53 protein-coding genes, 2 tRNA genes, 1 pseudogene and 1 riboswitch are annotated in these 55,633 nt (G+C 65.9%); of the genes and pseudogenes, 31 read left to right on the forward strand and 25 right to left on the reverse strand.

From position 1 onward, the window contains the following. Window positions 1-3,529 (reverse strand): annotated as a pseudogene (gene cdrA / locus JHD77_RS25385) (two-partner secretion system adhesin CdrA); the annotation flags it as partial. Window positions 3,530-3,849: 320 nt separating this feature from the next. Between cdrA and JHD77_RS25390 the strand changes: the two are divergent. The 5 genes from JHD77_RS25390 to JHD77_RS25410 all read left to right on the forward strand — a co-directional run bounded on the left by JHD77_RS25390 (window position 3,850) and on the right by JHD77_RS25410 (window position 8,978). Further along, complete coding sequence (locus tag JHD77_RS25390) at window positions 3,850-4,821, forward strand: 2-hydroxyacid dehydrogenase (RefSeq protein WP_003146034.1); 972 nt, start codon at window positions 3,850-3,852, stop codon at window positions 4,819-4,821. 109 nt (window positions 4,822-4,930) lie between these two features. Next, entirely contained in the window at window positions 4,931-5,929 is a 999-nt protein-coding gene (locus JHD77_RS25395; RefSeq protein ID WP_003117439.1) for a class I SAM-dependent methyltransferase, read from the forward strand. A gap of 94 nt (window positions 5,930-6,023) precedes the next feature. Continuing rightward, a complete protein-coding gene (locus JHD77_RS25400) occupies window positions 6,024-7,487 on the forward strand; it encodes an amino acid permease (protein ID WP_023087815.1) in 1,464 nt (487 codons plus the stop codon). 138 nt (window positions 7,488-7,625) lie between these two features. Then, a riboswitch (yybP-ykoY riboswitch) is annotated at window positions 7,626-7,750 on the forward strand. 89 nt (window positions 7,751-7,839) lie between these two features. Beyond that, window positions 7,840-8,418, forward strand: coding sequence for a TMEM165/GDT1 family protein (locus tag JHD77_RS25405; protein ID WP_031756247.1), 579 nt, complete (start codon window positions 7,840-7,842; stop codon window positions 8,416-8,418). Between the two features lie 116 nt (window positions 8,419-8,534). After that, window positions 8,535-8,978, forward strand: a complete 444-nt coding sequence (locus JHD77_RS25410; RefSeq protein ID WP_003099368.1) for a nuclear transport factor 2 family protein — start codon at window positions 8,535-8,537, stop codon at window positions 8,976-8,978. A gap of 9 nt (window positions 8,979-8,987) precedes the next feature. Here the strand turns inward: JHD77_RS25410 and JHD77_RS25415 are convergent, their stop codons facing one another. Together JHD77_RS25415 and JHD77_RS25420 are read right to left on the reverse strand one after the other, a co-directional pair. Further along, window positions 8,988-10,013: an NAD-dependent epimerase/dehydratase family protein gene (locus JHD77_RS25415; RefSeq protein WP_003121034.1), complete on the reverse strand. Its 1,026-nt coding sequence runs from the start codon at window positions 10,011-10,013 to the stop codon at window positions 8,988-8,990. 143 nt (window positions 10,014-10,156) lie between these two features. Continuing rightward, a complete protein-coding gene (locus JHD77_RS25420) occupies window positions 10,157-10,978 on the reverse strand; it encodes a M48 family metallopeptidase (RefSeq protein WP_003099360.1) in 822 nt (273 codons plus the stop codon). 162 nt (window positions 10,979-11,140) lie between these two features. On the opposite strand from JHD77_RS25420, the gene JHD77_RS25425 reads away from it, so the two are divergent. Further along, a complete protein-coding gene (locus JHD77_RS25425; RefSeq protein WP_003099358.1) occupies window positions 11,141-13,279 on the forward strand; it encodes a methyl-accepting chemotaxis protein in 2,139 nt (712 codons plus the stop codon). Between the two features lie 2 nt (window positions 13,280-13,281). Here the strand turns inward: JHD77_RS25425 and JHD77_RS25430 are convergent, their stop codons facing one another. Continuing rightward, on the reverse strand, window positions 13,282-13,896 hold the full coding sequence (locus JHD77_RS25430; RefSeq protein ID WP_031756245.1) for an SOS response-associated peptidase: 615 nt from the start codon (window positions 13,894-13,896) through the stop codon (window positions 13,282-13,284). A 425-nt stretch (window positions 13,897-14,321) separates the two neighbouring features. Between JHD77_RS25430 and JHD77_RS25435 the strand changes: the two genes are divergently transcribed. After that, window positions 14,322-15,026, forward strand: coding sequence for an MgtC/SapB family protein (locus JHD77_RS25435; RefSeq protein WP_003094941.1), 705 nt, complete (start codon window positions 14,322-14,324; stop codon window positions 15,024-15,026). 12 nt (window positions 15,027-15,038) lie between these two features. On the opposite strand, the gene JHD77_RS25440 is transcribed toward JHD77_RS25435, so the two are convergent. Next, window positions 15,039-15,302: a putative signal transducing protein gene (locus JHD77_RS25440; RefSeq protein WP_015648026.1), complete on the reverse strand. Its 264-nt coding sequence runs from the start codon at window positions 15,300-15,302 to the stop codon at window positions 15,039-15,041. Beyond that, the gene (locus tag JHD77_RS25445; RefSeq protein ID WP_003094945.1) at window positions 15,302-15,484 is read right to left on the reverse strand and encodes a CPXCG motif-containing cysteine-rich protein; all 183 of its coding nucleotides are present in this window, start codon (window positions 15,482-15,484) and stop codon (window positions 15,302-15,304) included. Before JHD77_RS25445 ends, JHD77_RS25440 begins: the two co-directional genes overlap by 1 nt. Window positions 15,485-15,582: 98 nt before the next feature. Here JHD77_RS25445 and JHD77_RS25450 point away from each other — a divergent pair, with 98 nt between their 5' ends. Further along, a complete protein-coding gene (locus tag JHD77_RS25450; RefSeq protein ID WP_003099351.1) occupies window positions 15,583-16,743 on the forward strand; it encodes a 1-acyl-sn-glycerol-3-phosphate acyltransferase in 1,161 nt (386 codons plus the stop codon). A gap of 120 nt (window positions 16,744-16,863) precedes the next feature. Here the strand turns inward: JHD77_RS25450 and JHD77_RS25455 are convergent, their stop codons facing one another. Then, complete coding sequence (locus tag JHD77_RS25455) at window positions 16,864-17,142, reverse strand: hypothetical protein (RefSeq protein ID WP_003114705.1); 279 nt, start codon at window positions 17,140-17,142, stop codon at window positions 16,864-16,866. Between the two features lie 283 nt (window positions 17,143-17,425). Between JHD77_RS25455 and JHD77_RS32910 the strand changes: the two genes are divergently transcribed. Continuing rightward, entirely contained in the window at window positions 17,426-17,632 is a 207-nt protein-coding gene (locus tag JHD77_RS32910) for a hypothetical protein (RefSeq protein ID WP_003094951.1), read from the forward strand. A 57-nt stretch (window positions 17,633-17,689) separates the two neighbouring features. On the opposite strand, the gene JHD77_RS25465 is transcribed toward JHD77_RS32910, so the two are convergent. Further along, window positions 17,690-18,277 carry a YajG family lipoprotein gene (locus JHD77_RS25465; protein ID WP_003094953.1) on the reverse strand — a complete coding sequence of 196 codons (588 nt, stop codon included), beginning with the start codon at window positions 18,275-18,277 and terminating at the stop codon, window positions 17,690-17,692. Window positions 18,278-19,118: 841 nt separating this feature from the next. Here JHD77_RS25465 and mqo point away from each other — a divergent pair. Then, complete coding sequence (gene mqo / locus JHD77_RS25470) at window positions 19,119-20,642, forward strand: malate dehydrogenase (quinone) (protein ID WP_003099345.1); 1,524 nt, start codon at window positions 19,119-19,121, stop codon at window positions 20,640-20,642. 49 nt (window positions 20,643-20,691) lie between these two features. On the opposite strand, the gene JHD77_RS25475 is transcribed toward mqo, so the two are convergent. The 5 genes from JHD77_RS25475 to JHD77_RS25495 all read right to left on the reverse strand — a co-directional run bounded on the left by JHD77_RS25475 (window position 20,692) and on the right by JHD77_RS25495 (window position 23,332). Then, window positions 20,692-21,105 (reverse strand): VOC family protein, encoded by a 414-nt coding sequence (locus JHD77_RS25475; protein ID WP_003094957.1) that lies wholly within the window; start codon window positions 21,103-21,105, stop codon window positions 20,692-20,694. 268 nt (window positions 21,106-21,373) lie between these two features. Beyond that, the gene (locus JHD77_RS25480; RefSeq protein WP_003099343.1) at window positions 21,374-21,664 is read right to left on the reverse strand and encodes a PA4642 family protein; all 291 of its coding nucleotides are present in this window, start codon (window positions 21,662-21,664) and stop codon (window positions 21,374-21,376) included. A gap of 82 nt (window positions 21,665-21,746) precedes the next feature. After that, window positions 21,747-22,232 (reverse strand): hypothetical protein, encoded by a 486-nt coding sequence (locus JHD77_RS25485; RefSeq protein WP_003094962.1) that lies wholly within the window; start codon window positions 22,230-22,232, stop codon window positions 21,747-21,749. Window positions 22,233-22,299: 67 nt separating this feature from the next. After that, window positions 22,300-22,773, reverse strand: coding sequence for a WbuC family cupin fold metalloprotein (locus JHD77_RS25490; protein WP_003099342.1), 474 nt, complete (start codon window positions 22,771-22,773; stop codon window positions 22,300-22,302). A 1-nt stretch (window position 22,774) separates the two neighbouring features. Continuing rightward, on the reverse strand, window positions 22,775-23,332 hold the full coding sequence (locus JHD77_RS25495; protein WP_003099341.1) for a hypoxanthine-guanine phosphoribosyltransferase: 558 nt from the start codon (window positions 23,330-23,332) through the stop codon (window positions 22,775-22,777). Between the two features lie 167 nt (window positions 23,333-23,499). Here JHD77_RS25495 and upp point away from each other — a divergent pair, with 167 nt between their 5' ends. From upp to JHD77_RS25535, 8 genes are all read left to right on the forward strand, one after another. Continuing rightward, window positions 23,500-24,138: a uracil phosphoribosyltransferase gene (gene upp, locus JHD77_RS25500; RefSeq protein ID WP_003094968.1), complete on the forward strand. Its 639-nt coding sequence runs from the start codon at window positions 23,500-23,502 to the stop codon at window positions 24,136-24,138. A 2-nt stretch (window positions 24,139-24,140) separates the two neighbouring features. Continuing rightward, window positions 24,141-25,424 carry a uracil-xanthine permease family protein gene (locus JHD77_RS25505; protein WP_031756243.1) on the forward strand — a complete coding sequence of 428 codons (1,284 nt, stop codon included), beginning with the start codon at window positions 24,141-24,143 and terminating at the stop codon, window positions 25,422-25,424. A gap of 333 nt (window positions 25,425-25,757) precedes the next feature. After that, the gene (locus JHD77_RS25510; protein ID WP_003099340.1) at window positions 25,758-26,306 is read left to right on the forward strand and encodes a Csu type fimbrial protein; all 549 of its coding nucleotides are present in this window, start codon (window positions 25,758-25,760) and stop codon (window positions 26,304-26,306) included. Window positions 26,307-26,336: 30 nt separating this feature from the next. Continuing rightward, window positions 26,337-26,870 (forward strand): Csu type fimbrial protein, encoded by a 534-nt coding sequence (locus tag JHD77_RS25515; RefSeq protein ID WP_003146046.1) that lies wholly within the window; start codon window positions 26,337-26,339, stop codon window positions 26,868-26,870. Beyond that, entirely contained in the window at window positions 26,870-27,412 is a 543-nt protein-coding gene (locus JHD77_RS25520) for a Csu type fimbrial protein (RefSeq protein ID WP_003099337.1), read from the forward strand. The genes JHD77_RS25515 and JHD77_RS25520 overlap by 1 nt, the downstream gene beginning before the upstream one ends. An 18-nt stretch (window positions 27,413-27,430) precedes the next feature. Continuing rightward, entirely contained in the window at window positions 27,431-28,219 is a 789-nt protein-coding gene (locus tag JHD77_RS25525) for a fimbrial biogenesis chaperone (RefSeq protein ID WP_023097003.1), read from the forward strand. A 16-nt stretch (window positions 28,220-28,235) separates the two neighbouring features. Next, window positions 28,236-30,608 carry a fimbria/pilus outer membrane usher protein gene (locus JHD77_RS25530; RefSeq protein WP_031756240.1) on the forward strand — a complete coding sequence of 791 codons (2,373 nt, stop codon included), beginning with the start codon at window positions 28,236-28,238 and terminating at the stop codon, window positions 30,606-30,608. After that, complete coding sequence (locus tag JHD77_RS25535; protein WP_003099330.1) at window positions 30,605-31,552, forward strand: Csu type fimbrial protein; 948 nt, start codon at window positions 30,605-30,607, stop codon at window positions 31,550-31,552. The genes JHD77_RS25530 and JHD77_RS25535 overlap by 4 nt, the downstream gene beginning before the upstream one ends. A gap of 1 nt (window position 31,553) precedes the next feature. Here JHD77_RS25535 and JHD77_RS25540 read toward each other — a convergent pair whose 3' ends face one another. The 3 genes from JHD77_RS25540 to JHD77_RS25550 all read right to left on the reverse strand — a co-directional run bounded on the left by JHD77_RS25540 (window position 31,554) and on the right by JHD77_RS25550 (window position 35,143). After that, window positions 31,554-32,927 (reverse strand): spinster family MFS transporter, encoded by a 1,374-nt coding sequence (locus JHD77_RS25540; RefSeq protein WP_003099328.1) that lies wholly within the window; start codon window positions 32,925-32,927, stop codon window positions 31,554-31,556. A gap of 279 nt (window positions 32,928-33,206) precedes the next feature. Beyond that, on the reverse strand, window positions 33,207-34,229 hold the full coding sequence (gene hemH / locus JHD77_RS25545) for a ferrochelatase (RefSeq protein ID WP_003099324.1): 1,023 nt from the start codon (window positions 34,227-34,229) through the stop codon (window positions 33,207-33,209). Then, window positions 34,226-35,143 carry a TIGR01777 family oxidoreductase gene (locus JHD77_RS25550; RefSeq protein ID WP_003114699.1) on the reverse strand — a complete coding sequence of 306 codons (918 nt, stop codon included), beginning with the start codon at window positions 35,141-35,143 and terminating at the stop codon, window positions 34,226-34,228. The genes hemH and JHD77_RS25550 overlap by 4 nt, the downstream gene beginning before the upstream one ends. Before the next feature lie 413 nt (window positions 35,144-35,556). Between JHD77_RS25550 and JHD77_RS25555 the strand changes: the two genes are divergently transcribed. The 4 genes from JHD77_RS25555 to phrB all read left to right on the forward strand — a co-directional run bounded on the left by JHD77_RS25555 (window position 35,557) and on the right by phrB (window position 40,000). Then, on the forward strand, window positions 35,557-36,540 hold the full coding sequence (locus JHD77_RS25555; RefSeq protein WP_003099318.1) for an NAD(P)/FAD-dependent oxidoreductase: 984 nt from the start codon (window positions 35,557-35,559) through the stop codon (window positions 36,538-36,540). 152 nt (window positions 36,541-36,692) lie between these two features. Further along, a complete protein-coding gene (locus tag JHD77_RS25560; protein ID WP_003099314.1) occupies window positions 36,693-37,649 on the forward strand; it encodes a DUF523 and DUF1722 domain-containing protein in 957 nt (318 codons plus the stop codon). 9 nt (window positions 37,650-37,658) lie between these two features. Beyond that, on the forward strand, window positions 37,659-38,558 hold the full coding sequence (locus JHD77_RS25565) for a MerR family transcriptional regulator (protein WP_003094990.1): 900 nt from the start codon (window positions 37,659-37,661) through the stop codon (window positions 38,556-38,558). Next, window positions 38,555-40,000 carry a deoxyribodipyrimidine photo-lyase gene (phrB, locus tag JHD77_RS25570; protein WP_025324675.1) on the forward strand — a complete coding sequence of 482 codons (1,446 nt, stop codon included), beginning with the start codon at window positions 38,555-38,557 and terminating at the stop codon, window positions 39,998-40,000. Before JHD77_RS25565 ends, phrB begins: the two co-directional genes overlap by 4 nt. Window positions 40,001-40,125: 125 nt before the next feature. Here phrB and pagL read toward each other — a convergent pair whose 3' ends face one another. The 6 genes from pagL to hemA all read right to left on the reverse strand — a co-directional run bounded on the left by pagL (window position 40,126) and on the right by hemA (window position 45,520). Next, window positions 40,126-40,647: a lipid A 3-O-deacylase gene (gene pagL / locus JHD77_RS25575; RefSeq protein ID WP_003099307.1), complete on the reverse strand. Its 522-nt coding sequence runs from the start codon at window positions 40,645-40,647 to the stop codon at window positions 40,126-40,128. A gap of 133 nt (window positions 40,648-40,780) precedes the next feature. After that, entirely contained in the window at window positions 40,781-41,578 is a 798-nt protein-coding gene (murI, locus tag JHD77_RS25580) for a glutamate racemase (RefSeq protein ID WP_003099300.1), read from the reverse strand. After that, a complete protein-coding gene (locus JHD77_RS25585) occupies window positions 41,568-42,326 on the reverse strand; it encodes a molybdopterin-synthase adenylyltransferase MoeB (RefSeq protein WP_003099296.1) in 759 nt (252 codons plus the stop codon). Before JHD77_RS25585 ends, murI begins: the two co-directional genes overlap by 11 nt. After that, entirely contained in the window at window positions 42,320-43,150 is an 831-nt protein-coding gene (prmC, locus tag JHD77_RS25590; RefSeq protein WP_017002043.1) for a peptide chain release factor N(5)-glutamine methyltransferase, read from the reverse strand. Before prmC ends, JHD77_RS25585 begins: the two co-directional genes overlap by 7 nt. Before the next feature lies 1 nt (window position 43,151). Next, window positions 43,152-44,234: a peptide chain release factor 1 gene (gene prfA, locus JHD77_RS25595; protein ID WP_003099290.1), complete on the reverse strand. Its 1,083-nt coding sequence runs from the start codon at window positions 44,232-44,234 to the stop codon at window positions 43,152-43,154. Between the two features lie 17 nt (window positions 44,235-44,251). Then, the gene (gene hemA, locus JHD77_RS25600; RefSeq protein ID WP_003095001.1) at window positions 44,252-45,520 is read right to left on the reverse strand and encodes a glutamyl-tRNA reductase; all 1,269 of its coding nucleotides are present in this window, start codon (window positions 45,518-45,520) and stop codon (window positions 44,252-44,254) included. Between the two features lie 143 nt (window positions 45,521-45,663). Here hemA and lbcA point away from each other — a divergent pair, with 143 nt between their 5' ends. The 9 genes from lbcA (at window position 45,664) to JHD77_RS25645 (ending at window position 52,769) form a co-directional block, all read left to right on the forward strand. Continuing rightward, window positions 45,664-47,436, forward strand: coding sequence for a proteolytic complex protein LbcA (lbcA, locus tag JHD77_RS25605; RefSeq protein WP_074231569.1), 1,773 nt, complete (start codon window positions 45,664-45,666; stop codon window positions 47,434-47,436). 4 nt (window positions 47,437-47,440) lie between these two features. Continuing rightward, window positions 47,441-48,058 (forward strand): lipoprotein insertase outer membrane protein LolB, encoded by a 618-nt coding sequence (lolB, locus tag JHD77_RS25610; RefSeq protein ID WP_003095005.1) that lies wholly within the window; start codon window positions 47,441-47,443, stop codon window positions 48,056-48,058. 1 nt (window position 48,059) lies between these two features. Then, the gene (gene ispE / locus JHD77_RS25615; RefSeq protein WP_003146058.1) at window positions 48,060-48,908 is read left to right on the forward strand and encodes a 4-(cytidine 5'-diphospho)-2-C-methyl-D-erythritol kinase; all 849 of its coding nucleotides are present in this window, start codon (window positions 48,060-48,062) and stop codon (window positions 48,906-48,908) included. 36 nt (window positions 48,909-48,944) lie between these two features. Beyond that, window positions 48,945-49,019, forward strand: a tRNA-Gln gene (locus tag JHD77_RS25620). 55 nt (window positions 49,020-49,074) lie between these two features. Then, window positions 49,075-50,016 carry a ribose-phosphate pyrophosphokinase gene (locus tag JHD77_RS25625; RefSeq protein WP_003099281.1) on the forward strand — a complete coding sequence of 314 codons (942 nt, stop codon included), beginning with the start codon at window positions 49,075-49,077 and terminating at the stop codon, window positions 50,014-50,016. A 116-nt stretch (window positions 50,017-50,132) separates the two neighbouring features. Continuing rightward, window positions 50,133-50,747, forward strand: coding sequence for a 50S ribosomal protein L25/general stress protein Ctc (locus tag JHD77_RS25630; RefSeq protein WP_003099279.1), 615 nt, complete (start codon window positions 50,133-50,135; stop codon window positions 50,745-50,747). 41 nt (window positions 50,748-50,788) lie between these two features. After that, window positions 50,789-51,373 (forward strand): aminoacyl-tRNA hydrolase, encoded by a 585-nt coding sequence (pth, locus tag JHD77_RS25635; protein WP_003099278.1) that lies wholly within the window; start codon window positions 50,789-50,791, stop codon window positions 51,371-51,373. A gap of 40 nt (window positions 51,374-51,413) precedes the next feature. Beyond that, entirely contained in the window at window positions 51,414-52,514 is a 1,101-nt protein-coding gene (gene ychF, locus JHD77_RS25640) for a redox-regulated ATPase YchF (protein WP_003099270.1), read from the forward strand. A 178-nt stretch (window positions 52,515-52,692) separates the two neighbouring features. Continuing rightward, window positions 52,693-52,769 (forward strand) — tRNA-Met (locus JHD77_RS25645). Between the two features lie 63 nt (window positions 52,770-52,832). Here JHD77_RS25645 and JHD77_RS25650 read toward each other — a convergent pair. From JHD77_RS25650 to JHD77_RS25660, 3 genes are read right to left on the reverse strand one after another with little or no spacing between them, the layout of a single operon-like run. After that, window positions 52,833-53,270: a hypothetical protein gene (locus JHD77_RS25650; RefSeq protein WP_023084827.1), complete on the reverse strand. Its 438-nt coding sequence runs from the start codon at window positions 53,268-53,270 to the stop codon at window positions 52,833-52,835. Window positions 53,271-53,316: 46 nt separating this feature from the next. Beyond that, on the reverse strand, window positions 53,317-54,324 hold the full coding sequence (locus JHD77_RS25655) for a phage integrase (RefSeq protein WP_003162405.1): 1,008 nt from the start codon (window positions 54,322-54,324) through the stop codon (window positions 53,317-53,319). Further along, complete coding sequence (locus JHD77_RS25660) at window positions 54,321-55,613, reverse strand: hypothetical protein (protein WP_004352686.1); 1,293 nt, start codon at window positions 55,611-55,613, stop codon at window positions 54,321-54,323. Before JHD77_RS25660 ends, JHD77_RS25655 begins: the two co-directional genes overlap by 4 nt. Between the last annotated feature and the right edge of the window lie 20 nt (window positions 55,614-55,633).

The raw sequence follows: 55,633 nt of genomic DNA on the forward strand, positions 1-55,633 counted from the left end.
TGACCTGGTAGGTCAGGCTCGGGTCGGCATCGCCATAGACCTTGGTCTTGGCGTCGGCGATCACATTCAGCAGCGCCTTGGTGATGGTCAGGTTGTTGCCCTGGTAGCTCAGATCGTAGTTGCCGCTGTTCAATGCCAGGTCGCCCTGGTTGATGCCGTACACGCCGACATTCTCGCCAGCCACGCGGCTCAGGCTGCCGCCGTTGAGCACGGCACCGGCGGTGTCGCCGTTCTTCAGCCCGGACACCTGGTAGGTCAGTGCCGGATCGGCATCGCCATAGACCTTGGTCTTGGCATCGGCGATCACATTGAGCAGTGCCTTGGTGATGGTCAGGTTATTGCCCTGGTAGTTCAGGGTGTAATTACTGCTGACCAGGCCCAGTCCACCCTGGTTGATGCCGTACACGCCGACGTTCTCGCCAGCCACGCGGCTCAGGCTGCCGCCGTTGAGCACGGCACCGGCGGTATCGCCGCGCTTGAGACCGGAGACCTGGTAGGTCAGCGCCGGATCCAGGTCGCCGTAGACCTTGGTCTTGGCATCGGCGATCACGTTCAGTTGTGCCGGGGTGATGCGCAGGTCGTTGCCGACGTAGCTGAGGGTGTAATTGGCCGTGTTGAGGCCCAGCCCGCCCTGGAGTATCCCGTAGTTGCCGACGTTCTCCCCGGCCACCCGGCCGAGGTTGCCGCTCAGCACGCCAGCGGCGGTATCGCTGTTCTTCAGGCCACTGACCTGGTAGGTGAGGGTCGGATCGGCGTCGCCATAGACCTTGGTCTTGGCGTCGGCGCTGACGATCAATTGCGCCGGCGTGACGGTCAGCTTGCCGTCCTGGCGCACCAGTTGGTAACGCTGGCTGAAATACTCGCTGCCATTGGCGTTACCGGTGATCGCGTACTGCCCGACATTCGACGCCTGGGTCGCCGTGGTGCTGGCGGTCGCCTGGTAGAGGTCGTTGAACTGGCTGTTGACGTAGGCGTCGATGGCGTTGATGCCGGACATCGTGGCCGTCAGAGTCGGATTCACATCACCGTAGACGCGGGTAGCGTCATTGGCGGTCAGGGTGGCGGTCTGCTGGCGGGAAAGGATGTCGCCGGCAGTGGTGGTGGTCTTGAACATCTCCACCTGGGCGCGCTCGGCGAAGCTGTTGAACGCTCCCTCGCGCATGAACAGGTCCAGGCGGGTATCGACGCGGCTGGTCTTGCCGCCGAGGCCGAAGATCAGTTCCTCGGTCAGGCCGGTGCCGACGTCGTACTGCAGCTCGTCGGTCACGCCGATCACGCCGCCGAAGCCCTTGACGCCCCAACTGGTGCCCCAGTTTCCGGTCCAGGTGGTGACGCTGCCGTTGCCGGCGGCGACGGTGAACCCGCTGGGCGCACCGCCGTTCGGGGTGGCGGTGACGTTGCTGCCGTTGACCTGGTAGCGCAGGTTGGTCACCAGATAGTCCGACGAGTCGTTGGTCGGGAAGCTGGCGGAACCGCTGACCCGCCGATAGGGCAGCGCGGTGAACACCAGGCGGTCGAACTCGCTGTTGCCGTCGGCGGTCAGCGTGTAGTTGCCGGTGGTGCCGACGCTGTTGGCCTCGAGAATCCGCGTACCGACGCTGGAGACGATGTTCTGCGCGGTGCCGGTCATGCTCTGGTTGATGAACGGATCGAACACCGTGCCGCTCGTGGTCACACCGGTGGCGTTGCTCTGCCGGTACTTGAGCGTACCGTTGAAGGTCTGCAGCGCCAGGTTGCCGGCGTAGTTGTCCCAGGAAGCCAGGTCGATGCTACCGGCGCGGCCGGCGAGGTTGGCGGCGATCAATGCGGTACCGGCCTGCTGGCTGATCTTGCCGGCGGTGCTGGTCTGCATCCACAGGGTGCCGCTGCCCAGGTCGACGATGCCGCTGGTCTGCGGCGTGCCGCCGCTGAGGAAGCTGATGTTGCCGCCGGCGCGGATTGCCAGGCTGCCGTTGCGGAACAGGATCGGCGCAGAGATATCCACCGCACCGGCAGGTCCGGTGGCGATCAGCTCCAGGCCGCGACTGGCGCCGCCCAGGTTGCTGGTGATCAGCGGCGCTTCCACCGACAGCCGGTCGCTGGCGCTGAGGGTCACCTTGCCGCCTGCCAGCGCCCCGGTAACCACCGAGGCATTCACCGTCGCGTCGCCGCTGGCGCCGTTGGCGCCCCCCACCGAACCTGAGGTGCCGCCGGATGCGACGATGCGCAGGGTGGTCGGGTCGAGCAGCCAGGTGCCACCGTTGCCGTAGGGTGCGGCGACGCTGACGTAGGCGCTGTCGGCGATGCTCAGGTTGACCTTGCCGGAGGTCTCCACCAGGCCGCCGTTGCCGCCCTGGGCGCCGCCGCGCGCGAGGATCCGCCCGTCCATGCGGGTATTGCCGTCGGACCAGACCACCGCCAGGCCGCCATTGCCCTTGCCGGTAGCCGAGACGTCGATGCTGGCGCCCTTGGCCAGCGTAGCGTTCTTCGCTCGTGGCAGCTCGCCGCGGCCCTGGAAGTCGCCGCCGATGCGCACGCTGCCGCCCTGTGCGGCGCCGCGGGCGTCGATGCTGGCGGTGCTCGCCAGGGCCACCTGCTGCCCGCTGACCAGCACGTCGCCGCCGCTCTTCGGACCGCTGACGTCGATCTTGCCGGCGACCTGGATGTCCCCGGACTTGCTTACCAGCGCCACGCTGCCCTCGCGCACCTCGGTACCGCGGGCGAGGATCACGCCGGACAGGTTGACCGCGTTGTCGACCACCCGGGAAGCCTGCTCGGCGGTGATCAGCACGCTACCGCCGTCGGCCTGGATCGCGCCGCCGTTGCTGACCAGCGCCTGGGCATCCTGCGGCTTGCGGGTAACCGGGTCGGTCACGGCGATCGACACCAGGCCATCGCCGTAGAGGTCGATGGTCGCGGCGTTGCCGGCGGCCATCGCCACGGTGCCGAGACGGGCGTTGATCACGCCGTTGTTGGCCACGGACGGCGCGACGAAGGCCGCCAGGCCTTTCTCCGCGACGCTGATGCTGCCGTCGTTGACGATCCGCGCGTCGGGGTTTCCGGGCTGGTCGAAGATCAGCTTGCCCTGGCGGAAGTGTTCGTCGCTGATGTTCGCCGTGGTGGTGATCAGGGAGCCCACGTCGACCTTGGCCGAGCCGCTGAATACCACGCCGTTGGAGTTGTAGATGATCACCTGGCCGGGCGCGGAGATGCGCCCGGCGATCACACTTTCCTGGCCTGCGGTGACCCGGTTCAGGGTCGACGAGGTCACGCCGGGCTGGTTGAAGCGCACCGCCTCGTCGGCGGAGACGTCGAAGCCCTTCCAGTTGATGATCGCGCGCTGGGTGCTCTGGTCGATCAGCGTGGTCTTGCCCTGCTGGCTGATCTTGATCTCGTTGGGGTTGAACTGGGCACCGGTAGGTGCCGCCATGGCCGCGTTGATGCTGGCGATGGCGAACATGAGGGTGCTGCTGGCGGCAAGGACGAAACGCCCTTCCCTACCAGCTTTCGAAGAGGTGCGCTTGCCGCGCTGGCTATCCGGACGGACCATGAAAATCTCCCTATCTGCGTGGCGCACGTCAGTTTTCCAGCACTGCATTTCGTCAGTTAAATGACGAAAATCTGAGAAGCAATTCACATTGCGCCTTGTGTGCCAAAAAAATGCCTTTCAGATCAAAAATTGTCCACTTGAAAGGGCGACCGTTCGTCGGAGTGACTCAAAAATGACACTACAGAGGTTAAATATGTAATACCGTCAAAAAACCGACAATACTTTCTGGATAATCACTGTCAAGAAAACCGGAAGACCTCCCTGGCACGCGGGTTTGCTAGGCTAGGCAGCCCCCATCCGCTGCCGCCAAGGAACCGTCCATGAGCCATGCCCTGCGCGCCGTTTTCCTCGACCATGCCTCCCTCGACCTCGGCGATCTGGACATGCGCCCCCTGCACGCCGCCTTCGACGAGCTGCAACTGCATGCCGCCAGCCAGCCGCAGGAAGTCGCCGCGCGGCTGCACGGTGCGCGGGTCGCGATCAGCAACAAGGCGCCGATCGACGCGCAATGCATCGCCGCCTGCCCAGAGCTGGAATTGATCCTGGTCAGCGCTACCGGCACCAACAACATCGATCTCGCTGCCGCTCGCGAGCGCGGTATCGTCGTCGCCAACTGCCATGGCTACGGCACGCCCTCGGTAGCCCAGCACACCCTCGCGCTGCTGCTGGCCTTGGCTACGCGCCTGCCGGACTACCAGCAGGCGGTACGCGGCGGTCGCTGGCAGCAATCCAGCCAGTTCTGCCTGCTGGACTTCCCCATCGTCGAACTGGAAGGCAAGACCCTCGGCCTGCTCGGCCATGGCGAACTGGGCGGGGCGGTGGCGCGGCTGGCGGAGGCGTTCGGCATGCGCGTGCTGCTCGGTCAGTTGCCAGGACGGCCTGCCCGGGCGGACCGCCTGCCGCTTGGCGAACTCCTGCCACGGGTCGACGCCCTGACCCTGCACTGCCCGCTGACCGAGGACACCCGCGGGATGCTCGGCGCCGCCGAACTGGCGCTGATGAAGCCTGGCGCCTTCCTGGTCAATACTGCCCGTGGCGGCCTGGTCGACGAACAGGCGCTGGCCGACGCCCTGCGCGGCGGCCACCTGGGCGGCGCCGCTACCGACGTGCTCAGCGTCGAACCGCCGAGAAACGGCAATCCGCTGCTGGCCCCCGACATCCCGCGCCTGATCGTCACCCCCCATAACGCCTGGGGCAGTCGCGAGGCGCGGCAGCGCATCGTCGGCCAACTGGCGGAAAACGCAGAGGCATGGAAGGCCGGGCGCGCCCTGCGGGTAGTCAACGCCGGCTGAGACGGCGCTGCGGGCACCGCGCACGGATGAACGGCGATCCTCGCCGACAATCCATGCGGGTATGCCAGGCCCAAGCCTGTTAAGATTTCCCATTTTTTCCGGAGCCCGCATGGACCCTCGCAGTGAAGTGCTGCTGCGCCAGCGCCACCTCTTCGCGACCCCGCTGCTGCTGGCCGGCCTGCCCGCCGACGACCTGCTCGCCGAGCTACCGCAGGCCCAGGGCTGGAGCTGGCACGCCGGCGAGCAGGCGCAGTTGGACGCCCGCTTCCCCGACCGTAGCCGTTTCGACACGCGCGCGCCGACCGGCGCCTGGACTTCGGCCGTTCTGTTCCTGCCCAAGTCCCGCGAACTGACCGACTACCTGCTGGCCAGCCTGGCCGCCCGCCTGCCCGGCGGCGAACTCTTCCTGGTCGGCGAAAAGCGCGGCGGGATCGAGCGCGCGAGCAAGCAGTTGGCCGCCTACGGCAAGCCCCGCAAACTGGATAGCGCGCGGCATTGCCAGCTCTGGCAGGTGCGTATCGAACAGGCGCCGGCCGAGCCCGACCTGCACGCCCTGGCCCAGCGCTACAGCCTGCCGCTGGCCGATGGCGAGCTGCAGGTGGTGAGCCTGCCGGGGGTGTTCAGCCATGGCCGCCTGGATCGCGGCAGCGCGCTGCTGCTGGGGCAACTGCAAGCCCTGCCCGGCGGCCATCTGCTGGACTTCGGCTGCGGTGCCGGGGTACTCGGGGCGGTCCTCAAGCGTCGCTACCCCGCCAGTCGCCTGAGCCTGCTCGACGTCGACGCCTTCGCTGTCGAGAGCAGCCGACTGACCCTCGCCGCCAACGGCCTGGACGGCGAAGTGATCGCCGCCGACGGCATCGACGGCGCGCCGCGCGAACTCGCCGCGATCGTCAGCAACCCGCCCTTCCACCAGGGCGTGCACACCGACTACCAGGCCTCCGAGCGCCTGCTGCAACGCGCCGCCGAGCACCTGGCGCCGGGCGGCGAACTGCGCCTGGTCGCCAACAGCTTCCTGAAGTACCCGCCATTGATCGAACGCCACCTCGGCCCCTGCCGGACACTCGCCGAAGGCGACGGTTTCCGCATCTACTCCGCCCGTCGCTCCTGATTTCTGCCTGGAACCCTGTGAATGAAGCTTTTCCTCTCCCTGCCCGCACGCCCGCAGCCAGACCCTTCCGTGGCCACCCGCCGGGAGGCCGCCGATGACTGACCTGAACGCCAGCCAGGGCCAGCAATTGCGGCGGGTGCTCAAGCCGCGCCACCTGAACATGATCGCCATCGGCGGCTCCATCGGCACCGGGCTGTTCGTCGCCTCCGGGGCCACAGTGGCCACCGCCGGGCCCGGCGGTGCGCTGCTTTCCTACGCACTGATCGGGCTGATGGTGTACTTCCTCATGACCAGTCTCGGCGAGATGGCCGCCTACATGCCCGTTTCCGGCTCGTTCTGCACCTATGGCAGCCGGTTCGTCGAAGATGGCTTCGGTTTCGCCCTCGGCTGGAACTACTGGTACAACTGGGCGGTGACCATCGCCGCGGAGCTGGTGGCAGCGCAACTGGTGATGAGTTTCTGGTTCCCCGAGGTGCCGGGCATCTACTGGAGCGCGATCTTCCTGGGCATCATGTTCGGCCTCAACGTGATTTCCGCGCGCGGCTTCGGCGAGAGCGAATTCTGGTTCGCCCTGATCAAGGTAGTCACGGTGGTGATCTTCATCGGCGTCGGCCTGGCGACCATCTTCGGCATCATGCATGGCGTGGAGTCGCCCGGCTTCAGCAACTTCACCATGGGCGACGCGCCCTTCGTCGGCGGCTTCCAGGCGATGGTCGGGGTGGCGATGATCGCCGGCTTCTCGTTCCAGGGCACCGAACTGATCGGCATCGCCGCCGGTGAATCGGAAAATCCGCGGAAGAACATCCCGATCGCCATTCGCCAGGTGTTCTGGCGCATCCTGATGTTCTACATCCTGGCGATCTTCGTGATCGGCATGCTGATTCCCTACACCGACCCGAACCTGCTAAAGAACGATGCCAGCGACATCAGCGTGTCGCCCTTCACCCTGCTCTTCGAGCGCGCCGGCTTCGCCGCGGCGGCCGGGGTGATGAACGCAGTGATCCTCTCGGCGATCCTCTCCGCCGGCAACTCCGGCATGTACGCCTCGACCCGGATGCTCTACAACCTCGCCCTCGAGGGCAAGGCACCGCGCCTGTTCTCCCGCGTCTCGCGCAGCGGCGTGCCACGCAACGCGCTGTACGCCACTACCCTGGTCGGCGCCCTGTGCTTCCTCACTTCGGCCTTCGGCGACAGCACCGTCTACACATGGCTGCTGAACACCTCGGGCATGTGCGGCTTCATCGCCTGGCTGGGCATCGCCATCTCCCACTATCGCTTCCGCAAGGGTTACCTGGCCCAGGGCGGCCGCCTGGAAGACCTGCCCTACCGGGCCAAGCTGTTCCCCTTCGGGCCGCTGTTCGCCTTCGCCCTGTGCATGGTCATCACCCTCGGGCAGAACTACCAGGCGCTGGTGGGCGAACGCATCGACTGGATCGGCCTCCTCGCCACCTATATCAGCCTGCCGCTGTTCCTGGCGATCTGGCTGGGATACCGCTGGAAGAAGCGCGCACGCTTCGTTCGCTACCAAGAAATGGACGTCAGCCCGACCAATACCTGACTCACCCTGCCGCCCAGCGATTCCTCGCGGATCGCTGCGGATGCCGGCACGTTTCCTTGCGATCAGGCTCCCTCGCCGCCCTCCCGGACGAAAGTTTCCGTCCCGGGCTTGCCCAAGCCGCCCGGCTTGGGCAGAATGCGCCCCGTCCTAGGGGAGTAGTCTCCCGCGAGCGCCGCACCGGCCTCGCCCGGCACGCGTCAACACACTTGGTCCGCAGACCATGGCGCGCGCGACCCAAGCCTGCCCAGACAGGCCAAGGGTTTGACAAGACCTATGACACGCACGATCTGACCCGGGGCGGGCAGATGGCGCGTGTCATGGTGATTGGTCGACCCGCCCCTTAGGAAGCCTGATGGAATCGCTGTTCGTCCCTACCCTCATCGTTGCCCTCGCGGAAATCGGCGACAAGACCCAGTTGCTGGCACTCCTGCTCGCGGCGCGTTTCCGCAAGCCGTGGCCGATCATCGCCGGCATCGTCGCCGCCACCCTGGCCAACCATTTCGCTGCCGGCGCGGTGGGCGCCTGGGTCGCCAGCTTCTTCTCGGAAGCCACCCTCAGTTGGATCCTCGCCGCCTCCTTCATCGCCGTCGCCCTGTGGACGCTGGTACCGGACAAGCTCGACGACGAAGAGTCCGGACTGAAGAAATACGGCCCCTTCCTCACCACCCTGATCGCGTTCTTCCTCGCCGAGATGGGCGACAAGACCCAGGTCGCCACGGTCATGCTGGCCGCCCAGTATCCGCATTTCTGGCTGGTGGTGATCGGCACCACCCTGGGCATGCTGATCGCCAACGTACCGGTGGTACTGATCGGCAACCTGGCCGCCGACAAGCTGCCGCTGACCCTGATCCGCCGCCTGGCCGCGGCCGCCTTCGCCGCACTTGGCCTGTACGCCGCCTGGCACGCCGTGCAATTGACCGGCTGGCTCTGAAGGACTGCGCCGCCGGGCCCGGGATGGCTGGGCGGCCAATGCAAAATGCATGGGAACGGCTACAGTTCAGGCAGGCACCGGATGCCTGCCCCACCACTCGCCCTCGAGAGCCGGAGATGCCCTCACACGACCTGAAACGACTCGCCCGCCATCACATCGAGCTGTCCTGGAACAAGGGCCGCATGGCGTTGGTGGAGCAGTTGCACAGCAAGGATTTCCTCTACAAAAGCTCGTTCATCGGCCGTCCCCTGGATACCGCCGGCTATATCCGCCTGCTGCAGGACATCCGCACGGCGATGCCGGACCTGGAGGTCGTGGTCGAAGACTGCATCGGCGAGGAACGCAAGGTGTTCACCTGGAGCACGCTGATCGGCACCATCGTCCGGCCGACCCTGGGCTATCCGGCCAGCGACAAGGTGCTGAGCATTTCCGCGATGGGCTTCTGGGTGTTCAACCCGCAGGGCCAGTTGCAGGAGCTGTGCACCATGTTCGACATGGAGAGCTTTCGCGCCCAGCTGGGACTGCAGACCCGACCCTTCGCGGAAAAAGCGCTGCCCTAGCCAACCGTCCTAGGCATTGAAATAGCCGTTGTCGCGGAACCAGTCGATGGCGCGCAGCAGGGTGTCGTCGAGGGCGGTGGTGGAGAAGAAGCCGAGTTCCTCGCGGGCCTTGCGTCCATCGAGGAACTGCCCGCCAGCCATCACCTCGATGGCGGTTTCGTCGAGCAGCGGCAACTGGCCGCTGACCCGGTAGCGCAAGCGGCCCAGGGTGGCCAGCGCGCGAGCCATGGCCATCGACATCGGCTGCGGCGCAGGCTGGCCGAGCAGCTCGGCGATGCGCCGGGTCAGGTCGGCCATTTCCAGGTTGTGCCCGGTCAGCAGGTAGCGCTCGCCGATACGCCCGCGCTCAAGGGCCATCAGCAGTCCGCGCCCGGCTTCGGCGGCATCGATGACGTTACGCTGGCCGGCGACGTAGTGGGTCATCTCGCCATTGCCGATGGCGGTGATCACGCGCCCGGTAGTCGGGCCGATGTCCAGTTCGCCGAGTACCATGCCGGGAATCCCGATCACCACCGGCAGGCCGTTGCGCGCCTGCTCCCGGGCCTGCTCGTCGAGCGCCCATTTGCACAGCACGTAGGAACTCTTGCCGCTCGGCAGGCTGTCGTAGAACAACCCTTCGTGGCCCGGTAGTCCCTGGGGATGGCGGGGCATGGCATATGCCGAACCGACATAGAGGATGCGCGGCACCCTGGCCTGCAGGCAGGCGGCATAGAACGGGTTGGTCTGGCCCAGCGCGCTGGCCACTTCCTCCTGCCAGCGGCGCGGCCGCGAAGGATAGTAGCCGGCGCTGAAGATCACCCCGTCGAGGCCGCGCAGGGCGCGTTCCAGGCCGGCGTGGTCGAGCATCTCGGCGACCCGGCACTCGGGCTCCAGATAGGCGAGACGCTGGATCTGCGAAGAAGGACGGTGGATCAGCACCAGATCGTGACCGGCGGCCCTGATGGCGCGCGCGGCGTGATGTCCCAGCAGGCCGGTGGCTCCGAGTACGGCGTATTTCACATGAGCTCCAGGGCGTGAGAGTGGCTGTTCGTCCACGGGTCCCGCAAGCGGGTCGGCCAGCAGTCTAGGCCGAACACCGGCGAGATACCAAACAGCAGGTTACGGAAATACACAACAGGCGTTTCCGATGGTAAGCCTGTCGGCGCGCCGGCCGCCCCCCGCGACCGCGCGCCCTGGCCTCACTTGCCGCGCCTGGCCTGCTGGTACAGCGGCATCACCTTGGGAATCGCGGCCTGGAGATTGGCCATCCGCGAACTGTCGGAGGGGTGGGTGCTGGTGAACTCGGGCTGGCTGGCGCCGCCGCTGGCCCTGCCCATCTTCTGCCAGAGGGTGATCGCCGCTTCCGGGTTGTAGCCGGCGCGGGCGGCCAGCTCGAGACCGATCAGGTCGGCTTCGTTCTCGTTGGCACGACTGTTGGGCAGGGTCATCAGGTAGTCGACGCCGGTATTGGCCAGTTGCAGGCTTTCCTGGCCGAGGCCGGCCAGGGCGCCGATCTGGCTGGCCACCTGCACGCCGTAGGCCTTGGACATGGCCTCGCGCCCATGCTCGCGCAGGGCGTGGGCGATCTCGTGGCCCATCACCGCGGCTATCTCGTCGTCGGTGAGCTTCAGCTTGTCGATCAGCCCGGTGTAGAAAATGATCTTGCCGCCGGGACCGCAGTTGGCGTTGAGCTCGTCGCTCTTCACCACATTGACTTCCCAGTTCCAGCCGGTGGCGTCCGGGCGGAAGGCGGCGGTCTGCGGGATCAGCCGCTGGGCGATCGCCTTGACTCGCCGCGCGTCGGCGCTGCTGGTATCGAGCACGCCGGCGCTTTTCGCCTCGCCGAGAGTCTTCTGGTACGACTGGGCGTACATCTGGTCGACTTCCTGGCTGGACAACATGCTGAACATGTATTGCTTGCGGTCGACGCCGACGGCGCCGCCACTGGTGGTGTTCACTGCCTGGCAACCGGCGAGCAGCAGCGCGCCGGCGAGGGTGGCGAATCGGAAGGGATGAGCCATGGTCCTTTGTTCTCCTCTGAAGGCCGAGCGCATGGTAGGCCGCGCCTCGAACGCCGGCAACAGCCGTTGGCGAGGAAATCTCCGACGGCCGATTAAGGATTTGCCGTCCTCCTGCCGATAAGCTCCTCAGAGACAATTCCAACAAGGGTCAGAAGTCCCATCATGAAGCTCAAGTCGATCCAGTTTTCTGTCGCCGCCCTCGCCGGCGCCAGCGTTCTAAGCGTCGTCGTGGTGCTGGTGCTGTACGCCCTGTTCGCCGGCGCGCGAACGCAGGAGCTGGTGCAGCAACGCACCCAGGGCCTGTTGGAGAAGGTCATCAACGAGCGCCTGGTGGCCCTGGCCCGCGCCCAGGTCAGCCAGATCCAGCGCGAGCTGGAGTATCCGCTGACGGTGGTCCACGGCCTGGCCAACAGCACCCGCCTGCTCGGCGAGCCGGGCGCCGACGGCATGCCACAGCTGAACGCCAGCCGCGACGAAATCTCCGCGCTGCTGCGCAGCACCGTGCAGAACAACCCCAAGCTGCTCGACACCTTCATGGCCTGGGAACCCAATGCCTTCGATACCGATGCCGCCTTCGCCGGGCAACCCGGCAAGGGCTACGGCCCGGACGGCCGCTACCTGCCCTGGTGGTATCGCGGCGCCGACGGCAAGCCGATCGTGGAGGCCATGGCCGACAGCATCGATAGCGAAAAGCTGCTGCCCACCGGGGTGCGCGAGAACGAGTTCTATGCCTGTCCGAAAGAGAACAAGCGTCCCTGCATCATCGACCCGGCCCCTTACGAAATGGGCGGCAAGACCGTGATGATGTCGTCCTTCAACGTGCCGATCATGGTCGGTGACCAGTTCCGCGGCGCAGTCGGTGCCGACCTCTCGCTGGCCTTCATCCAGGACCTGCTCAAGCGCGCCGACCAGCAGCTCTACGATGGCGCCGGGGAAATGGCGCTGATCGCCAGCAACGGCCGCCTGGTGGCCTACACCCGCGACGACAGCAAGCTCGGCGAGCCCGCCGGCAGCGTCCTCGACGGCAACGAAGTGGACAACCTGAAAAACCTCACGGTCGACCAGCCGCTCTACGACATCGACGCCGAGCACGGCCACATCGAGCTGTTCCTGCCTTTCACCATCGCCGACAGCGGCGTGCGCTGGACCCTCATGCTGCAGATTCCCCAGGCGGCGGTATTCGGCGAACTGCAGCAACTCCAGGGCGAGCTGAGCGACCAGCGCCAGCAGGATATCCTCGGCATGAGCCTGGCCGGCCTGGTGGTAGCGGCCCTCGGCCTGCTGGTGGTCTGGCTGGTCGGCTACGGCATCGCCCGGCCGCTGCGCCAATTGGTCGGCATGCTCGACGACATCGCCCAGGGCGAAGGCGACCTCACCCGCCGCCTGAGCAGCGAGCGCGCCGACGAGCTGGGCTCCATCGCCAAGGGCTTCAATACCTTCCTTGGCAAACTGCAGAACATGATCGGCCAGGTGGTGCAATCGGTGCAGAAGGTCAGCGACTCCTCGGAGCACACCGCCGACATCGCCATCCGCACCAACCAGGGCGTGCAGCAGCAACTGGCGGAGATCGAACTGGTGGCCACCGCGGTCCACGAGATGACCGCCACCGCCCAGGACGTGGCGCGCAACGCCACCCACGCCGCCGAGGCAGCCAACCACGCGGACCAGGCCGCGCACCAGGGCAAGCAGATCGTCGAAAGCAGCTCGGCGGCGATCCAGGCCCTGGCCAGCGAGATTGGCCGCGCGGTCGGAGTGGTGCAGAACCTGGCCAAGGACAGCGAAAACATCAACGCGATCCTGGTGGCGATCCGCGGTATCGCCGAGCAGACCAACCTGCTCGCCCTCAACGCCGCCATCGAGGCCGCCCGCGCCGGCGAGCAGGGTCGCGGTTTCGCGGTGGTGGCCGACGAGGTACGCAACCTGGCGCAGAAGACCCAGCAGGCCACCGAAGAAATCCAGAGCATGATCCAGCAGTTGCAGCAGGGCACCCGCGACGTGGTGAAGGTCATGCAGGACAGCCAGGAGCGCACCGACGACAGCGTGCGCCATGCGCGCCAGGCGGCCGAGGCGCTGGAATCGATCACCCAGGCGGTATCGGTGATCAACGACATGAACACCCAGATCGCCAGCGCCGCCGAGGAGCAGAGCGCGGTGGCCGAGGACATCAACCGCAACGTCGCCAACATCGGCCAGGTCGCCAACCAGGTGGCCGGCGGCGCCGACGAGGCCTCGCAGGCCAGCGCCGAGCTGACCCGCCTGGCCGAGCAGCAGCGGCGCCTGGTGAATCAGTTCAGGGTCTAGCGTCAGGCCGGGGTCAGGCACTCCGGCCCGTCGGCTTCAGGCTTGTTGACGAAGCCGGCCAGGGCCACGCTGCGCAGGTTCGGCTGGGGCTTGGCGAGCAGGCTTATCAGCGCCGGCAGCGGCGTGTCCGGAGCCAGCCAGGTATCCTGCTCGGCCTCGTCGAGCAGCAGCGGCCGGCGGAACTCGGCGGCCGCCTGGGATACCTGGGCCACGCTGAGCCAGGTTTGTCCATGCACCGGATAGGCCTCCCAGATGCCGGCGAAGAACAACAGGCGCTCGCCGGTGGAGACCCAGTACGGACGCTTGCGCACCCCGCGCCATTCATAGAAGCCGTTGGCCGGCAGCAGGCAGCGGCGCTGCTGGAACGCCTCGCGGAACATCGGTTGCTCGGCGAGGGTTTCCGCCCGTGCGTGGCTGGGCGTACGCGACAGGTCGGTGAGCCAGGCCGGGGTCAGCCCCCAGCGCGCCAGGTCGGCGCGGCGCGCACCGGCGTCCTCGCGAACCATCAGCACCTGGTTCGCCGGAGAAATGTTCCACTGCGCCCGCCAATCCGCCGGAAAGCCCGGCAGGGCCGCCAGCGACGGATTCCAGCGGAACAGGGCGTAACGACCACTCATGCTTGGCACTGCCTGGTGAGGGAAAGCCGCACAGTGTAACCCGAAGCGCCACACTGGCCTTGCCGAACGCAAGCTGAATGAAACCCAATCTTAACTTGACGCGCCTATCCTCCAGGCTTAAGGTGCCGCCCGCATTCTGTAACCCACACAGGAGTCCTGCATTGGACAACAGCCCTAGTCGATTGCGACAGGTCCATCCGGCGAGCTAGTCCAGCAGAACCCTCTGCCACTGCCTCGCCGAACATGGCGGACAGTGGCGATCCGCATCCCGTCCGGGATGACGCATCCCCATTTTCCCTTCGTGTCCCTTCCCTCGCGCCAACCGCGCAGCGGGAAGCCGCGGTCCTGCGCAATCCATCGTCCCTTATCCGCGCGGACCGTCGGCCCGCGCCAGCTCCGGCCGTCGGCCGGCAACGAGGTGAAACATGGATTGGAAAGTATTTCTCCTGCGCGTCGCGGTCGCGCTGGTCCTGGGCGCCCTGATCGGCGCCGAACGCCAGCTGCGCCAACGCCTCACCGGCCTGCGCACCAACGCGCTGGTCAGCACTGGCGCCTGCCTGTTCGTGCTGATGACCCAGGGCGTGCCCGGCCTGGCCGGCGACGCTTCACGGATCGCCGCCTATGTAGTCTCCGGGATCGGCTTCCTCGGCGGCGGCGTGATCATGCGCGACGGCCTCAACGTGCGCGGCCTGAACACCGCAGCCACCCTCTGGTGCACCGCCGCCATCGGCGTCCTGTGCAGCATGGGCCTGCTGCTGGAGGCCACGCTCGGCAGCCTGGTGGTGCTCTGCGCCAACATCCTGTTGCGCGACATCGCCCAACGCCTGAACCGCCAGGACGTGTTGCCGGCCAGCGAGGCCGAGCAACGCTACGAAGTGCAGATCGTCTGCCGCGCCGAGGACGAGATCCAGGTTCGCAGCCTGATGCTGCACAGCCTCGGCAGCAGCGACCTGCGCCTGCAATCGCTGCACAGCGAGGATCTGGACAACCCGGCCAAGCTGGAAGTCCGCGCCGAACTGCTCGGCACCCCCGAAGCTCCGGCGCAGCTGGAACGCCTGGTCAGCCGGGTCAGCCTGGAGAAGGGCGTCAGCTCGGTGCGCTGGCAGGTCTTCGAACTGGCGGCCGACTGAGCGGCGGCCGCCTCAACACAACAGGCTGCCGGGGCCGCAGGGCTCCGGCGGCTCCTCGGCCAACGGGGCGGCGGCGTTGTAGGCGAGGATCAGTTCTCGCGCCCGCTCCGTCTGCTCGTCCACCACCAACAACGCCAGCAGTCCGCCAGGCGGCAGTTCGCCGATGGCGCCGACCAGGTGGCGGCCGCTGACATGGGCGGCGATCCCTTCGCTGGCGAGCATTCCCACCAGCATCTCGGCCTCCAGCAGGTCGGCCGGCTCATATACGCGCTGCATCAGTCATCCTCCCGGCGGACGTTCAGTGACCAGTCCTGCCCATCGGTGCGCAGGTCGAACAGGATCGGCCGGCAGCACACCGGGCAGTCCTCGTAGTACTGCTGGTCGCCGGCGCTCAGGTCGAGCAGCGCCTCGGCCGGTTCCCCGCAGTAAGGGCAGCTATAGGCCTGGCTTTCGAGCATCGCTGCACCCCCCTATGAGTTCCGTTTATAATCGCGCGGTTCAATTTTCGGCCACCCCCTTGGGCGGCCTTCGCAGCATCCATATGGAACCAGAAAGCATGATGGGCGAGTTCGAAGCCATCCGACCCTACAGTGACGCCGAAGTCCCCGCGGTATTGCAACGCCTCCTGAGCGACGACGCCTTCCTCGGCGCCCTGGTCCGCTACCGCTTCCCGCGCCTGGCCGGTCCCCTCGGTTGGCTGCTCAAACCTCTTATAGCCCATCGCCTGGCCCGCGAGGTCACCGGCATCCGCAGCGTCGCCACGCTGCAGGACAAGTTCGAGCCCTACGTCGACCACACCATCGAGAAGGCCACCGATGGCGTCACCTACTCCGGGGTCAATCGCCTCAAGCCAGGCTGCGCCTACCTGTTCATCGCCAACCACCGCGATATCGTGATGGACCCGGCCTTCGTCAACTACGCCGTGTACCACGCCGGCCTGCCGACCCCGCGCATCGCCATCGGCGACAACCTGCTGCAGAAATCCTTCGTCAGCGACCTGATGCGCCTGAACAAGAGCTTCATCGTGCACCGTTCGCTGAGCGGCCGGCGCGAGAAGCTCGCCGCCTACCAGACGCTCTCCGCCTACATCAACCACTCGATCCGCGAGGACCGCCAGTCGGTGTGGATCGCCCAGGCCGAAGGGCGGGCCAAGGACGGCGACGACCGTACCGACTCGGCGATACTCAAGATGTTCCACATGAGCCGTAAGGACGAACCCTTCGCCGAAATGGTGCGCGCCCTGCATTTCATCCCGGTGTCGATCAGCTACGAATACGACCCCTGCGACCTGGCCAAGGCCCGCGAGTTGCACACCCGCGCCAGCACCGGCGAGTACCGCAAGGCGCCGGGCGAGGACGATGCCAGCATCGCCCTGGGCATCACCGGCTACAAGGGCCGCGTGCACATCAACTTCGGCGCCGAGCTGGAGGGCGAGTTCAGCGACGCCAAGCAGCTGGCCGCCGAACTGGACCGGCAGATCCTCGGCAACTACCGTCTGTTCCCGGTGCACTACCTGGCCTACGAGATGAGCGAGAACCGCGACCCGGGCCTCGCCGTCCCCACGGCCGAGAGCCTGTTCGGCAGCGAGGAGCTGGAGAAGGCGCGCAAGGAATGGAACCGCCGCCTGGAGCAATGCCCGGCCGAGCAGCGCCCCTGGCTGGTGCTGCAATACGCCAACCCGGTGCTCAACCAATACCGGATCAAGCAGCAATCCTGAAGACGAAAGCCCGGCGCCGCCGGGCTTCTCCATCGGGCAACGGCTTCGAACCCGCAGGCGATGGACGGATAACCGCGATACGCTTATCCGCGTGCGGTTCGGCTCGCCGAGGCAGGGCTCTCAGAGCCGCGTGCTGGCCCAGCTGACCAGCAGCGCCAGGCCCAGGCAGGCGGTGCCGAATCGGTAGAAGAACAGGTTGATCCGCAGGGTCGCCTCGTCCATCGGCAATGCCGCCTCCCCCGCCTCGCCCTCCGCGGCCCAGCGCGCCAGGGCGCGACGCTCGCGTGCGCGGGTGGCCAGCAGCAGCCAGGCGCCGGCGACACCGAAGAACAGCGCAAGGCCGTTCACGGCCTGGGCGGGATGGGCGAGGAACAGCGCCCACAAGGCTTGCAAGGACATCGATAACCTCCGCAACAGGACCACACGCCGGGGCTACCGAATAACGCCTTGGGTGAGCTGATGACAGGACGGACCGTCGGGGACGGCAGGGAAGGACTGGTCGAATTCTATCCAGAATGCATGAGCGACGGCCAGCGGCACCCGGGTTGTCGCGACGAAGCGCAGCGGTTAGCAGCAATCCGTCTAAAAAAGGCGCGGCCTCGCCAGAGTGACCGACTAGTCTGAAAGTGCTTTGCCGGTCACAGAACCCCACCCAGGCAAACGACAACACAGGAGAGTCGTCATGCTGGAAACCGCACCCCACGAACATAACTATCTGATCGACCACCTGGACGAGATCGAGGCCGTGATCGTCGATCTTTCCTTCAATGTCCAGGACGACCGCTGGCTGGTGTACTGCACCGCCTGCGGCCATGAACACCTCGACCTGCCTGAGACCGACGAACGCATCAGCATCGGCGAGCCGGACCCGTTCCACCAGGCCGCCTGAGTTTCCCGAGCGCATGAAAAAGCCCGGCATCCGCCGGGCTTTCTCGTTACCGCCGGCTCATTGCTGGCCGAGGGTCTGGGCGATGGTCGGGTCCTTGAATACGCGGGTCAGGGCGTCGCTGAGCACCTCGCTGACCAGCTTGCTGTTGGTCGCCTGGTTCGGCGCCATGCCGAAGCGCTGGTTCAGCGAGGCGCCGTAGCGACCGGTGTAGCGCCGGCTGCTGTTCTGCACGTCGGCGCGGAAGGTCGCGGTGATGTCGGCCTGGGTGACGTAGACGCCGTCCTTCGGCGACTGGTACTTCAGCTCGGCCAGGGTCAGGGTCAGTTGCGGCGCGTTGTAGGCGTTGGCCGAAGGCGTGTAGCCGAGCAGGCGCACGGCCGTCTCGGCCTGGGCCTGGAGCTTGGGCACCACGTCCTCGCTACGGACGGTCAGGGTGCTGGTATCGGCGTAGAGGCCGCCGCGAGTGCCCAGGGACGGGCCGGGACGGCCATCGACCACCTTGACCACCACCGGCTGGCCATGGCCGACGGCGGTCAACGGTCCTTTAAGGACCGGTTGCGGGTCCAGTTGTTGCGGGCTCAGGGCGCAGCCGCCGAGAACCAGGGCGCTTGCGGTCATCAGGCTGAGCAACAGGCGATGCAGCATGCTCATCTCTCCATGGGTTGGGCACGAATGGCCGGCAGTATAACGGCGCCGCGAAGGCACCGCAGCATTGCCTTGGACGTTCGCCACGGGGCGCGGTTCCTCGCCTGTGGCAGGTGGCGCAGGGCACGCATGCCCGGCGTTTGGCAGATACGGCGCGGCGGATTGTCCCAGGGGGCTTTCGCCGGCGGGCACTTCGTGACCGGGAATGGGAAAAAAGTCTAAGGAGCGGGGTATTTTTTGATTTTCACCGTTATAATCGCCCCCCGATTATAAGGACGCCTCCTGATCGGGTTCCGGCCCCCGCGCCATCCCCCCACAGAGAGCCGCCAGTAGAGCGCTGCCCCATGAGGCAGACGCCCTGAAACGCCTGTAGCGAGTTTTTCGGCAAGGAATGCCGCATGACCCCGCACGATTCTGCGAAGGCATGCCCGCGACAGACGAGCCCTTCCGGCCCATGTCTCCAAAAGAGCGTGGATCGAAGGTATTTCACTACTTCACGAGAGTGTGGCGAGCAATGAAGAGTTTTGCGTCGGTAAGTGCGCCATTAGCGCTTGAAACAGCCCCCCGCAGACGCGACCGCAGCGGATACCTCATGACCAGAGCCTGACGGCCCGTTCCGTCGCGAATGTGCTTGCACGACCGGATGCCCGCATGGGCCAGCCAGGCTGCCAGATCGCCAGCCCCGCGCCCGGCATCCATAGGCGATGACGCCCGGCGTCCCGCCGTTGTTGCGAAGAATCGGACATGACGGCTCCCTCCGCCGCTGCCTGCCGGCCCGTACCGGCCTCGGCCCCGCCCCGTCTGTCGTCAATTTGGTGCTGAAGATTTTGGAGAAGCGTTAATGGCGCAAAACGATCACGAAACAGTCGACATGCTGCTGGTAGGCGCCGGCATCATGAGCGCGACCCTGGCGGTCCTGCTCAAGGAACTCGACCCCAACCTGAAGATGGAAGTCGTCGAACTCCAGGAGTCCGGCGCGATCGAAAGCTCCAACCCGTGGAACAACGCGGGCACCGGCCACGCCGGCCTGTGCGAGCTGAACTACACCCCGCAGTCGGCCGACGGCAGCATCGACATCAAGAAAGCCGTGGGCATCAACACCATGTTCGAGGTGTCGAAGCAGTTCTGGTCGCACCTGGTCGCCAAGGGCACCTTCGGCTCGCCGAAGACCTTCATCAACCCGGTACCGCATCTGAGCTTCGTGCGCGGCAGCGAAGGCATCGCCTACCTGAAGAAGCGCTTCGAATCGCTGACGAAGCACCACGCTTTCGAGACCATGGTCTACTCCGAGGACAAGGCCACCCTCGCCGAGTGGATGCCGCTGATGATGCCGGGTCGTCCGGCCGACGAAGCGATCGCCGCGACCCGCGTCGAGGGCGGTACCGACGTCAACTTCGGCGCCCTGACCAACCAGCTCCTGCAACACCTGGCGCAACAGCCGGGCGCGCAGATCCGCTACAACCAGAAGGTCACCCACCTGCGCCGCGCCGATAACGGCTGGCGGGTCACCGTCAAGGACACCCGCAACGGCGGCGACCGCGAGATCCAGGCACGCTTCGTCTTCCTCGGCGCCGGCGGCGGCGCCCTGCCGCTCCTGCAACTTTCCGGCATCCCGGAAGGCAAGGGCTTCGGTGGTTTCCCGGTGAGCGGCCAGTGGCTGCGCTGCGACAACCCGGAAATCGTCAAGCAGCACCAGGCCAAGGTCTACAGCCAGGCCGAGGTCGGCTCGCCGCCGATGTCCGTGCCGCACCTGGACACCCGTGTGGTGGACGGCAAGAAATCCCTGCTGTTCGGCCCCTATGCCGGTTTCTCCACCAAGTTCCTGCGCCATGGCTCGTTCCTCGACCTGCCGCTGTCGGTACGCCCGGGCAACATCCTGCCGATGCTCTCGGTGGCCCGCGACAACATGGACCTGACCCGCTACCTGATCGGCCAGGTCATGCAATCGCCGGAACAGCGCCTGGAAGCCCTGCGCAAGTTCTACCCCGAAGCCAGAGCCGAGGACTGGCGCCTGGAAGTCGCCGGCCAGCGCGTGCAGATCATCAAGAAGGATCCGAAGAAAGGCGGCATCCTGCAGTTCGGCACCGAGCTGGTGGCCGCCCACGACGGCTCCATCGCCGCCCTGCTGGGCGCCTCGCCGGGCGCCTCGGTGACCGTCTCGATCATGCTCGGCCTGATCGAGCGCTGCTTCCCGGAGCAGGCCCGCTCGCCGGAGTGGAGCGCCAAGCTGAAGGAAATCTTCCCGGCTCGCGAGAAAGAGCTGGAAAGCGACGCCGAGCTGTACCGCAGCGTCAGCAGCCGTTGCAGCGAGGTGCTGGAACTGACCGCGAAGAACGACGTGCAGGCCCCGGTCAACGCCGAGTGAGCCGCGCTACGGAACAAGCCGCCTTCGGGCGGCTTTTTCATTTGTGGAGTCAGGCGCCGGCCTCGCAATTGATCATCCAGGACACCCCGAAACGGTCCACCAGGGTACCGAAACAGGGCGACCAGAAGGTCTTGCCCAACTCCAGCTCGACCCGCCCGCCGTCCTCCAGCAAGGCGTCATAGCAGCGCCGCGCCTGCTGCGGGTCGCGGGTATTCAGTGAAAGGGAAATCCCGGAGATCGGCTGCAACGCCGGCCCGTGCCCGTCCGAGGCCATGATCTGGCTGTCGCCGATCTGCAGGTTGGCGTGCATCACCTTGTCGCACCAGCCTTCGGGCACCACCACCGGACCGGGCGCCTCGTCGAAACGGAACAGGAAACTCACCCTGGCACCGATGGCGTGTTCATAGAAACGCAGGGCCTCTTCGCAACGGCCGTTGAAGCAGACGTAGGGCTGGACGTACATGGGAACCTCGGCAGGCTGTTTTTCCTGTGAGTGTAGAAAAGCAACAGCCGACAGGCAGCCTCTCGCAGAGCGAATAACGCAGTCCTGGCCATTCGCCCTTCCCCGCCGCCCTGGCGATCCGCGACCGCGGCGGGGCCCGCGCGGCGTCTATCGACCCTTGCCACCACCAGCCGCCATTCGGATGCTGGCGTTCTCCGACGGGCGTGACTCGGCGGACCGCGCAACGAAAAAACCCGCCGAAGGGCGGGCTTTTCGCTGCATGGCCGGCTCAGGCGCCCTTGGCCGCCTGCAGCGCTTCGATGTAGGGCACGGCCTGGCGCTGGTCGGCGACCAGGGCGACGAAGTCGTTGCCCTTGGCGTCGCGCGCGTCGAGATCGTAGCCGGCCTCGCGGAAGAAGGTGAGGAAGCGCTCGAAGTCGTCGATGCGCAGACCGCGATAGGCCTTGATCAGCTTGTGCAGCGAGGGGGGGGTGTCGTCGGCCGGCTCGACGCCGAGGAACAGCTTGATCGACTCGTCACTGATCTCTTCGCCAATGATCTGTTTCTTGTCTTTGCGCATCGCTTTCTCTCAACGGCTCTGGGGCCGGGCTCGCCCGGCGCGGGATAAGGCCAGGCAGTTTACTCCCGGCGCGCGGCGAGGCTCAACGCGCGCGTACCGCGCCGGTGTGCAGGTCTGCCCAGACATGGCCGTTGGGATAGGCGAGGAACTGGCAATAGACCGTCTGGTTGCGCAGCAGGTCGAGCAACGCCGGGTACTGCGCCAACGGGTAGTTGAGCGTGAGGGTGCGGGTCCCGGCATCGTAGACCGGCTTCTTCAGGCTCTTGCCTTCGCTGTCGAACTGGATCAGCACCTGGGCCAGGGTCGCGCCCTTGCTCAGCGGTTTGCCCTTCAGGCGCAGCAGGGTCGGCGTGGTGATCGGGATCGGCTGCTGGTTGGACTGCCGCTGGTTGCCCAGCACCACGCTGTACTCGGTGATCTGGATCAGTTGCTGCTGCTCCGGCGCCTCCTGGCGCAACTGGCCGTCGTCGGGCGGCAGGAAGCGCGCGTGCATCGGGGGATTCTCGGCGGCCAGGCCGGCCAGACTGACGAACAGAAGCAGGGAGCCGCACAGGCTACGGGCGAACATCGGGACCTCCGGACAGGGCGAGCCGGCACTCTAGCATGGCTGCCGACCCGCCGCCGAAGCGAAGCGCTCAGGCGAACTGGGCGCGCATCCAGTCCCGGTAGGCCGGCGCATCGGCGCTGCCTTCGGCAGGCGCCCAACTGGCGAACTCGCCTTCGCCGAGCGGGCGGTAAGGCCCGGCCTTGCATTCGAACAGGATGCTGTCCGGCTCCAGCACCACCAGGGCATGGAACACCCCGGGCGGCAGGTCGACACCGGGGCAGTCCCCAGCGGCGCTCAACTCGCGCTTGTCGAGGAGTTCCCCGTCCTCGGCGAAGACCAGCAGGCCGAGACGGCCCTTGAGCACGATCAGCGCCTCGGCCTTGCCCGCATCCAGGTGCCGGTGCGGCGGGATGTAGGTATTCGGCTGGAGGCCCACCGCCATGCGATGGCAGGGCTCCTCCATGCGGTGGAAGTTGTGATGCTGGCGACCACGCGGCGCGTTACCCGCCCCGCTCGCCAGTTCGACGAACAATTGCTGGTCGAGGTAGCGCGGTCCGGCCATCTCAGAGCCCCTTGACCGCGAAGATGCCCGCGGCGTTGCGCCAGTAGCCCTTGTAGTCCATGCCGTAGCCGAACACGTAGCGGTCGGCACAGTAGAGGCCGGTGAAGCTGGCCTTGAGGTCAGGCCGGGCCTTGCGCTCGTGCTCCTTGTCCACCAGTACGGCGGTGTGCACCGCGCGTGCGCCGGCATGCTTGCAGAAGTCGATGATCGCCGAGAGGGTGTGCCCTTCGTCGAGGATGTCGTCGATGATCAGCACATCACGGTCGATGAAGGAGATTTCCGGCTTGGCCTTCCAGAACAGTTCGCCGCCGGAGGTCTCGTTGCGGTAACGGGTCGCATGCAGGTAGGACAGTTCGAGGGGGAAGTCGAGCAGCGGGAGCAGCTTGCCGGAGAAGATCAGGCCGCCGTTCATCACGCAGAAGACCACCGGGTTGGTCTCGCCGAGATCGCGGTTGATCGCCTCGGCGACGCGACCGATGGCTGCCTCGACCTCGTCGTTGTTGAACAGGCAGTCGGCTTCCGCCCTGACTTGGCGGATGTGCGCGAGATCGACGGACATGGTGCTTCTCCCTGGCTGGGCTGAGAAAAAGTCGGCAAAGGTACTCATCCGGTCGCCATCGGGCAACCCCCGGCGGTCGAGTGCGAATCAGAATAATGGTCCAGACTGTGCGGAATGCATTACGCTAGCGCAATTTTTTTGCCCGCCCCCGTTGGAGACAGTCGCCCATGCCCGTACATGAGATCCGCCACCCCCTCATCCGCCACAAACTGGGCCTGATGCGCCGTGCCGATATCAGCACCAAGAACTTCCGCGAACTGGCCCAGGAAGTCGGCGCCCTGCTGACCTACGAGGCGACCAAGGACCTGCCCCTGGAACAGTACGAAATCCCCGGATGGGCCGGCCCGGTGACGGTGGAGAAGATCTCCGGGAAGAAGATCACCGTGGTGCCGATCCTGCGCGCCGGCATCGGCATGCTCGACGGCGTGCTCAGCCTGATTCCCGGCGCCAAGGTCAGCGCGGTCGGCGTCGCCCGCAACGAAGAGACCCTGGAAGCACGCACCTACCTGGAAAAACTGGCGCCGGACATCGCCGAGCGACGCTCGCTGATCATCGACCCGATGCTCGCCACCGGTGGCTCGATGGTCGCCACCATCGACCTGCTGAAGAAGGCCGGCAGCAAGGAAATCCGCGCCATGGTGCTGGTCGCCGCCCCCGAGGGCATCGAGGCGGTACGCAAGGCCCACCCGGACGTGATCATCTATACCGCCTCGATCGACGAGAAGCTCGACGAGAACGGCTACATCATTCCGGGCCTGGGCGACGCCGGCGACAAGATCTTCGGTACCAAGCAGAAGGAAGCCTGAACATGGGCGATGCCTTCCAGGAGCCGCTCTGGCGCCAGGTGCTGTCAGGCGCACAGATGCTGTTCGTCGCCTTCGGCGCGCTGGTGCTGATGCCGCTGATCACCGGTCTGGATCCCAACGTCGCGCTGTTCACCGCCGGCCTCGGGACCCTGCTGTTCCAATTGGTGACCGGGCGCCAGGTACCGGTGTTCCTCGCCTCCAGCTTCGCCTTCATCACCCCGATCATCCTCGCCAAGGGCCAGTTCGGCCTGGCCGCGACCATGGGCGGGGTAGTCGCCGCCGGCTTCGTCTACACCTTCATGGGCCTGGCGGTGAAGATCAAGGGCACCGGCTTCATCGATAAACTGCTGCCGCCGGTGGTGATCGGCCCGGTGATCATCTCGATCGGCCTGGCGATGGCGCCGATCGCGGCGAACATGGCGATGGGCAAGGCCGGCGACGGCAGCGAGTTGCTGCCGTACCGCACCGCGATGATGATCTCGATGCCGGCGCTGCTCACCACCCTGGTGGTGGCGGTATTCGGCAAGGGTATATTCCGCCTGGTGCCGATCATCGCCGGCGTGCTGCTCGGCTTCGCCCTGTCGTTCGTCTTCGGCGTGGTCGACACCGCCGCGATCGTCGCCGCACCCTGGCTGGAACTGCCGAAATTCACCGCGCCGGAATTCAACTGGCAGGCGATCCTGTTCATCGTCCCGGTGGCCCTGGCCCCGGCCATCGAGCATATCGGCGGGGTCATCGCGGTGGGCGGCGTCACCGGCCAGGACTACCTGAAGAAGCCCGGCCTGCACCGCACTCTCCTCGGCGACGGCCTGGCCACCTCGGCTGCCGGCCTGTTCGGCGGACCGCCCAACACCACCTACGCGGAAGTCACCGGCGCAGTGATGCTGACCAAAAACTACAACCCGAAGATCATGACCTGGGCGGCGGTGATCGCCATCACCCTGGCCTTCGTCGGCAAGTTCGGCGCGATCCTGCAAAGCATCCCGGTACCGGTGATGGGCGGCATCCTCTGCCTGCTGTTCGGCACCATCGCCTCGGTCGGCATGAACACCCTGATCCGGCACAAGGTCGATCTCTCGGAAGCGCGCAACCTGGTGATCGTCTCGGTGACCCTGGTGTTCGGCATCGGCGGCGTGCTGATCGGCAGCGGTACCGGCCCCGACGACATCGGCCTGAAGGGCATCGCCCTGTGCGCCATCGTCGCCATCGTCCTCAACCTGTTGCTGCCGGGCAACGACGGCTGGCAGAACAAGGCGCTCGACGAACAACACAAGGATTCACACTGAAAACAACGGACGGAACACTTCGCTGTTCCGTCCATTTTCCACCCGCCACGTTATTTTCAAAAGCATGTAGCCAATCGCTTACTACTTTGTAATTAAACTTCCCTGTATTTTCCAAATAATCACGTCATCTAACTGGCAGAGGCTTATTCGCGCTGCTATATAGCCAGTCAAGCATGACTGGCGAGCCGCTCTGCGCCGCACCCGGCGCGTCGCCAGCCATGAACTTCGAGTTTGGCGGATATATAAGGCCGATCATTTAAAGTCGTGGGAACTTTATTTATCCGCCAACATCGTCCTGCGCCACCGACATTCGTTATCGACAGGAAGTTAGAGATGAATAAACGCATTCCGGCAGTCTTGTTGTTCTGTGCCTGCGCCAGCCTGCTGGGCACCGCCCAGGCCGCCGGTACGCTGATCGGCCAGGTCGGCGTGCAGATGGTCATCGGTGCCGGCTGCACCATCATCAACGGCAGCGTCAGCGGCGGTATCAACCAGTGGGGAACCCTGGACTTCGGCAGCCATTCCGACCTCACCAACGTGGTCGACGCGCAGACCGTCGGCACCAGCGGCAATATCCAGATCCAGTGCAGCACCGGCCTGACCCCGAGCCTGACGGTGAACGCAGGCCTGCACGCCAGCGGCGGCCAGCGCTACATGCAGAACACCACCACCACCAGCAGCACCATCGCCTACAACATCTATTCGGACGCCGCGCGCAGCGCGCTGATCCAGGCCAACACACCGGTGGACATCTCCTCGGTCTCCACCGGCACCGCGGTCAACATCCCCCTCTATGGCCGCGTGGTGCCCACCGGACAAAGCACACCCACGCCGACGGCGGGGACCTACACCGACACCCTGCTGGTCACCATCGCCTGGTAAGACGCGCCGCCAGGCGCGGCGCCGGGCAGCATGGTCCTGGGGGGACCGATGAGCCTGAACCGCTACTTCACCGGAGGACTGCTCTGCCTGCTCGGCTGCAACCCGGCAAACGCGCAGACCGCCACCATCGTCCTGAGCGCCACGCTGCTCCCGGCCTGCGAGGCAGGTAGCGTCGGCAGCGGCGGCGCGATCACCTTCGGCACCCTCGACTTCGGCCAGTACGCCTCCCTGAACAACGCCATCAGCGCCACCAGCCAGCAAGGCGCAGGCTCCATCCGGGTCAGGTGCGTCAGCGGCCAGACCTATGCGATCACGCTCGACGGCGGGCTCTACGGCAGCGTCGCCACGCGGCGCATGGCGAACATCGCCAACACCGCCCTCACCCTGACCTACAACCTGTACAGCGACCGCCCCGGCGGCATCGTCTGGGACAACACCACCGGCGTTGCCGCCACCGGCAACGGCAACGACCAGTGGTACCCCATCTACGGCCTGGTGCCGGCACAGACCACGCCGGTCGCCGGGACCTACCGCGACACCGTCAACGTGACCATCAGTTGGTGATGCCGATGTCCAGCCGGCGTCTATTCCTGTCGCTTCTCCTGCTCCCGCTGCCGAACCTGGTCGCGCATGCCGATCCATCGCCGATCAGCCGCGCCTTCCAGGTCCAGGCGGTGGTCGCCAACGGCTGCGCCTTCGGCACCGCCATCAGCAACAACGCCTATGACCTCGGCACCCTGAGCTTCGGCACCCTCGGCAACCTGGCCAGTCCGGTTAACGTCGCCAGCAGCTCCGGGGCCGGCTCCATCGTCCTGACCTGCACTCCGGGAATGACCGTCTCCGTCGCCCTCGACTACGGGGTCAATGGCGGCAGCAGCAGCCAGCGCTACCTGAAGCGGGTGAGCGGTAACGAGACCCTCGCCTACCAGCTCTACCAGGATGCCGCCTACTCCCAGGTCTGGGGCAACGGGGCACTCGCGCGGACCATCGCCAACTTTCCCGCCAGCACCCAGACCTACACGGTATACGCGCGCCTGTTCGCGGTCGGCAGCCTGCCGTCCGCCGGCAACTACCGCGATACCGTCACCGTCACCCTTTCGTTCTGAGCCGTCATGGAGGATCACATGCCCAGTCCACACCTACCTCTCCGCCCCGGCCGCTGGCTTGCGGCGCTGCTGGCGCTGTTCCTGGGCGGCCCGGCACAAGCCGCCAGTGCGGTGCTGATCTGGCCGATCAACCCGGCCATCGAAGCCGACCAACCGGCCACCGCGCTGTGGCTGGAGAATCGCGGCAAGCAACCGGTGACCCTGCAGGTGCGCGTGCTCGGCTGGTCCCAGGCGGATTTCCAGGACGTCTATCGCAACCAGCAGGCAGTGATTCCCAGCCCGCCCTTCGTCAAGGTCGAGCCGGGCCGCCGGCAACTGGTCCGGCTGATCCGCCAGGGCGGCCAGCCCAGCACGCCGGAGGACGCCTACCGGGTGCTGATCGACGAAGTGCCCGACGGCGACGCGGGGCAGACGCAACGAAGCCCCGGTCTCGCCCTGCAGTTCCAGATGCGCTATTCGGTACCGCTGTTCGTCAGCGCCGACGGCGTCTGGACCCAGCCGCGTAGCGATGTCGAGCGCGACCCGGCCGACGCGACCCGGCCGAAGCTGGCCTGGCGGCTGGTCGAGGAACAGGGCAAGCGTTACCTGCAGGTGCGCAACGAGGGTAGCGTGCACGCCCGCCTCAGCCATGTCCGCTGGGAGGGCAACGGCCGCAGCCTGGCGCTGCTGGACGGCCTTCTCGGCTACGTGCTGCCCGGCCGGCAGATGCGCTGGCCGCTGCCGCCGGGGCTGCTGCCGGACTCCGGCATGACCCTGAAACTGCAACTGGCGGACAACGACGCGCCGATCAGCGTTCCCGGGTACTGAGGCGGACGTCGGTCCCGTGCCTCGCCCGTGTCAGCGGCGCTCTCGCCGCCACCGCTCGCTACTGATCGGCCTGGCGCTGCTCTCCCCTGTCCATGCGGCGGACTACCTGGCCGGACTGCCGCCGCCGCAACCCGCTCCGTCCGGCGGCGGCAACGCCCTCTACTACCTGGAACTGGTGATCAACGGCCGCGACAGCGGCCAGGTGGTGCCGGTCAACGCCGCCGATGGCCATTATCTGCTCGACGCCGCGGCCCTGCGCGAAGCCGGCGTGCGCCTGCCTGACAACCCCGCCGGACAGGTCGCGGTGGACGCCCTGCCCGAGGTCCGGGCGGACTATGACAGCGCCAGCCAGCAACTGCACCTGCAAGTGCCGCCGGACTGGCTGCCGGAGCAGCGCTTCGACGATCCCGGACTGGTCGCCCGCGCCCCGGCGCGCAGCAGCCTCGGCGCGCTGTTCAACTACGACCTGTACTACTCGGACCCCGCCGACGGCGCCACGCCCTGGCTTTCCGCGCTGCTCGAGCAACGCCTGTTCGACGGCTTCGGGGTGATCTCCAACACCGGCGTCTACACCCGCTATTTCGGCGACGCCGACAACCTCGACAGCCGCTACCTGCGCTACGACACCTACTGGCTGTACAACGACGAACGCAACATGCACAGCTACCAACTGGGCGACTACGTCAACGGCGCGCTGAACTGGACCACCCCGGTACGCATGGGCGGCTTTCGCTTCGCCCGCAACTTCGGCGTACGTCCGGACCTGGTCACCTATCCGCTGCTGCGCTTCGACGGCCAGGCCGCCGTACCCAGCACCGTCGACCTGTTCATCAACGGCTACAAGGCCAGCAGCGCCGACCTGCAACCCGGTCCCTTCGCCATCAGCAACGTGCCGTACATCAACGGAGCCGGCGAAGCCACGGTGGTGACCACCGACGCCCAGGGCCGACAAGTGGTGACCAGTCTGCCGTTCTACGTATCCAACACCCTGCTGGCGCGCGGCCTGAGCGATTTCGACCTGTCCGTCGGGCGCCTGCGCGACGACTACGGCCTGCGCAACTTCTCCTATGCCGACAACGCCGCCAGCGGCATCTACCGCTACGGCGTCAGCGACCGCCTGACCCTCTCCACCCACGCCGAGGCCGCCAGCGACCTGCGCCTGCTCGGCATCGGCGGCGACATCGCCGTGGCCACCTTCGGCACCCTCAGCCTGGCGGCCAGCGGCAGCGACGGCCAGGGCGACAGCGGCCAGCAATACCTGCTCGGCTACTCCTACTATTCGCGACGGCTCGGCCTCAGCCTGCAACACATCGAGCGCAGCGCCGGCTATGGCGACCTCGGCACCCTGGACGGCGAGTACCAGTTGAGCCGGCGCACCGACCAGGCTACCGCCAGCCTGACCTTCGACGAGCAGGGCACCATCGGTACCGGCTACTTCGACATCCGCGCCCGCGACGGCAGCCGCACGCGCCTGGCCAACCTCTCCTATAGCCGCCCGATCGGCAGCCGGAGCAGCTTCTACCTGGCGCTGAACAAGGATCTCGACGGCGACGGCTACAGCGCGCTGATGCAACTGGTGATTCCCTTCGACATCAACGGCCTGCTGAACATCGGCGTCACCCGCGACAGCGACCGGCGCTACAGCGAGCGGGTGATCTGGAGCCGCTCCACACCGAGCCAGGGCGGCCTCGGCTGGAACCTCGGCTATGGCGGCGGCGCCAGCCGCTACCAGCAGGCCGACCTGACCTGGCGCATGCAGAACGTGCAACTGCAGGGCGGCCTCTATGGCGAGACCGGCAACTACACGCGCTGGGCCGATCTCAGCGGCTCGCTGGTATGGATGGACAACGCCGTGTTCGCTAGCAACCGGATCAACGACGCCTTCGTCCTGGTCAGCACCAAGGGTTATCCACAGGTGCCGATCCGCTACGAGAACCAACTGATGGGCAGCACCGACGACAACGGCCACCTGCTGGTGCCCTGGGTCGCGGCCTACTACCCGGCGAAGTTCCAGATCGAGCCGCTGGACCTTCCGGCCAACGTCAGCGCGCCCGAAGTCGAGCAGCGCGTGGCGGTACGCCAGGGCAGCGGCCTGCTGCTGGATTTCCCGATCCGTGCCGTAGTCGCCGCCAGCATCAACCTGGTGGACGAGCGCGGCGAACCGCTGCCGCTGGGCAGCCAGGCCGAAGAAACCGGCAGCGGCCAGCGCGCCAGCGTCGGCTGGGACGGCCAGGTCTATTTCGAAGGATTGCAAAGCGACAACCAGCTACGCGTGGTCCGCCCCGACGGCCGGGCCTGCCAGGCACGCTTCCGCCTGGACACGCGCAAACCCACCGTCAGCCAGGTCGGCCCGCTGACCTGCTCGGCCCCGATCGGAGATACGCCATGAGCCGCCACTCCACGTCCGCCTGCCTGCTCGGCTTCGCTACGCTCTGCGCCAGCCCGTTGCTGCTCGCCGCCTGCACCACCAGCTCCGGCACCGGCAATTTCGGCAGCCTGAGCTCGTTCACCGTGGCCAGCACCGCCCAGACCATCACCGGCACCACCGGCTTCAAGTGCACCGGCAGCCTGTTGTCGATCCTCAGCACCAACACCATCGACGCGACCATCGCCAGCACCGCCAATCCGCTGGGCACCACGCCGCGGCTGTACAACGCCGCCAGCGGCACCTACCTGCCCTACAGTATCTGCAAGGACAACGGCTGCGGCACCGTCTACAACGTCGGCTCGACGGTACGCTGGAGCAGCACCACCTTCCTCGGCATCCTCGGCCTGTTCAACGCCACCGACGGCAGCCTGCCGCTGTACCTGCGCACCGCCACCGGGGTGACCCTGCCGGCCGGCACCTATACCGATACCATCGGCCTGAACTGGGCCTGGCACCTGTGCGCGGCGGGCATCGGCCCAGTCTGCGTATACGACGACGGCACCGCCAGCAGCAGCGTCAACGTTACCCTGACGGTGCTCAAGGACTGCTTCATCGACAGCGCTCCGGACCTCAGCTTCGGCAGCGCCGCGCTGGTCTCGGCCTTCACCGCGGTGAACCAGAACATTGGCGTGCGCTGCACCCTGAACGCCACCTATACCATCGGCTTCGACAACGGCAACAACTTCAGCGGCGGCTGGCGGCGAATGCTCAGCGGCGCCAACGCGATCCAGTACAACCTCTACAAACCGGGAGACTCGACGGTCTGGACCACCAGCAACACCCAGGCAGGCACCGGTAGCGGCGCCGCGCAGAACGTGCCGTACCGGGCCATCGTCAACCCGGCCCAGGGCAACGTCCCCGCCGGTACCTACAGCGATACCGTGCGGGTGATCCTCACCTACTGAGTCAGGCCGGCTGCCGGGACGCCTTCCAATCCTCGCCGCCCTCGCCTTCCCGTCGCAGGCTCCAGTCCTTCAGGTGCTCCAGGCTGGCGCGATAGGGCTTGAGGCCGATCCCCAGCAGGACCACCGCACCGAGCACCGCGGCCAGGGTCACCAGCAGCAGCGAGTAGCGCAGCGCCATGTCGTCGGCGAAGACGAAATCGGTGACCAGCGCCACCGCCGTCGGGCCCACGCCGAGACCGAACAGGGTGACCACGAACAGGTAGATCGCCGAGGCCTGGCCGCGCATCGAGTTGGGCATGATCTCCTGGATCGCCGCCGGGGCCACGCCGAACGGCATGCTCAGGAAGAACACCGTCGGCGCCATCAGCGCCGCCGCCCAATTGGCGTTGTCCAGCAGCGGATAGACCAGGGTGAAGGGAATCACCGCCCAGGCGGCGAGCAGCCCGACGCGCATGTTCGCGTCGCTACGCCCGCGCTTCGCCCAGTAGTCGGCCAGGCGCCCGCCGAAGACGATGCCGAGACAGCCGAACACCGCGACGATGCTGCCGTAGACCACCCCGACATGACCGGCGTCCCAGCCGTGGGTGCGGACGAAGAAGGTCGGCACCCAGGCGCCGCTGCCGTAGCCGGCGAAGGACAGGCAGGCGAAACCGAAGTTGTGGCAGAGCACGGTCTTGCGGTTGGCCCGCAGGTAGGCGCCGACCTCGCCCAGCGGCACCGCCACGCCTGCGCCGACTCCGCGCCGGGCCGGCTCGCGGATCGCCAGCAGCAACAGGCAGAAGAGCACGCCGGCGGCGCCGAGGATGAGGAAGATCAGTTGCCACGGGCGCACCTCGCCGAACAGCGGCAGATGCACGTCGCCCTGGGCCGAGGCAAACTTGATCACCAGCCCGCCGAGCAGGAAGGCCAGCCCCGAGCCCAGGTAGATGCCCATCGAGTAGACGCTGATCGCCGTCGCCCGACGCTCGCGCGGGAAGCTGTCGGCGATCAGCGAATAGGCCGCTGGCGACAGCGCCGCCTCGCCGACCCCGACGCCGACCCGGAAGGTGAGGAATTGCCAATAGCTGCGCGCCAGACCGCAGGCCGCGGTCATCGCGCTCCACACCAGCACGCCGAACAGGATCAGGCCGCGCCGGCTGCGGTTGTCGGCCATGCGTCCGAGCGGGATACCGCAAAGGGTGTAGAACAGGGCGAAGGACAAGCCCATCAGCAGGCTCATTTCCGTATCGCTGATGGCCAGGTCGCGGCGGATCGGGCCGACCAGCAGGTTGAGGATCTGCCGGTCGATGAAGGACAGCACATAGGCGACCATGAGGATCGCCACCGTGGTCCAGGCCGCAAGGTTGGAGGGATAGCCGTTATTGTTGTTATGCATGCCGAACTCCTGGACGCCGCCGAAGCGGCGGATGCGAAGGGAGGGTCGACAGGCAGGATAAGCCGGCAACATCCGGGCTTATACCCAGGGCAAGGGACTATAGAACTGCTGAATGCGGGAAGCGGGTTCCGGCGAATGACCGCCAGGTCATTCGCCGCCGCATGCGCTCAGAGCCTGTCCAGCATCTCGCGAGCTGGGCGGGGAAGCGGAGCTGACGAGCGGCAAATGAGCACTTCAAAGCCGTCATACCGCGCCGCGCAGCGGATCATGAACAGGCTCTCAGAGCGGCCTGGCCAAGCGCCCGCTCATCTCGGCCAGGGCGCCGACCCAGGCGGGGTGGTCGTTGAGGCAGGGAATCAGCACCAGGTCCTCGCCGCCGGCACTGATGAACTGCTCGCGGCCGCGCATGCCGATTTCCTCCAGGGTCTCGATGCAGTCGGCAACGAACGCCGGACACATCACCAGCAGGCGCTTCACCCCGCGCTGCACCAGTTCGTCGAGCTTGGCGTCGGTATAGGGCTCGATCCACTTGGCGCGCCCCAGGCGCGACTGGAACGACACCGACCAGCGCCCCTGCTCCAGGCCGGCGCGCTCGGCGAAGGCCTCGGCGGTGCGCAGGCACTGGCTGCGGTAGCAGAGGGCGAGGGCTTCGGGGCTGACGTTGCGGCTGTTCTCGGCCAGCAGGTCGTGGGCAGGATCCTTCACCAGCTTGCGGATGTGCCGCTCGGGCAAGCCATGGAAGCTCAGCAACAGATGGTCGTGGGGCTGCTGCAGGTACGGACGCACGCTTTCCACCAGGGCATCGAGGTAGACCGGCTGGTCGTAGAACGGCGGCAGCGTGCTGACCTCCAGGCCCAGGCGATGGGCGGCGATCACCCGGCGCACCTCCTGTTCGGCGGTGGTCGTGGTGCTGTCGGCGAACTGCGGATACAGCGGCGCCAGGGTCACCCGCCGGATACCACGGCGCGCCAGGTCGAGCAGGACCTTCTCGATGGCCGGCTGGCCGTAGCGCATCGCCAGTTCCACCGGCCCATGCGGCCAGTGCGGCTTCATCGCCTCCTGCAGGCGACGACTGAGGACGATCAGTGGCGACCCTTCGTCCCACCAGATCGAGCTGTAGGCGTGCGCCGATTCGGCCGGACGCTTGATCAGGATCAGCGACACCAGCAGGCGCCGCAGCGGCCAGGGCAGGTCGACCACGTAGGGATCCATGAGGAACTGGTCGAGATAGCGGCGGACATCCTCCACCCGGGTCGAATCCGGGGAGCCCAGGTTGAGCAACAGCAGGGCATTCTCGGTCATGCCTGATCCTTTCGTCGGGCGTCCAGGACATCGGCCAGCGCCACGTCCAGGTCGGTGAATTGAAAACGGTAGCCGGCGTCCTGCAAGCGTTGCGGCAAGGCTCGCTGGCCGCCGAGCAGCAATCCGGACATTTCTCCCAGCCCGAGGCGCAGGACGAACCCGGGGGTCGGTATCCGCGCCGGCTTGTGCAGCGCCCGGCCCAGGGCCTTGGCGAAATCGCGGTTGCGCACCGGGTTGGGAGCGCACGCATTATAGGGACCGCTGGCATCGGGCCGCCGCAAAAGAAAATCGATCAGCTCGATTTGATCCTCGATATGAATCCACGGCATCCATTGCCGGCCGTCACCCAGCGGTCCGCCCAGGCCGAGCCGGTAGAGCGGCAACAGGCGCCCGAGGAAGCCGCCCTCGGGGGCCAGCACCAGGCCGGTGCGCAACAGCACGACACGGGTGCCGAGCTTCTCCGCCTCGCGGGCGATCTGCTCCCAGGCGAGGCATAGCTCGCTGGCGAAATCCTCGCCGGCCGCCGCCCCCTCCTCGGTCACCGGGCGCTCGCCGCTGTCGCCATACCAACCCACCGCAGAACCCGATAACAGAAGGTCCGGGCGCTGCTCGCGAGCGTCCAGCCATTCCACCAGGCGCTCGGTAAGGCGTACCCGGCTTTCCCACAGCAGCGCCTTGCGCTTGTGACTCCAGGGTTTGTCCGCGATCGGCTCGCCGGCCAGGTTGACCACCGCGTCGAGCGGCTGGTCGCCGTACTCGTCGAAACGATCGATGCCGCGCACGCCGACGCCGCACAGCGATTCCACCTGCTGCGGCCGCCGGCTGAACACGGTCAGCCGGTGCCCGGCCTGTCGCCAGCGGGCGCACAGGCGGCGCCCCATCAGGCCGGTACCGCCGGTCAAGAGAATGTGCATGGCTGTCTCCTCGTTTTGCCTGCGTGCCCTTTCAGTCTGGACCCTGGACATCGATCTGCCCGATGACCGTGCATCCTCCCCCCATTCCAGCGTTATCCTGTGGATGGAAGATCCGTCGGCTCCGGCCGGGGAACCCTGGCGTCGTTTTCGACTCAGCCAAGGAACAGGGCTTGCATCGCACTGGTGCCTTAGTGAACGGCGCCAGCCGTCTATTCTTCAGATAACTCGGTTGATACTTCCGAACGGAACGTCTGAAGGTTCGACAGGCCAGGAAGCGAGCCGTGCGCCGCAGGCGCGCCATCGGCGCGATGCAAGGTGCGCCTCGAAGCACGCGCAATACTGTACATTAAATCAAGCTTGTACAAGAAACCTGATTCGCCTGTCCAGACGCTACACAACCAGAGAGGCATGTCATGAGCGTCCCCATCGCCATCATCGGTACTGGCATCGCCGGGCTTTCCGCCGCCCACGCATTGAGATCCGCCGGCCAGACCGTACAACTGTTCGACAAGGGCCACGGCAGCGGCGGCCGCATGGCCAGCAAGCGCAGCGAGGCCGGCACGCTGGACCTCGGCGCGCAATACTTCACCGCCCGCGACCGGCGCTTCCTCGACGCCTTGCAACACTGGCGCGAGGAAGGCTGGGTGGACGAGTGGAAACCCGCTCTCTACCAATACCGCGACGGCCAGCTGAGCCCCTCCCCGGACGAGCAGCCACGCTGGGTCGGCATCCCACGGATGAGTGCGATCACCCGCGCCCTGCTCACCGATCTGCAAGTGGTCTTCTCCTGCCGCATCACCGAGGTCTTCCGCGGCAAGCAGCACTGGCACCTGCAGGACGCCGAGGGACAGAACCACGGTCCGTTCAACCAGGTCCTGATCGCCATCCCCGCTCCCCAGGCCACGCCGCTGCTGGCCAGCGTGCCGAAACTGGCGGCCACCGCCGCGAGCGTGGTCATGGAGCCGACCTGGGCGGTGGCGCTGGGCTTCCGCGAGGTACTCGACACCCCGGTGCAGGGCTGCTTCGTGCACGACAGTCCGATCGCCTGGCTGGCCTGCAATCGCAGCAAGCCGGGGCGCGACACCACCCTCGACACCTGGGTGCTGCACGCCACCAGCCAGTGGAGCCGGCAGCACATCGACATGGCCAAGGAGGACGTGGTCGAGCACCTGCGCTGCGCCTTCGCCGAAGTGATCGGCTGCGCCGTACCGGAAGCCGCCTTCAGCATCGCCCACCGCTGGCTCTATGCACGCCCGGCGGAGGCCCACCAGTGGGGCGCCCTCGGCGATCCCGACCTGGGCATCTACGCCTGCGGCGACTGGTGCTCCAGCGGCCGCGTCGAAGGCGCCTGGCTCAGCGGCCAGGAAGCCGCGCGGCGCCTGCTGGAACATCTCTGAGGGGATCGGGCCGTCGCCTGGCGGCCCGATGTGACAAGAAAATACCTATACAAATACATTGACCTGTACAAGATAAGTTCTAGGATGTGTCGTATGACCGCCTGACTGTCGAGCTGCGCGCGAACCTCCTTTCCCCTCGGGAGACGACACCGATGCACGAATCTCACCCTTCCCTGACGCCCCGACTCGGCATCAGCGCCTGCCTGCTCGGCGAACCGGTGCGCTTCAACGGCGGCCACAAGCGATCCGCGCTTTGCGAGGAACTGGCGCGACACGTCGAGTTCGTCTCCTTCTGCCCGGAACAGGCCATCGGCCTGGGCACGCCGCGCCCGGCGATTCGCCTGGAAGGCACTCCGGAAGCCGCCGAGGCGCGGAGCCGCGACGGCCTGGCGGTCGGCGGAGCGCTCGCCGAATATGCGCGGAGGGTGGCGCAACGGGCGGATACGCTGGACGGTTTCATCTTCATGCAACGCTCGCCGTCCTGCGGGCTGCAACGGGTCAAGGTCTATCCAGAAGGCGGCGGCGCGCCGCGCGCCGAAGGCCGTGGACGCTTCGCCGCAGCCCTTTGCGAAGCCTTGCCGGAGCTACCGGTGGAAGAAGAAGGCCGGCTGCACGATCCGGTCCTGCGGGAGAACTTCCTCACCCGCGTGTATGCCCATGCCCACTGGCAGGCCCTGCGCCAGCGCGGCCTCAGCCATTCGGCCATCGTCGCCTTCCATAGCCGCTACAAGTACCAGTTGCTGGCCCATTCGCCGGAGCACTACCGCAGCCTCGGCCGCCTGCTCGGCGAAGCCGGCCACTACCAGCCGGAAGCCCTCGGCACTCGCTACTTCGGCGAGCTGATGCAGGGCTTGCGCCGCTGCGCGACCCGCGGCAGCCATGGCAACGTGTTGCTGCACCTGAGCGGCTACCTGAAACGCGACCTCGCAACCGAAGACAGGCGTGAATTGCGCGAGCTGATCGAGCAATACCGGCATGGCAGCGTGCCGCTGGTGGTACCGCTGACCCTGCTAAAGCACCACTTCCGTCGCCACCCGCATGCATACATCGCCCAGCAGGCCTACCTGCAACCGCACCCGACCGAACTCGGCCTGCGCAACGCGCTCTAGGATTTCCCGATGAACTCGCCCCACCTCGAACGCGGCGGCCTGCCGATCCGCGAAGTCACTCGTCTGACCGGCGTCCATCCGGTCACCCTGCGCGCCTGGGAGCGCCGCTATGGCCTGGTGGTGCCGCAACGCACCGGCAAGGGGCACCGGCTCTACAGCGAAGAGCAGGTCGAGCGCATCCGCCGGATACTCGTCTGGCTCGAGCGTGGCGTCGCCATCAGCCAGGTGCGCGCGCTGCTGGAGCGTCCGGAGGAAACCCCGGCGGCGGATGTCGAATCCCCCTGGGAACGCCTGCACGAACAGCTGCTGGACGCCATCGCCGCGCTGGCCGAGCGACGCCTCGACGATCTGTTCAACCAGGCCGCGTCGCTCTATCCGGTAGCGACCCTCTGCGAAAAGCTTCTGCAACCCTTGCTGCAGCACCTCGAACGACGCTGGCAGGGACAGTTCGGCGCGCGCATGGAGCGGGCCTTCTTCTTCTCCTGGTTGCGCAGCAAGCTGGGCGCCCGCCTTTATCACCAGCAACGGCTGCAACAGGGCGCGCCGCTGCTGCTGGTCAACCAGTCCGAGCTGTCGCTGGAACCGAACCTCTGGCTGTGCAGCTGGTTGCTCGGCAGCGGCGAGGTGCCGCTGCAGGTCTTCGACTGGCCGCTGCCACCGGCCGAACTGGCCCTGGCCTGCGAACGCCTGGAAGCTCGCGGCGTGTTGCTGTACGCCAGTCATCGCCTCAATCCGGAGCACCTGCCGCGCCTGCTGGCAGGGGTGAGCTGCCCGGTGGTGCTGGTCGGACCGGCCGTGGAGATCCAGCGCGAAGCCTTCGAAACCTTGGCGCTAACTGGCCTGCTGCTGGCGAGCACGCCCCTGGAAGCCCGCCGCCTGCTCGGCGAACGAGGCCTGTTGAACCCATGAACGGACTTCCGATGAACCTGATCTGGTTTCGCTGCGACCTGCGAACCACCGATAACAGCGCGCTCCTCGCCGCCGCCGATGGGCGCCCTTGCGTGGCTCTCTACCTGCTCAGCCCGGCGCAGTGGCGGGAACACGACGATGCGCCCTGCAAGGTCGACTTCTGGCTGCGCAACCTGGGCGAGCTGCAACGCCAGCTCGCCGCGCTGAACATCCCGCTGCTGGTGCGCGACTGCGGCCACTGGCGGCAAGCCCCGGAAGTCATCGGCCGGCTCTGTCGGGAACTGGGAGTCGGCGCGGTACACGTCAACCAGGAATACGGGGTGAACGAGGAACGCCGCGACCAGGCCGTCGACCAACGCCTGCGCGAACAGGGCGTGGCCTTCCACAGCCACCTCGACCAGCTGTTCTTCGCCCCCGGCTCGGTACTGACCCGAACTGGCGGCTATTTCCAGGTGTTCAGCCAGTTCCGCAAGGTCTGCCACGAACGGCTGTACCAGGCCCTGCCGGGTGTCCGCCCGCGTCCGCAGCCCCAGCCACCGCACGCGCTGGCCAGCGACCCGCTGCCGGATGCCGTGCCCGCCTTCCCGCGGCCGGCCGATAGCTTGCGCCGCCTCTGGCCAGCAGGCGAAGAGGTAGCGCAGGAACGCCTGCGCGACTTCGCCGACCAGCACCTGGCCGACTACCATGAACGGCGCGACTTCCCGGCGCTTCCCGGCACCAGCCAACTGTCGCCCTACCTGGCCGCCGGCGTACTCTCACCCAGACAATGCCTGGACGCCGCGCTGGTTGCCAACCGCGGCGAGTTCAGCGGCGGCCAGCAAGGCGCCGCGACCTGGATCAACGAGCTGCTCTGGCGCGAGTTCTACAAGCACATCCTGGTCGGCTACCCCCGGGTCTCCCGGCACCGCCCCTTCCGCGAGGAGACCGAAGCCCTGCGCTGGCGCCAGGCCCCGGCGGAACTCGAAGCCTGGCAACAGGGGCGCACCGGCATACCGATCATCGACGCGGCAATGCGCCAGTTGCTCGCCACCGGCTGGATGCACAATCGCCTGCGGATGGTGGTAGCGATGTTCCTCAGCAAGAACCTGCTGATCGACTGGCGCGAAGGCGAACGCTGGTTCATGCGCCACCTCATCGACGGTGACCTGGCGGCGAACAACGGCGGCTGGCAGTGGAGCGCATCCACCGGCACCGACGCGGTTCCCTACTTCCGCCTGTTCAATCCGCTCTCGCAGTCCGAACGCTTCGATCCACGCGGCGAGTTCATCCGCCACTGGCTGCCGGAACTGGCCGGCCTGGAGCGCAAGGCGATCCACGATCCGTCCAGCCTGGGGCTGTTCGCCGGGGTCGACTATCCACGGCCGATGGTCGACCTGAAGGCCAGCCGCGAACGGGCGCTGGCGGCTTTCCGCAACCTGCCGCCGCGCGATGGTCGCGCGTAGGGCGCGTCAGCGAGCTATCGCCTCCCGCCAAATGGCTCGCTCTTTCCATAGGGCGGTGCGGCGTGGCGGAAGAATCGCAGGCATGAAAAAGCCGGGATGAACCCGGCTTTTTTCGCCCGTGCCGACTAGATCGGGATCTTGTAGAACAGGCTGTAGGACTCGATACCGTCGTTCGGCTGTTTCAGGCCGGCGTTGGAATAGTGGATCGCCCGAACGCCGACCGACTGGCCGTTGGCGAACTTCAGGCCGGCGCCGATGCGGTCTTCGAAGTTCAGGGAGGAACCCAGGTTCTGGTCGCCGACACGGGTGCCGGAGAACGCCGCCACGCCGATACCGGCCTCGATGAATGGCTTGATCGAGTCGCCGGCGAACTCGTAGACGAATACCGGAGCGAACGACAGCGAATGCTTGCCGGCGCCTTCATCGCCACCTTCCCAATAGGTGTAGCCCGCATCCCAGTAGCCGGTCAGGCGCCCGGTGGAGGTCTGCCACCAGCTCTTGTCCCAATCCCAGCTCAGGCCCAGGCGATAGGTCATGCCCGACTGGCCGGTCGCACCGACGGCGGCCGAGACGTCCGCCGCCTGGGCGGACGCCACGTGGACGGAGGAAAGTGCGGCCAGAACGGCCAGCGGAAGTAGTTTCTTCATTGAAACGTCCTTTTCGAAAGTTGCATGAAAGCCCCCGCATTCAAGCTGCGCATTATAAGAGCGCACTTACTAAAGCAGATACTAGACCAAACGCTTTAGTTCAAAAAATCGCTGACACGTCTGCCAGGAACGACTAAACGACTAATTTTCCTACGCTTTCCGGGCTTCCCCAGAGGATCGGCAGGATCCTTTCCATCTCCTCCGGCAGCGCGCTGGTCCAGAAACGCGGCGTCGCGGCCTGGCCAGAGGCCAGTAGCGCCCGCGCCGACAATACGCGCTCCAGCTGCCGGGCGACAGCCGCTCCCGTATCGATCACCGCCATCTCCGCCGGGATCAGCTCGGCCAGCAGGGGTTTGACGAAGGGATAATGAGTACAGCCGAGGATCAGCGTATCGCAGCCCTGTTCGAGGATCGGCGCCAGCAGGCGTTCCAGCAGTGCCCGGGTTTGCGGCCCATAGAGATCGCCGGCTTCGATGCGCTCGACCAGCCCCGGGCAGGGCTGGGTGAAGACCTGTACGTCGCTGGCGAAGCGGTCGAGCAAGGCGGCGAAACGCGCGCTCTTCAGAGTTCCGGTGGTGGCCAGGACGCCGACCCGACCGTTGCGGGTGGCCGCCGCGGCCGGCTTCACCGCAGGCTCCATGGCCACCAGCGGCACCTGCGGATAACGTTCGCGCAATTCCGCCGCAGCCGCAGCCGTCGCGGTATTGCAGGCCAGTACCAGAGCCTTGGCGCCCTGCTCCAGAAGGAAATCACCGATCCGCTCGCAGCGTTCGCGGATGTACTCCGCGCTCTTCTCGCCGTAGGGCACATGGGCGTTGTCGGCGACGTAGAGCAACGATTCGGATGGCAGGCGCGCGCGAATCTCACGCAATACGCTGAGCCCGCCGACCCCGGAATCGAAAACGCCGACCGCGGCCGACTCAACCGCCATGGCGTTGCCCGCAGACGGCACAGGAAGGATCGCGACGCACCCGCAATTCGCGGAAGCGCGTGCCGAGGGCGTCCACCAGCAGCAGGCGGCCCACCAGCGGTTCGCCGAAACCGGCCAGCAGCTTGAGCGCCTCCAGCGCCTGCAGGCTACCGACCAGCCCCACCAGCGGACCGATCACGCCGGCCTCGCTGCAGGTCAGCTCGGCCTCGCTGCCGTGCCCGTAGAGGCAGTGGTAGCAGGGGCTTTCGTCGCGGCGGGTATCGAATACCGAAAGCTGGCCCTCGAGACGGATCGCCGCGCCGCTGACCAGGGGCTTGCCGGCGCGCACGCAGGCGACGTTGACCGCCTCGCGGGTGGCGAAGTTGTCGGTGCAGTCGAGCACCAGGTCGACCGCCGCCACGGCGGCATCGAGGGAGTCCTTGTCCAGCGCGGCGCTATGGCTGACCAGGCGGATCTGCGGATTCAGCGCGCCCAGCCGGCGCATCGCCGACTCCACCTTGCCGACACCGACGCTGGTGCCATCGTGGATGACCTGCCGTTGCAGGTTGGTCAGGTCGACCGTATCGAAATCCGCCAGGTGCAGCTCGCCGACCCCGGCCGCGGCCAGGTACAGCGCCACCGGCGAACCCAGGCCGCCAAGACCGACGATCAGTGCGCGGCTGCGCTTCAGGCGCAGCTGGCCCTCGACGTCGACCTGCGCCAGTAGGATCTGGCGACTGTAGCGCAGCAGTTCCTCGTCGCTCAGCATGCCCATTGTCCGAGAGTGATCCGCTCGTTGCCGCCGAGGTCGCGCAACGTATGTACCCCGGCGAAGCCGCGGGCGCCGAGCAGTTCGCGCACCGCCGCCCCTTGATCATAGCCGTGCTCGAGCAGCAACCAGCCTTCGTCCAGCAAATGCTGCGGCGCCTGGGCGACGATCTGGCGGATATCGTCGAGGCCATCGCTACCCGCGACCAGCGCGCTCTTCGGCTCGAAACGCACGTCGCCCTCGCTCAGGTGCGGATCGCTGGCAGGGATATACGGCGGATTGCCGACGATCATCCGGAAGCGTCGGCCATCGAGAGCGGAGAACCAGTGGCTGCGGCGCACCTCGACGTTCTCCAGGAGCAACCGCTGGCGATTGCGCTCGGCCAGCGCCACGGCCTCTTCCACGCGGTCCACCGCAGTCACCGTCCACAGCGGCCGTTCGCTGGCCAGGGCCAGGGCGATGGCGCCGGTGCCGGTGCCCAGGTCGAGCACGGTAGCGGTGTCCGCCGCGAGGGTCGCCAGCGCGGTTTCCACCAGCAGTTCGGTGTCCGGGCGCGGGATCAGGGTGTGTGGCGCGACCTCCAGGTCCAGGCTCCAGAAGCCCTGGTGGCCAAGTATGTAGGCCACCGGCTCGCCGTTGCGCCGACGGGCGATCCAGTCGTCGAACAGCTCGTTGGCCTCGCGCGGCACGATGCGCTCCGGCCAGGTACGCAGGAAGCTGCGCGGCTTGCCCATCGCCGCCGCCAGCAGCAACTCGGTGTCGAGCCGGGCGCTGGGCGAATCGGGCAGTTGGGAATCCTTGAGAAGGGTACAGATAGTGGTCATGTCAGTCGCCCAGGGCCGCCAGTTGATCGGCCTGGTATTCCTGCAGCAGCGGCTCGATCACCTGTTCCACCGCGCCCTCCATCACCTCGCCCAGGGAGTACAGGGTGAGGTTGATGCGATGGTCGGTGACCCGCCCTTGCGGGAAGTTGTAGGTACGGATGCGCTCCGAGCGGTCGCCCGAGCCCACCAGCAGCTTGCGCGTGCTGGCGATCGCCTGCTGCGCCGCGGCCTGCTGCTGGTCGTTGAGCTTGGCCGCCAGCCAGGCCATGGCCTTGGCGCGGTTCTTGTGCTGCGAGCGCTCTTCCTGGCACTCGACCACGATGCCGCTGGGAATGTGGGTGATGCGCACCGCCGAGTCGGTCTTGTTGACGTGCTGGCCGCCGGCACCGGAGGAACGGTAGGTGTCCACCCGCAGGTCGGCCGGGTTGATCTCGATCGCTGCCTGCTCGTCCGGCTCCGGCAGCACCGCGACGGTGCAGGCGGAAGTGTGGATCCGGCCCTGGGATTCGGTTTCCGGCACCCGCTGCACGCGGTGCGCGCCGGACTCGAACTTGAGCTTGGCGTAGACGTTGTCGCCCTCGACCCGGGCAATCACTTCCTTGTAGCCACCGTGCTCGCCCTCGTTCTCCGACAGCGTCTCGACCCGCCAGCCCTGGCGCTCGGCGTAGCGCGAATACATGCGGAACAGGTCGCCGGAGAAGATCGCCGCCTCGTCGCCACCGGTGCCGGCACGGATCTCCAGGAACACGTTGCGGCTGTCGTTGGGATCCTTCGGCAGCAGCATGCGCTGCAGGCTGTCGCCGAGGGCGGCGAGGCGGCCGCGCGCTTCGGCGACCTCCTCCTCGGCGAGGTCGCGCAACTCCGGGTCGCTGTCCTTGAGCAACGCCTGGGCGCCCTCGAGGTCGGCCTGCACCTTGCGGTAGTCGCGGAACGCCAGGATCACCGGTTCGACCTCGGCGTACTCGCGGGAATAGGCGCGGAAGCGGGTCTGGTCACTGATCACCTCGGCGTCGCCGAGCAGCGCCGTCAGTTCTTCGTAGCGATCGCTGAGGACATCCAGCTTTTTCAGCAGAGAAGCTTTCATGCAGGCATAGGTACCGGTCAGTGGCGCGGCGCGCCCTCGTCGAGGGCGAACAGCTCCTGGGCCAGGGCCAGCGCGTCGATGCGGCCCTCGGCGGACATTTTCTTCATCTGCACGCTGGGCGCGTGCAGCAGTTTGTTGGTCAGGCCGCGGGCCAGCTGGGCCATCACCTCGGCGGGGTCGGCACCGTTGGCCAGTTGCCGCTGGGCCTTGCCCAGCTCCTCATCGCGCAGGCGCTCGGCCTGCTGCCGATAGGCGCGCAGCACGTCCACCGCGGCCAGTTCGCGCAGGCGCTGCATGAACTCGGCGACGCCACTGCCGACCAGTTCCTCGGCGGCCTGGGCAGCGCCCTGGCGGCTCTTGAGATTCTCCGCCACTACTTCGTGGAGGTCGTCGACGCTATAGAGGTAGACGTCGTCCAGTTCGCCGACTTCCGGCTCGATGTCGCGCGGCACGGCGATGTCGACCATGAACATCGGCTTGTGCTTGCGCTGCTTCAGCGCGCGCTCCACGGCGCCCTTGCCGAGGATCGGCAACTGGCTGGCAGTGGAGCTGATGACGATATCGCTGTTGGCCAACTCCTCGGGGATCTCCGAAAGCAGCACCGCATGGGCGCCGAACTGCTCGGCGAGCAGGCTGGCGCGCTCCAGGGTGCGGTTGGCCACCACGATGCGCTTCACGCCTTGCTCGAACAGGTGGCGCGCGACCAGGGTGATGGTCTCGCCGGCGCCGATCAGCAGCGCCTGGCTGCGGTGCAGGTCGCTGAAGATCTGCTTGGCCAGGCTCACCGCGGCGAACGCCACGGACACCGGGTTCTCGCCGATGGCGGTATCGGTGCGGACGGTCTTCGCCGTACTGAAGGTGGCCTGGAACAGGCGGCCGAGCAGCGGACCGACGGTGCCGGCCTCGCGCGCGACGGCGTAGGCCGACTTCATCTGGCCGAGGATCTGCGGCTCGCCGAGGACCATCGAGTCGAGGCCGGAGGCCACGCGCATCATGTGGCGCACCGCGTCTTCGTCCTGGTGCACATAGGCACAGGCGCGCAACTCGTCGAGAGTCAGGCGATGGTAGTCCGCCAGCCAGGCGAGCACGTCGTCCGCGGTCGGATGGTCGATCTCCAGGTAGAGTTCGCTCCGGTTGCAGGTCGACAGAATGGCCGCCTCGCGGCTGGTGGTCAGGCGGCAGAGCTGCTGCAGCGCCTCGACCATCTGTTCCGGAGTGAAAGCCACGCGCTCGCGGACAGCCACCGAGGCGGTCTTGTGATTGATGCCGAGGGCAATGAAGGCCATGCAGGATCGCTGAGCTAATCGGGGAAACGCGCAATTCTCCTACTTCGCCAAGGGCAGGACAACCATTGCCGATGTATTGACCCCATAGACAGCTTCGTCGACGCCCGTCCCGGCCCCCTTGGGCTTGCCGGACGGCTTATGTCATGATGGCGCCACCCTCGCAGGTTCAAGGCCGGCTTTCTTCCTCTATGAACAAATCCCTTGCGCTGCTGACCGTCACGCTGCTGCTCGGCGGCTGCCAGTCACTTATCCACAAGACTCCCGATGGCACCCCGCCGGTGGAAGACACCGCGGTCGAGACCAAGGCCAAGCCGGAAAAGTACGGCTCCTTCAGCGAGGACAGCCTGTATTCGCTGCTGGTGGCCGAACTGGCCGGGCAGCGCAACCGCTTCGACATCGCCCTGAGCAACTATGTGGTGCAGGCGCAGAAAACCCGCGACCCCGGGGTTTCCGAGCGCGCCTTCCGCATCGCCGAATACCTCGGCGCCGACCAGGAAACCCTCGACACCTCCCTGCTCTGGGCGCGCAGCGCGCCGGACAACCTCGATGCCCAACGCGCCGCCGCGATCCAGTTGGCCCGCGCCGGGCGCTACGAGGAGTCCATGGTGTACATGGAGAAGGTCCTCAACGGCCAGGGCGACACGCACTTCGACTTCCTCGCCCTGTCTGCCGCGGAGACCGACCCGGATACCCGCGCCGGCCTGCTGCAGAGCTTCGACCACCTGTTGAAGAAATACCCGAACAACGGCCAGTTGCTGTTCGGCAAGGCCCTGCTGCTGCAACAGGACGGCCGCCCGGATGAAGCCCTGACCCTGCTCGAGGACAACTCCGCAAGCCGCCACGAAGTCGCCCCGCTGCTGCTCCGCTCGCGCCTGTTGCAGAGCATGAAGCGCAGCGACGAGGCCCTGCCGCTGCTCAAGGCCGGGATCAAGGAACACCCGGACGACAAACGCGTGCGCCTCGCCTACGCGCGCCTGCTGGTGGAGCAGAATCGCCTGGACGACGCCAAGGCCGAGTTCGCCGGACTGGTCCAGCAATTCCCCGACGACGACGACCTGCGTTTCTCCCTGGCGCTGGTCTGCCTGGAAGCCCAGGCCTGGGACGAAGCCAGGATCTACCTGGAAGAACTGGTCGAGCGCGACAGCCACGTCGACGCCGCCCACTTCAACCTCGGCCGCCTCGCCGAGGAACAGAAGGACACCGCGCGTGCCCTCGACGAGTACGCCCAGGTCGGCCCGGGCAATGACTTCCTCCCGGCGCAACTGCGCCAGACCGACGTCCTGCTCAAGGCCGGTCGCGTCGACGAAGCCGCCCAGCGCCTGGACAAGGCGCGCAGCGAGCAACCCGACTACGGCATCCAGCTGTACCTGATCGAAGCCGAGGCGCTGTCCAACAACGACCAGCAGGAAAAGGCCTGGCAGGCCATCCAGGAGGGTCTGAAGCAGTACCCGGAGGACCTCAACCTGCTCTACACCCGCTCGATGCTGGCGGAGAAGCGCAACGACCTGGCGCAGATGGAAAAGGACCTGCGCTTCGTCATCGCCCGCGAGCCGGACAACGCCATGGCCCTCAACGCCCTCGGCTACACCCTGGCCGACCGCACCACCCGCTACGGCGAGGCCCGCGAGCTGATCCTCAAGGCGCACAAGCTGAACCCGGACGACCCGGCGATCCTCGACAGCATGGGCTGGATCAACTATCGCCAGGGCAAGCTGGCCGACGCCGAGCGCTACCTGCGCCAGGCGCTGCAGCGCTACCCCGACCACGAGGTCGCCGCGCACCTGGGCGAAGTCCTCTGGGCCCAGGGGCGCCAGGGCGACGCCCGGGCCATCTGGCGCGAATACCTCGACAAGCAGCCCGACAGCGACGTGCTGCGCCGCACCATCAAGCGCCTGACCGGCGCCGAGACTCCTTGAAACCATGCGTCTACGTCTTTTCCTCGCCGCCTCCGCGCTGGCCCTGCTCAGCGGCTGCGCCGGCCTGACCTCCCACGAAGCCCTGGAAGGCCAGGGCGATGCGCAGACCTGGAAAACCCACAAGCAGCAGCTCAGCGAGCTGGATGCCTGGCAGATCGACGGCAAGGTCGGCATCCGCGCCCCGCGCGACTCCGGCAGCGGCACCCTGTTCTGGCTGCAGCGCCAGGGCTACTACGACATCCGCCTGTCCGGCCCGCTCGGCCGCGGCGCAGCACGCCTGACCGGGCGTGAAGGCGCGGTGAGCCTGGAGGTCGCCGGGCAGGGCCGCTACCAGGCGGAGTCCCCGGAAGCACTGCTGGAAGAACAACTAGGCTGGCGCCTGCCGGTCTCGCACCTGCTCTGGTGGGTACGCGGCCTCCCGGCGCCGGACAGCAAGAGCCGCCTGACCCTCGACGCCGACAGCCGCCTGGCGCGCCTGGAACAGGACGGCTGGCAGATCGAATACACCCGCTACGCCGAACAGAACGGCTACTGGCTACCCGAGCGCCTGAAACTGCACGGCCAGGACCTCGACGTCACCCTAGTGATCAAGGACTGGCAGCCGCGCCAGCTCGGCCGCTGACATGAGCGTGCGCCTCAGCCTGCCAGCCCCGGCCAAACTCAATCTGTTCCTGCATATCCTCGGCCGCCGCGACGATGGCTATCACGAGTTGCAGACCCTGTTCCAATTCCTCGACCACGGCGACGAGCTGCATTTCGAAGCCCGCCAGGACGGCCAGGTACGCCTGCACACGGAAATCGCCGGGGTGCCGCACGACAGCAACCTGATCGTGCGCGCCGCGCGCGGGCTGCAGGAAGCCTCCGGCAGCCCGCAAGGCGCCGACATCTGGCTGGACAAGCGCTTGCCCATGGGGGGCGGCATCGGCGGCGGCAGCTCCGACGCCGCCACGACGCTCCTGGCCTTGAACCATCTCTGGCAACTCGGCTGGGACGAGGACCGCATCGCCGCCCTGGGCCTGCGCCTGGGCGCCGACGTGCCGGTCTTCACCCGCGGACGCGCGGCTTTCGCCGAGGGCGTGGGCGAAAAGCTCACCCCGGTGGACATCCCGGAGCCCTGGTATCTCGTCGTGGTTCCGCAAGTACTTGTCAGCACAGCAGAAATTTTTTCAGATCCACTGTTGACACGCGATTCTCCCGCCATTAAAGTGCGCACCGTTCTCGAGGGGGACAGCCGAAACGACTGTCAGCCGGTAGTCGAGAGGCGTTACCCAGAAGTTCGTAACGCTTTGATCTTGCTAAACAAATTTGTTTCAGCTAGATTAACCGGCACTGGAGGTTGTGTGTTTGGGAGCTTCCCAAACAAAGCTGAAGCTGATAAAGTCTCGGCCCTTCTTCCAGACCACCTTCAGAGGTTCGTCGCCAAAGGAAGCAACATCTCGATGTTGCACCGGAAGCTGGAAACTCTGGTCTGAGAAAGGAATGCCGAAACGGCATTCGAGCAATACCACAGGGGCGTCGCCAAGCGGTAAGGCAGCAGGTTTTGATCCTGCCATGCGTTGGTTCGAATCCAGCCGCCCCTGCCATTTTCCTCTTCTGTATTTCATCCGGATCCCTTCGGTCGACACAGGTACCTGTAGCGTGTCCAAGATGATGGTCTTCACGGGGAACGCTAACCCCGATCTTGCACGACGCGTCGTGCGTCAGCTGCACATTCCTCTTGGCGATGTTTCAGTTGGCAAATTCTCCGATGGCGAAATCAGCGTCGAAATCAACGAAAACGTCCGCGGCAAGGACGTATTCCTGATTCAGCCGACCTGCGCGCCGACCAACGACAACCTGATGGAACTGGTGGTGATGGCCGATGCCTTCCGCCGCTCCTCGGCCACTCGTATCACCGCTGTCATCCCCTACTTCGGCTATGCCCGCCAGGATCGCCGTCCGCGTTCCGCCCGCGTGGCCATCAGCGCCAAGGTAGTGGCCGACATGCTGACCGTCGTCGGGGTCAACCGTGTCCTCACGGTCGACCTGCACGCGGATCAGATCCAGGGCTTCTTCGATATCCCGGTAGACAACATCTACGGTTCCCCCGTGCTGGTGGACGATATCGAAGACCAGCGCTTCGAGAACCTGATGATCGTCTCCCCGGACATCGGCGGCGTGGTGCGCGCGCGCGCCGTGGCCAAGTCCCTGGGCGTTGACCTTGCGATCATCGACAAGCGTCGTCCCAAGGCCAACCAGTCCGAAGTGATGCACATCATCGGTGACGTCGAAGGCCGTACCTGCGTACTGGTAGACGACATGGTCGATACCGCCGGCACCCTCGGTCACGCCGCCAAGGCCCTGAAAGAGCACGGCGCCGCCAAGGTCATCGCCTACTGCACCCACCCGGTGCTGTCCGGCCGTGCCATCGAGAACATCGAGAAATCCGTACTGGACGAGCTGGTGGTGACCAACACCATCCCGCTGTCCGCCGCTGCCCAGGCCTGTGGCCGCATCCGCCAGCTGGACATCGCTCCGGTCGTTGCGGAAGCCATGCGCCGGATCAGCAACGAAGAATCGATCAGCGCGATGTTCCGCTGAGGCCCAGCCTCGGCGAACGCGCCTGAACGAAAACGCCCCGCTCCGGCGGGGCCTTTGAAATCGCCCGAACGCTGGTCGCAAGCGTTCGGGCGCATTGTTATTTTTGGAGATACACAATGGTCGACTTTATTCTGAATGCCCAAGTGCGTTCCGATCTGGGGAAAGGTGCGAGCCGCCGCCTGCGTCGTAACGCCGGTCTGGTTCCTGCTGTCGTTTACGGCGGCGACAAAGAGCCCCAGTCCGTAACCCTGGAACTGCGCGAAATCGCCAAGCTCCTGGAAAACGAGGCTGCCTTCAGCCACGTGATCGCCCTGAACGTTGGCGGCGCCAAGGAAACCGTACTGATCAAGGCCCTGCAGCGCCATCCGGCGAAAGGCTTCGTGATGCACGCCGACTTCCTGCGCGTGGTCGCCGACCACAAGCTGACCGCCCACGTACCGCTGCACTTCATCAACGAAGAAGTAGCCGTTGGCGTCAAGCAAGCCGGTGGCGAGATCTCCCACACCATCTCCGAAGTCGAAGTTTCCTGCCTGCCGAAAGACCTGCCGGAATTCATCGAAGTCGACATGGCCAAGGTCGAGCTGGGCCAGATCGTTCACCTGTCGGACCTCAAGGCTCCGAAAGGCGTCGAGCTGGTACAACTGGCCCACGGCAACGACCTGGCCGTTGCCAACATCCACGCTTCCCGCGTGGTGAAGGAAGAAGGTAGCGAAGAAGGCGCCGCCGAGTAATTCATTACTCGATCGCCTTTTTATAGAGAGGGGCTCCCGTCGTGACTGCCGTACAACTGATCGTTGGCCTGGGAAACCCGGGTCCTGAATACGACCAGACCCGGCATAACGCGGGGGCCCTTTTCGTTGAGCGCCTGGCGCATGCCCAGGGCGTCAGCCTCGTGGCTGACCGCAAGTATTTCGGCCTGGTCGGCAAGTTCAGCCACCAGGGCAAGGACGTTCGTCTGTTGATCCCGACCACCTACATGAACCGCAGCGGCCAGTCCGTGGCGGCGCTGGCGGGATTCTTCCGGATCGCCCCGGACGCCATCCTGGTGGCCCACGACGAACTCGACATGCCCCCTGGCGTCGCCAAGCTCAAGACCGGCGGCGGACACGGCGGGCACAACGGGTTGCGCGATATCATCGCCCAGCTCGGCAATCAGAATTCTTTCCATCGCCTGCGGCTTGGCATCGGCCATCCGGGGCACAGCAGCCTGGTTTCCGGTTACGTGCTCGGCCGCGCCCCGCGCAGCGAGCAGGAACTGCTCGACACCAGCATCGACTTCGCCCTCGGCGTGCTGCCGGAAATGCTCGCCGGGGACTGGACCCGGGCGATGCAGAAGCTGCACAGCCAGAAGGCCTGAACCACTTTTCTAGCGCCTGTCTGAGCGCGAGGGACATAGCATGGGATTCAACTGCGGCATCGTCGGCCTGCCCAACGTCGGCAAGTCCACCCTGTTCAACGCCCTGACCAAATCCGGTATCGCGGCGGAAAACTTCCCGTTCTGCACCATCGAGCCGAACAGCGGCATCGTGCCGATGCCCGACGCGCGCCTGAACGCCCTGGCCGAGATCGTCAAGCCCGAGCGCGTACTGCCGACCACCATGGAATTCGTCGACATCGCCGGCCTGGTGGCGGGCGCCTCCAAGGGTGAGGGCCTGGGCAACAAGTTCCTCGCCAACATCCGCGAGACCGACGCCATCGCCCACGTGGTGCGCTGCTTCGAAGACGACAACGTGATCCACGTGTCCAACAGCGTCGACCCCAAGCGCGACATCGAGATCATCGACCTCGAACTGATCTTCGCCGACCTCGACAGCTGCGAGAAGCAACTGCAGAAAGTCGCCCGCAACGCCAAGGGCGGCGACAAGGAAGCCCTGGCCCAGAAGGCCCTGCTGGAAAAGCTCATCCCCCACTTCACCGAAGGCAAGCCGGCGCGTTCGCTGCTGAAGAACCTCGGTGACGAGGAGAAGCGCCTGGTGCGCAGCTTCCACCTGCTGACCAGCAAGCCGGTGATGTACATCGCCAACGTCGCCGAGGACGGCTTCGAGAACAACCCGCACCTGGATGTGGTGAAGGCCATCGCCGAGGAAGAAGGCGCGGTGGTGGTGCCGGTGTGCAACAAGATCGAAGCCGAGATCGCCGAGCTGGAAGACGGCGAAGAGAAGGACATGTTCCTCGAGTCCCTCGGTCTCGAGGAACCCGGCCTGAACCGTGTGATCCGTGCCGGCTACGGCCTGCTCAACCTGCAGACCTACTTCACCGCCGGGGTGAAGGAAGTCCGCGCCTGGACCGTCCGCGTCGGCGCCACCGCCCCGCAGGCCGCCGGCGTGATCCACACCGACTTCGAGAAAGGCTTCATCCGCGCCGAAGTGGTCGCCTACGACGACTTCATCCAGTTCAAGGGCGAACAGGGCGCCAAGGAAGCCGGTAAATGGCGCCTGGAAGGCAAGGACTATATCGTCAAGGACGGCGACGTGATGCATTTCCGCTTCAACGTGTAATCCCCTTCCCGTCCCAGGAAAGCCCCGGCCAAGCGCCGGGGCTTTTCGCTCCTGCCCCTCCCCATCGCCCTCTCTCCGGCGATCCGACCCCTTCCGTCTAAACGATTGAAAGATCAGAAAATTATCTAGCCCCAGGGGTTGACAGCCCCGCCCGAGATACGGAAAATGCGCGCCACTCGGCTACATAGCTCAGTCGGTTAGAGCGCAGCATTCATAATGCTGATGTCCCAGGTTCAAGTCCCGGTGTAGCCACCATATTTTTCAAGGGGTTAGCGCAAGCTAACCCCTTTTCTTTTGCCTGTGGTGACTACAAAGTGACTACAGCGTGTCTACCTCTACACCTTTACTCTTGAGTTCATGGCGCAACGCCAGTAGCTGAAGCCTAGAAAGCTCAAGCTGGTTCTCAGCGATTTGATCAGCGACTTTCTGTTGCTTGCGTATCCAGAACGCAAAGCCAACGTAGACCCCTAAGGTACCTACCCCTGCCAGAAAGGCAGCAAGCTTAACGAGCGTCTTTCGGTTTTCTACTGCGATTTCAATCTTTCTTTCCAACATCTCCTTTCTAGCGGCCTGTTCAGCATTTGGCTTTTCTAAGCTTTGCAGTGAAGCAAGCTCGCTCCAGTTCTCGTAAACCACCGCATTTGAACTCTCACCAGCATAGAAGGTTAGATAAAAAGCCCCGATAAGAATGGTCATAGAGAAGAGCGCGACAAACTTGTACAGGCTATCCGTGGGAAGCGGGATTTTGTTTTCCATGCAAAACCTCGAACGTTTTATGTCCGTGAAGTATGCCCGGATTCGATCAAGAAAGCGGTTGATCATGGTCTGAAAGATACCCGCACTGTGTAAGGGGAGAGAGTCGAAGTGCCGACTCCAAATGTTCCGGCGACAGATGCGCATACCGCATAGTCATGGTGATCGAGGAGTGACCGAGGATCCGCTGTAGGGCCAGGATGTCCCCACCTCCCATCATGTAGTGGCTGGCGAAGGTATGGCGGAGAATGTGGGTCATCTGGCCCGGCGTCTGGAACCCGCAACGCTGATAGGCGCAGCGGAACGCGGCGCGGCAAGACATGAACAGGCGGCCAGATCCAGGCATGCCCACCTTGAATATCAACCTCTCCAACTCGTCCGGGATCGGCACTGATCGGCTCTGCCGATTCTTGGTCCGGTGATAGTGCACCTTGCCGCCATGCACAGCGCCCCGCGTCAGGCTTTCCGCCTCTTCCCAGCGGGCTCCCGTGGCGAGACACAACAGCGCGACCGGATAGGTATGGTTGTTCGTACTGGCCTTGCACTCTTCCAGCAGTCGAGCGACCTGATCCAGGGACAGAAACGTCAGTTCGACCTGGTCCGTCTTGATTTGCCGGACCTTGCCCAGCGGGTTTTCCTTGTGCCAGGAGCCCAGGCGAATCAGTTCAGAGAAGACCGCCGACAAGTAGCGTTGCTCATGATTGACCGTCTCAGGCTTCACCTCGGTCAAGCGACGTTGCCGGTAGCGTGCCCACGCCAACGAATCGAACTCGAACGCCAGGGGATTCCCTAGCCGCTTCGCCAGCGCCTCGCAGCGCGCCAAGCGTTGCTTGCCATCCTTCAAGGTGCAGCCGTGGAGGTCATACCAAACCTTCACCAGATCGGAGAGCCGGTCATCCAGCGGTCGGCCCGTCTCGCCCTTCACGGCGAAAAAATCCTGCTCATAGCGAATCGCGGCAGACTTGGTGGCGAAGCCTTTCTTGCGAATCCTGCGCCCGGAACGACCATTCTCATAGAAGTCAGCCGTCCACGTCTTGCCGTCCTTACGTACCGTCATATCGCATATCCCTTGCGCAGATAGCGATCACACATGAGCTTGTGGATATGCCTTTCCAGATCGCGACGAGTCCAACCCTTGGCGAGATAGTGGTCTTCGATAACGTGCCAGAACTCCAATTTGCGGGCGGACTCAATAGCCTTTTTTGCCGGGACACGCTCCCGCGCGATCAGGCTCACGAACTGGCCGAGGAACATCTCGCAGTTACGCCCGCTGAAGCCCTTGGCAGTCTTGTAATAGCGCCGATACTCGGTGCGCTCGATCAGCGGATCGCACTCGACTTGGACGCGAGCATCCTGGCTGATCAGGCTCCAGAAGGCGTCATACATGCCCTCCCGAGAGAGCACACGGAATGCCTCGCAGGCATAGTTCCACAGCCCCTGTAGGTGCGGGCAAAGGCCCTCGTAGGTGCGGCAGCCGATGACCTCTCCCGAGGCCATACGTGAGCCTTCGGAGAACTGCTGGACGATGGAGTGGTGATAGCGAAACTCGATCCGCCACACCGTTTCCAGGGGGTTATAGGCCGGGTCGCCATCGCCGAACGGATCCCCGTTCAGGGTCGCCCACACGCTTTCCCAATAGTCGAGCTTGTCGGTGGCCCGAGCCTGGAGGGTCTTGTTATAGATCGACAGTTGCAGGCCGTTGGCCGAGCCGAACATGTACGTCTCGCCACGCCCGTAGACCGAGGCATTGCCGTCGAACTCGATCCGCTCGATCCCACTGATTTGCCGTACCCGACGCGAGCGGCAGTGCATGCGATCAACGAGATCAGCCGGAGGCGTCCAGCCCTGCACATCCAGCGCGATATGCACGGCTGCTTGGTTGGTCTCGCAGTGACTCAGCACCGCTGCGGCCAGGTCATCCAGCACGCCCTGGAGGATACGCGGGTCGGCGCCGTCAATGGCGTGGGGCGACACCTCGATCTTGAGGTGCGAGCCAATGGTGTCGACCTTGATGTTGTGGTTCTTGATCAGCAGGATCAGGCCCATTTCGGCGTTCTGCAGGCGGTACTGATAGCCAGAGTCGCGACCGATACGGCCCTTGGACCATTCGTAGCCGGCGAACTCGACCACATCCACCGACAGGTCAAACAGCGCCATGACTTCCGGCCGGAGCTTGCCGTTGTACAGCTGCCGCACGGTGTCCACGCCACACCGCAGGATGCGCACGCCTGACAGGTCGGTGAACTGTCCATTGAGCGGGTCCATGAAAAGCATCCCCTTCGGGGACTTGTGGAAATCCCCGTTTTCTTCGAGGACCAGTCGGGTTGGATGGATCGGAGTCTTCATGTTCTTTACCCGTTAATGAG

This window comes from Pseudomonas sp. P20 (assembly GCF_016463925.1).
GTDB lineage: Bacteria > Pseudomonadota > Gammaproteobacteria > Pseudomonadales > Pseudomonadaceae > Pseudomonas > Pseudomonas aeruginosa.

Bases quoted from the DNA above. Each gene is read 5' to 3' on its own strand.
- JHD77_RS25390 (WP_003146034.1), top strand. From the start codon at position 3,850: ATGAGCCATGCCCTGCGCGCCGTTTTCCTCGACCATGCCTCCCTCGAC.
- JHD77_RS25395 (WP_003117439.1), top strand. From the start codon at position 4,931: ATGGACCCTCGCAGTGAAGTGCTGCTGCGCCAGCGCCACCTCTTCGCG.
- JHD77_RS25400 (WP_023087815.1), top strand. From the start codon at position 6,024: ATGACTGACCTGAACGCCAGCCAGGGCCAGCAATTGCGGCGGGTGCTC.
- JHD77_RS25405 (WP_031756247.1), top strand. From the start codon at position 7,840: ATGGAATCGCTGTTCGTCCCTACCCTCATCGTTGCCCTCGCGGAAATC.
- JHD77_RS25410 (WP_003099368.1), top strand. From the start codon at position 8,535: ATGCCCTCACACGACCTGAAACGACTCGCCCGCCATCACATCGAGCTG.
- JHD77_RS25420 (WP_003099360.1), bottom strand. From the start codon at position 10,978: ATGGCTCATCCCTTCCGATTCGCCACCCTCGCCGGCGCGCTGCTGCTC.
- JHD77_RS25425 (WP_003099358.1), top strand. From the start codon at position 11,141: ATGAAGCTCAAGTCGATCCAGTTTTCTGTCGCCGCCCTCGCCGGCGCC.
- JHD77_RS25430 (WP_031756245.1), bottom strand. From the start codon at position 13,896: ATGAGTGGTCGTTACGCCCTGTTCCGCTGGAATCCGTCGCTGGCGGCC.
- JHD77_RS25435 (WP_003094941.1), top strand. From the start codon at position 14,322: ATGGATTGGAAAGTATTTCTCCTGCGCGTCGCGGTCGCGCTGGTCCTG.
- JHD77_RS25440 (WP_015648026.1), bottom strand. From the start codon at position 15,302: ATGCAGCGCGTATATGAGCCGGCCGACCTGCTGGAGGCCGAGATGCTG.
- JHD77_RS25445 (WP_003094945.1), bottom strand. From the start codon at position 15,484: ATGCTCGAAAGCCAGGCCTATAGCTGCCCTTACTGCGGGGAACCGGCC.
- JHD77_RS25450 (WP_003099351.1), top strand. From the start codon at position 15,583: ATGATGGGCGAGTTCGAAGCCATCCGACCCTACAGTGACGCCGAAGTC.
- JHD77_RS25455 (WP_003114705.1), bottom strand. From the start codon at position 17,142: ATGTCCTTGCAAGCCTTGTGGGCGCTGTTCCTCGCCCATCCCGCCCAG.
- JHD77_RS32910 (WP_003094951.1), top strand. From the start codon at position 17,426: ATGCTGGAAACCGCACCCCACGAACATAACTATCTGATCGACCACCTG.
- JHD77_RS25465 (WP_003094953.1), bottom strand. From the start codon at position 18,277: ATGCTGCATCGCCTGTTGCTCAGCCTGATGACCGCAAGCGCCCTGGTT.
- mqo (WP_003099345.1), top strand. From the start codon at position 19,119: ATGGCGCAAAACGATCACGAAACAGTCGACATGCTGCTGGTAGGCGCC.
- JHD77_RS25475 (WP_003094957.1), bottom strand. From the start codon at position 21,105: ATGTACGTCCAGCCCTACGTCTGCTTCAACGGCCGTTGCGAAGAGGCC.
- JHD77_RS25480 (WP_003099343.1), bottom strand. From the start codon at position 21,664: ATGCGCAAAGACAAGAAACAGATCATTGGCGAAGAGATCAGTGACGAG.
- JHD77_RS25485 (WP_003094962.1), bottom strand. From the start codon at position 22,232: ATGTTCGCCCGTAGCCTGTGCGGCTCCCTGCTTCTGTTCGTCAGTCTG.
- JHD77_RS25490 (WP_003099342.1), bottom strand. From the start codon at position 22,773: ATGGCCGGACCGCGCTACCTCGACCAGCAATTGTTCGTCGAACTGGCG.
- JHD77_RS25495 (WP_003099341.1), bottom strand. From the start codon at position 23,332: ATGTCCGTCGATCTCGCGCACATCCGCCAAGTCAGGGCGGAAGCCGAC.
- upp (WP_003094968.1), top strand. From the start codon at position 23,500: ATGCCCGTACATGAGATCCGCCACCCCCTCATCCGCCACAAACTGGGC.
- JHD77_RS25505 (WP_031756243.1), top strand. From the start codon at position 24,141: ATGGGCGATGCCTTCCAGGAGCCGCTCTGGCGCCAGGTGCTGTCAGGC.
- JHD77_RS25510 (WP_003099340.1), top strand. From the start codon at position 25,758: ATGAATAAACGCATTCCGGCAGTCTTGTTGTTCTGTGCCTGCGCCAGC.
- JHD77_RS25515 (WP_003146046.1), top strand. From the start codon at position 26,337: ATGGTCCTGGGGGGACCGATGAGCCTGAACCGCTACTTCACCGGAGGA.
- JHD77_RS25520 (WP_003099337.1), top strand. From the start codon at position 26,870: ATGCCGATGTCCAGCCGGCGTCTATTCCTGTCGCTTCTCCTGCTCCCG.
- JHD77_RS25525 (WP_023097003.1), top strand. From the start codon at position 27,431: ATGCCCAGTCCACACCTACCTCTCCGCCCCGGCCGCTGGCTTGCGGCG.
- JHD77_RS25535 (WP_003099330.1), top strand. From the start codon at position 30,605: ATGAGCCGCCACTCCACGTCCGCCTGCCTGCTCGGCTTCGCTACGCTC.
- JHD77_RS25540 (WP_003099328.1), bottom strand. From the start codon at position 32,927: ATGCATAACAACAATAACGGCTATCCCTCCAACCTTGCGGCCTGGACC.
- hemH (WP_003099324.1), bottom strand. From the start codon at position 34,229: ATGACCGAGAATGCCCTGCTGTTGCTCAACCTGGGCTCCCCGGATTCG.
- JHD77_RS25550 (WP_003114699.1), bottom strand. From the start codon at position 35,143: ATGCACATTCTCTTGACCGGCGGTACCGGCCTGATGGGGCGCCGCCTG.
- JHD77_RS25555 (WP_003099318.1), top strand. From the start codon at position 35,557: ATGAGCGTCCCCATCGCCATCATCGGTACTGGCATCGCCGGGCTTTCC.
- JHD77_RS25560 (WP_003099314.1), top strand. From the start codon at position 36,693: ATGCACGAATCTCACCCTTCCCTGACGCCCCGACTCGGCATCAGCGCC.
- JHD77_RS25565 (WP_003094990.1), top strand. From the start codon at position 37,659: ATGAACTCGCCCCACCTCGAACGCGGCGGCCTGCCGATCCGCGAAGTC.
- phrB (WP_025324675.1), top strand. From the start codon at position 38,555: ATGAACGGACTTCCGATGAACCTGATCTGGTTTCGCTGCGACCTGCGA.
- pagL (WP_003099307.1), bottom strand. From the start codon at position 40,647: ATGAAGAAACTACTTCCGCTGGCCGTTCTGGCCGCACTTTCCTCCGTC.
- murI (WP_003099300.1), bottom strand. From the start codon at position 41,578: ATGGCGGTTGAGTCGGCCGCGGTCGGCGTTTTCGATTCCGGGGTCGGC.
- JHD77_RS25585 (WP_003099296.1), bottom strand. From the start codon at position 42,326: ATGCTGAGCGACGAGGAACTGCTGCGCTACAGTCGCCAGATCCTACTG.
- prmC (WP_017002043.1), bottom strand. From the start codon at position 43,150: ATGACCACTATCTGTACCCTTCTCAAGGATTCCCAACTGCCCGATTCG.
- prfA (WP_003099290.1), bottom strand. From the start codon at position 44,234: ATGAAAGCTTCTCTGCTGAAAAAGCTGGATGTCCTCAGCGATCGCTAC.
- hemA (WP_003095001.1), bottom strand. From the start codon at position 45,520: ATGGCCTTCATTGCCCTCGGCATCAATCACAAGACCGCCTCGGTGGCT.
- lbcA (WP_074231569.1), top strand. From the start codon at position 45,664: ATGATGGCGCCACCCTCGCAGGTTCAAGGCCGGCTTTCTTCCTCTATG.
- lolB (WP_003095005.1), top strand. From the start codon at position 47,441: ATGCGTCTACGTCTTTTCCTCGCCGCCTCCGCGCTGGCCCTGCTCAGC.
- ispE (WP_003146058.1), top strand. From the start codon at position 48,060: ATGAGCGTGCGCCTCAGCCTGCCAGCCCCGGCCAAACTCAATCTGTTC.
- JHD77_RS25630 (WP_003099279.1), top strand. From the start codon at position 50,133: ATGGTCGACTTTATTCTGAATGCCCAAGTGCGTTCCGATCTGGGGAAA.
- ychF (WP_003099270.1), top strand. From the start codon at position 51,414: ATGGGATTCAACTGCGGCATCGTCGGCCTGCCCAACGTCGGCAAGTCC.
- JHD77_RS25650 (WP_023084827.1), bottom strand. From the start codon at position 53,270: ATGGAAAACAAAATCCCGCTTCCCACGGATAGCCTGTACAAGTTTGTC.
- JHD77_RS25655 (WP_003162405.1), bottom strand. From the start codon at position 54,324: ATGACGGTACGTAAGGACGGCAAGACGTGGACGGCTGACTTCTATGAG.
- JHD77_RS25660 (WP_004352686.1), bottom strand. From the start codon at position 55,613: ATGAAGACTCCGATCCATCCAACCCGACTGGTCCTCGAAGAAAACGGG.